This window comes from uncultured Aquimonas sp. (genome assembly GCF_937888285.1).
In the GTDB taxonomy this organism is placed as follows: Bacteria; Pseudomonadota; Gammaproteobacteria; order Xanthomonadales; family Xanthomonadaceae; genus Aquimonas.
This window is the reverse complement of record NZ_CALART010000002.1, coordinates 1-57671: the sequence shown is the minus strand read 5'-3', so window position 1 is coordinate 57671 and position 57671 is coordinate 1. Positions and strand designations below refer to the sequence as shown.

The 57671-nt window shown below is 68.4% G+C and carries 46 protein-coding genes, 1 tRNA gene and 1 pseudogene (1 of these 48 running past the window's edge); 28 read left to right on the top strand and 20 right to left on the bottom strand.

From position 1 onward, the window contains the following. From Q0654_RS00305 to hemN, 3 genes are all read left to right on the top strand, one after another. Window positions 1-829, top strand: partial view of an acyl-CoA dehydrogenase C-terminal domain-containing protein gene (locus Q0654_RS00305; RefSeq protein WP_298849294.1) — the 3' portion only. It extends 959 nt beyond the left edge of the window; only the last 829 of its 1788 coding nucleotides appear in the window; its start codon lies off the left edge, out of view; its stop codon occupies window positions 827-829. 518 nt (window positions 830-1347) lie between these two features. Beyond that, window positions 1348-2250 (top strand): acyltransferase, encoded by a 903-nt coding sequence (locus tag Q0654_RS00300; RefSeq protein WP_298849293.1) that lies wholly within the window; start codon window positions 1348-1350, stop codon window positions 2248-2250. A 65-nt stretch (window positions 2251-2315) separates the two neighbouring features. Then, on the top strand, window positions 2316-3707 hold the full coding sequence (gene hemN, locus Q0654_RS00295) for an oxygen-independent coproporphyrinogen III oxidase (protein ID WP_298849292.1): 1392 nt from the start codon (window positions 2316-2318) through the stop codon (window positions 3705-3707). Window positions 3708-3785: 78 nt separating this feature from the next. On the opposite strand, the gene Q0654_RS00290 is transcribed toward hemN, so the two are convergent. The 3 genes from Q0654_RS00290 to Q0654_RS00280 all read right to left on the bottom strand — a co-directional run bounded on the left by Q0654_RS00290 (window position 3786) and on the right by Q0654_RS00280 (window position 9389). Beyond that, window positions 3786-5762, bottom strand: a complete 1977-nt coding sequence (locus tag Q0654_RS00290; protein ID WP_298849291.1) for a vanadium-dependent haloperoxidase — start codon at window positions 5760-5762, stop codon at window positions 3786-3788. 205 nt (window positions 5763-5967) lie between these two features. After that, window positions 5968-7017 carry a ribonuclease H-like domain-containing protein gene (locus tag Q0654_RS00285; protein WP_298849290.1) on the bottom strand — a complete coding sequence of 350 codons (1050 nt, stop codon included), beginning with the start codon at window positions 7015-7017 and terminating at the stop codon, window positions 5968-5970. After that, a complete protein-coding gene (locus Q0654_RS00280; RefSeq protein WP_298849345.1) occupies window positions 7014-9389 on the bottom strand; it encodes a DEAD/DEAH box helicase in 2376 nt (791 codons plus the stop codon). Before Q0654_RS00280 ends, Q0654_RS00285 begins: the two co-directional genes overlap by 4 nt. A 252-nt stretch (window positions 9390-9641) precedes the next feature. On the opposite strand from Q0654_RS00280, the gene Q0654_RS00275 reads away from it, so the two are divergent. Then, window positions 9642-10376: a 16S rRNA (uracil(1498)-N(3))-methyltransferase gene (locus Q0654_RS00275; protein WP_298849289.1), complete on the top strand. Its 735-nt coding sequence runs from the start codon at window positions 9642-9644 to the stop codon at window positions 10374-10376. Between the two features lie 564 nt (window positions 10377-10940). Here the strand turns inward: Q0654_RS00275 and ispD are convergent. The 7 genes from ispD to Q0654_RS00240 form a co-directional block, all read right to left on the bottom strand. Then, complete coding sequence (gene ispD, locus Q0654_RS00270) at window positions 10941-11654, bottom strand: 2-C-methyl-D-erythritol 4-phosphate cytidylyltransferase (RefSeq protein WP_298849288.1); 714 nt, start codon at window positions 11652-11654, stop codon at window positions 10941-10943. Beyond that, the gene (gene ftsB / locus Q0654_RS00265; protein WP_298849286.1) at window positions 11651-12001 is read right to left on the bottom strand and encodes a cell division protein FtsB; all 351 of its coding nucleotides are present in this window, start codon (window positions 11999-12001) and stop codon (window positions 11651-11653) included. The genes ispD and ftsB overlap by 4 nt, the downstream gene beginning before the upstream one ends. Window positions 12002-12025: 24 nt before the next feature. Beyond that, window positions 12026-13318, bottom strand: coding sequence for a phosphopyruvate hydratase (gene eno / locus Q0654_RS00260; protein ID WP_298849285.1), 1293 nt, complete (start codon window positions 13316-13318; stop codon window positions 12026-12028). Then, window positions 13315-13929: a hypothetical protein gene (locus Q0654_RS00255; protein ID WP_298849283.1), complete on the bottom strand. Its 615-nt coding sequence runs from the start codon at window positions 13927-13929 to the stop codon at window positions 13315-13317. The genes eno and Q0654_RS00255 overlap by 4 nt, the downstream gene beginning before the upstream one ends. After that, window positions 13926-14756, bottom strand: a complete 831-nt coding sequence (gene kdsA, locus Q0654_RS00250; RefSeq protein WP_298849282.1) for a 3-deoxy-8-phosphooctulonate synthase — start codon at window positions 14754-14756, stop codon at window positions 13926-13928. Before kdsA ends, Q0654_RS00255 begins: the two co-directional genes overlap by 4 nt. Further along, entirely contained in the window at window positions 14753-16408 is a 1656-nt protein-coding gene (locus Q0654_RS00245) for a CTP synthase (protein ID WP_298849280.1), read from the bottom strand. The genes kdsA and Q0654_RS00245 overlap by 4 nt, the downstream gene beginning before the upstream one ends. 238 nt (window positions 16409-16646) lie before the next feature. After that, complete coding sequence (locus tag Q0654_RS00240; protein WP_298849279.1) at window positions 16647-17315, bottom strand: hypothetical protein; 669 nt, start codon at window positions 17313-17315, stop codon at window positions 16647-16649. A 154-nt stretch (window positions 17316-17469) separates the two neighbouring features. On the opposite strand from Q0654_RS00240, the gene Q0654_RS00235 reads away from it, so the two are divergent. After that, window positions 17470-18825: an FAD-dependent oxidoreductase gene (locus Q0654_RS00235; protein WP_298849277.1), complete on the top strand. Its 1356-nt coding sequence runs from the start codon at window positions 17470-17472 to the stop codon at window positions 18823-18825. 269 nt (window positions 18826-19094) lie between these two features. On the opposite strand, the gene rlmB is transcribed toward Q0654_RS00235, so the two are convergent. Next, the gene (gene rlmB, locus Q0654_RS00230; protein WP_298849276.1) at window positions 19095-19823 is read right to left on the bottom strand and encodes a 23S rRNA (guanosine(2251)-2'-O)-methyltransferase RlmB; all 729 of its coding nucleotides are present in this window, start codon (window positions 19821-19823) and stop codon (window positions 19095-19097) included. Between the two features lie 9 nt (window positions 19824-19832). Next, window positions 19833-22241 (bottom strand): ribonuclease R, encoded by a 2409-nt coding sequence (gene rnr / locus Q0654_RS00225; RefSeq protein ID WP_298849274.1) that lies wholly within the window; start codon window positions 22239-22241, stop codon window positions 19833-19835. Window positions 22242-22361: 120 nt separating this feature from the next. Between rnr and Q0654_RS00220 the strand changes: the two genes are divergently transcribed. Then, a tRNA-Leu gene (locus tag Q0654_RS00220) sits at window positions 22362-22446 on the top strand. A gap of 321 nt (window positions 22447-22767) precedes the next feature. On the opposite strand, the gene Q0654_RS00215 is transcribed toward Q0654_RS00220, so the two are convergent. Next, a complete protein-coding gene (locus Q0654_RS00215) occupies window positions 22768-23247 on the bottom strand; it encodes a peptidylprolyl isomerase (RefSeq protein ID WP_298849273.1) in 480 nt (159 codons plus the stop codon). A gap of 85 nt (window positions 23248-23332) precedes the next feature. Here Q0654_RS00215 and Q0654_RS00210 point away from each other — a divergent pair, with 85 nt between their 5' ends. The 7 genes from Q0654_RS00210 (at window position 23333) to Q0654_RS00180 (ending at window position 34389) form a co-directional block, all read left to right on the top strand. Beyond that, complete coding sequence (locus Q0654_RS00210; RefSeq protein WP_298849343.1) at window positions 23333-23821, top strand: C40 family peptidase; 489 nt, start codon at window positions 23333-23335, stop codon at window positions 23819-23821. A 292-nt stretch (window positions 23822-24113) separates the two neighbouring features. After that, window positions 24114-25442, top strand: a complete 1329-nt coding sequence (locus tag Q0654_RS00205) for a DEAD/DEAH box helicase (RefSeq protein ID WP_298849271.1) — start codon at window positions 24114-24116, stop codon at window positions 25440-25442. A 231-nt stretch (window positions 25443-25673) separates the two neighbouring features. Further along, on the top strand, window positions 25674-25949 hold the full coding sequence (locus Q0654_RS00200; RefSeq protein ID WP_298849270.1) for a DUF6116 family protein: 276 nt from the start codon (window positions 25674-25676) through the stop codon (window positions 25947-25949). Between the two features lie 14 nt (window positions 25950-25963). Continuing rightward, window positions 25964-26734, top strand: coding sequence for a TatD family hydrolase (locus tag Q0654_RS00195; protein ID WP_298849268.1), 771 nt, complete (start codon window positions 25964-25966; stop codon window positions 26732-26734). A 238-nt stretch (window positions 26735-26972) separates the two neighbouring features. Further along, complete coding sequence (locus Q0654_RS00190) at window positions 26973-29561, top strand: glycoside hydrolase family 3 protein (protein WP_298849266.1); 2589 nt, start codon at window positions 26973-26975, stop codon at window positions 29559-29561. 309 nt (window positions 29562-29870) lie between these two features. After that, complete coding sequence (locus Q0654_RS00185) at window positions 29871-32546, top strand: TonB-dependent receptor (RefSeq protein ID WP_298849264.1); 2676 nt, start codon at window positions 29871-29873, stop codon at window positions 32544-32546. 277 nt (window positions 32547-32823) lie between these two features. After that, entirely contained in the window at window positions 32824-34389 is a 1566-nt protein-coding gene (locus Q0654_RS00180; RefSeq protein ID WP_298849262.1) for a sodium/sugar symporter, read from the top strand. Window positions 34390-34422: 33 nt separating this feature from the next. Here Q0654_RS00180 and Q0654_RS00175 read toward each other — a convergent pair whose 3' ends face one another. Next, window positions 34423-35448: a LacI family DNA-binding transcriptional regulator gene (locus Q0654_RS00175; protein WP_298849260.1), complete on the bottom strand. Its 1026-nt coding sequence runs from the start codon at window positions 35446-35448 to the stop codon at window positions 34423-34425. 116 nt (window positions 35449-35564) lie between these two features. Here Q0654_RS00175 and glk point away from each other — a divergent pair, with 116 nt between their 5' ends. The 5 genes from glk to Q0654_RS00150 are packed head-to-tail and all read left to right on the top strand — an operon-like array spanning window position 35565 to window position 41635. Next, on the top strand, window positions 35565-36578 hold the full coding sequence (gene glk, locus Q0654_RS00170) for a glucokinase (protein WP_298849259.1): 1014 nt from the start codon (window positions 35565-35567) through the stop codon (window positions 36576-36578). After that, a complete protein-coding gene (locus Q0654_RS00165; protein WP_298849257.1) occupies window positions 36575-37345 on the top strand; it encodes a sugar-binding protein in 771 nt (256 codons plus the stop codon). Before glk ends, Q0654_RS00165 begins: the two co-directional genes overlap by 4 nt. A 22-nt stretch (window positions 37346-37367) precedes the next feature. Further along, on the top strand, window positions 37368-38747 hold the full coding sequence (locus tag Q0654_RS00160; protein ID WP_298849256.1) for an MFS transporter: 1380 nt from the start codon (window positions 37368-37370) through the stop codon (window positions 38745-38747). 15 nt (window positions 38748-38762) lie between these two features. Continuing rightward, window positions 38763-41135: an NdvB protein gene (locus Q0654_RS00155; protein WP_298849254.1), complete on the top strand. Its 2373-nt coding sequence runs from the start codon at window positions 38763-38765 to the stop codon at window positions 41133-41135. Further along, complete coding sequence (locus Q0654_RS00150) at window positions 41132-41635, top strand: gluconokinase, GntK/IdnK-type (RefSeq protein WP_298849252.1); 504 nt, start codon at window positions 41132-41134, stop codon at window positions 41633-41635. The genes Q0654_RS00155 and Q0654_RS00150 overlap by 4 nt, the downstream gene beginning before the upstream one ends. A 177-nt stretch (window positions 41636-41812) precedes the next feature. On the opposite strand, the gene Q0654_RS00145 is transcribed toward Q0654_RS00150, so the two are convergent. Both Q0654_RS00145 and Q0654_RS00140 read right to left on the bottom strand, forming a co-directional pair. After that, complete coding sequence (locus Q0654_RS00145) at window positions 41813-42034, bottom strand: hypothetical protein (protein WP_298849251.1); 222 nt, start codon at window positions 42032-42034, stop codon at window positions 41813-41815. A gap of 139 nt (window positions 42035-42173) precedes the next feature. Beyond that, the gene (locus Q0654_RS00140) at window positions 42174-42980 is read right to left on the bottom strand and encodes a tRNA threonylcarbamoyladenosine dehydratase (RefSeq protein WP_298849249.1); all 807 of its coding nucleotides are present in this window, start codon (window positions 42978-42980) and stop codon (window positions 42174-42176) included. A gap of 219 nt (window positions 42981-43199) precedes the next feature. On the opposite strand from Q0654_RS00140, the gene Q0654_RS00135 reads away from it, so the two are divergent. The 9 genes from Q0654_RS00135 to Q0654_RS00095 all read left to right on the top strand — a co-directional run bounded on the left by Q0654_RS00135 (window position 43200) and on the right by Q0654_RS00095 (window position 52089). Next, window positions 43200-43826: a LuxR C-terminal-related transcriptional regulator gene (locus Q0654_RS00135; protein ID WP_298849248.1), complete on the top strand. Its 627-nt coding sequence runs from the start codon at window positions 43200-43202 to the stop codon at window positions 43824-43826. A 100-nt stretch (window positions 43827-43926) separates the two neighbouring features. After that, window positions 43927-44337 (top strand): hypothetical protein, encoded by a 411-nt coding sequence (locus Q0654_RS00130; protein WP_298849247.1) that lies wholly within the window; start codon window positions 43927-43929, stop codon window positions 44335-44337. A gap of 194 nt (window positions 44338-44531) precedes the next feature. Continuing rightward, window positions 44532-44966 (top strand): glycine zipper 2TM domain-containing protein, encoded by a 435-nt coding sequence (locus Q0654_RS00125; RefSeq protein WP_298849245.1) that lies wholly within the window; start codon window positions 44532-44534, stop codon window positions 44964-44966. Between the two features lie 241 nt (window positions 44967-45207). Beyond that, a complete protein-coding gene (locus tag Q0654_RS00120; RefSeq protein WP_298849243.1) occupies window positions 45208-45912 on the top strand; it encodes an RDD family protein in 705 nt (234 codons plus the stop codon). Next, on the top strand, window positions 45909-46919 hold the full coding sequence (locus Q0654_RS00115) for a stage II sporulation protein M (protein WP_298849241.1): 1011 nt from the start codon (window positions 45909-45911) through the stop codon (window positions 46917-46919). Before Q0654_RS00120 ends, Q0654_RS00115 begins: the two co-directional genes overlap by 4 nt. Next, window positions 46909-48576, top strand: a complete 1668-nt coding sequence (locus tag Q0654_RS00110; RefSeq protein WP_298849239.1) for a DUF4129 domain-containing protein — start codon at window positions 46909-46911, stop codon at window positions 48574-48576. The genes Q0654_RS00115 and Q0654_RS00110 overlap by 11 nt, the downstream gene beginning before the upstream one ends. Continuing rightward, window positions 48573-49775: a DUF4350 domain-containing protein gene (locus tag Q0654_RS00105; protein WP_298849237.1), complete on the top strand. Its 1203-nt coding sequence runs from the start codon at window positions 48573-48575 to the stop codon at window positions 49773-49775. Before Q0654_RS00110 ends, Q0654_RS00105 begins: the two co-directional genes overlap by 4 nt. Further along, window positions 49772-50791 (top strand): MoxR family ATPase, encoded by a 1020-nt coding sequence (locus Q0654_RS00100; RefSeq protein ID WP_298849235.1) that lies wholly within the window; start codon window positions 49772-49774, stop codon window positions 50789-50791. Before Q0654_RS00105 ends, Q0654_RS00100 begins: the two co-directional genes overlap by 4 nt. Continuing rightward, a complete protein-coding gene (locus tag Q0654_RS00095) occupies window positions 50788-52089 on the top strand; it encodes a DUF58 domain-containing protein (RefSeq protein ID WP_298849234.1) in 1302 nt (433 codons plus the stop codon). Before Q0654_RS00100 ends, Q0654_RS00095 begins: the two co-directional genes overlap by 4 nt. A 316-nt stretch (window positions 52090-52405) precedes the next feature. On the opposite strand, the gene Q0654_RS00090 is transcribed toward Q0654_RS00095, so the two are convergent. Together Q0654_RS00090 and Q0654_RS00085 are read right to left on the bottom strand one after the other, a co-directional pair. Then, window positions 52406-52774 carry a VOC family protein gene (locus tag Q0654_RS00090; RefSeq protein ID WP_298849232.1) on the bottom strand — a complete coding sequence of 123 codons (369 nt, stop codon included), beginning with the start codon at window positions 52772-52774 and terminating at the stop codon, window positions 52406-52408. Window positions 52775-53128: 354 nt separating this feature from the next. After that, on the bottom strand, window positions 53129-54280 hold the full coding sequence (locus tag Q0654_RS00085) for a hypothetical protein (RefSeq protein WP_298849230.1): 1152 nt from the start codon (window positions 54278-54280) through the stop codon (window positions 53129-53131). Window positions 54281-54404: 124 nt separating this feature from the next. Between Q0654_RS00085 and Q0654_RS00080 the strand changes: the two are divergent. Next, window positions 54405-54710: pseudogene (locus Q0654_RS00080) on the top strand (transposase); the annotation flags it as partial. Window positions 54711-55380: 670 nt separating this feature from the next. Here Q0654_RS00080 and Q0654_RS00075 read toward each other — a convergent pair. Beyond that, window positions 55381-55578: a hypothetical protein gene (locus Q0654_RS00075; RefSeq protein WP_298849228.1), complete on the bottom strand. Its 198-nt coding sequence runs from the start codon at window positions 55576-55578 to the stop codon at window positions 55381-55383. Window positions 55579-55754: 176 nt separating this feature from the next. Continuing rightward, window positions 55755-56417, bottom strand: coding sequence for a hypothetical protein (locus tag Q0654_RS00070; protein WP_298849226.1), 663 nt, complete (start codon window positions 56415-56417; stop codon window positions 55755-55757). Between the last annotated feature and the right edge of the window lie 1254 nt (window positions 56418-57671).

The window sequence follows — 57671 nt, the reverse complement described above, 5'->3', positions numbered from 1 at the left end:
CGACCGCCTGCAGAGCCGCTCGGCGACGGGGCCGAAGCGCCCGGACAAGGCCGCGGATCCGATCATCGTGCACCCCGACGTGCGCCGCATGCTGCTGACTGCAAAGGCCTACACCGAAGGTGGCCGCGCGTTCACGACCTGGATCGCGCAGATGATCGACCGCGAACTTTCGCATCCGGATGCCGCCGTGCGCGAAGAGGCCGCCGATCTGGTCGCCCTGCTGACGCCGATCGTCAAGGCGTTCATCACCGACAACACCTGGGAGACCAACACGCTCGCGCAGCAGGTGTTCGGCGGCCACGGCTACATCGAGGAATGGGGCATGAGCCAGTACCTGCGCGATGCCCGCATCAACATGATCTACGAGGGCACCAACGGCATCCAGTCGCTGGACCTGCTGGCCCGCAAGGTGCTGGGCGACGGCGGCAAGCGCCTGCAGCGGTTCGGCGCCCTGATCGCCAAGTTCGCCGAGGCCGAGCAGGCCTATCCGGGCATGGCGGAGTTCATCGCGCCGCTGGCCGAACTCGGCCAGAAGCTCACCCAGCTCACCATGGAGCTGGGCGGCAAGGCCATGAGCAACCCGGACGAAGTGGGTGCAGCCGCCACCCACTACCTGCGCATCGTCGGCCATCTGGTCTACGGCTACTTCTGGGCGCGCATGGCCCGCGTGGCGCTGGAAAAGAAGGACAGCGGCGACGCCTTCTACGCCGGCAAGCTGCACACCGCCCGCTTCTACTTCAGCCGCCTTCTGCCGGAGACGGCCTACCACTTCCGCGCGGCGCGCGCGGGTGCGGACAGCCTGATGGCGATTGGCGAAGAGATGTTTTGAGAGAGCCGGGATTCGGGAGTGGGGATTCGGGATTTGTTGGAGCGGGTTGTCGCGGGCGTTGGGCTTGATCGGCCATCGCCTGCGGCCTGCTGGATCAAGGCATGGACAGCCGCGACTCGCGCGCCCTGAGCAGTGAGTGTGGACCTCCCCTCTCATCCACCGAGATGAGCCTCCTGTCTCCCTCTGCCCTCGGATCTCCCCTCTCCTCCACTGAGTGCGAGCCTCCTATCTGTACTTGTGCCTGCGAATCTCCCCTCTCCCCTTGTGGGAGAGGGGTCGGGGGAGAGGGGTAGAACGCTTGCAGGGCGCAGTGCCTGCTCCCACCCGCCTCCGCTCCGCTCGGGCTCCAGCGAGCATCGGCTGACATCGGCGGCCGACAAGCGACCAGCCTCGCTTCGCGCAAGGGCAGAGGGGCCAGCGGCGATCGGTATCACGCGAGCTCCGAATCTCCACTCCCGCATCCCCACTCCCCGCGGCAAGGCATACTCCCCGCACCCCGCCGCCATTCCCGCTGCCTGATGAAATCGCTCCTGGCGTCGCTGCGCGCCGCCTTTACTTTCAGCCTTGTCGCGCTCAATACCGCCATCCACGTGCCGGTGCTGCTGCTGTTCGCACTGTTCAAGCTGGTTCTGCGCTTCCGCGCGGCCCAGGTGGGCCTGACCCGGGTGCTGATCGCGATCGCCACCAGCTGGGTGGCGGTCAACAGCGCGCTGATGCGGGCGCTGACGCCCACGCGCTTTGCGTTCCTGGGTCTCGACAGCCTGAAGCCGGAAGGCTGGTACCTGGTGATCGCAAACCACCAGAGCTGGGTCGACATCCCGGTGCTGCAGATGGCGCTGAACCGACGCATTCCGATGCTGAAGTTCTTCCTCAAGCAGCAGCTGATGTGGGTACCCGTCATGGGGCTGGCCTGGTGGGCGCTGGATTTCCCCTTCATGCGCCGACACACCCGCGAGCAGATCGCGCGTGACCCAAGCCTGCGCGGCAAGGACATCGAATCCACCCGCCGCGCCTGCGCCAAGTTCCGCTACACCCCGGTATCGGTGATGAACTTCGTCGAAGGATCGCGCTTCACGCCGGCCAAACACGCCCGCCAGAGCTCGCCCTACACCCATCTGCTGGCACCCAAGGCCGGCGGCGTGGCCTTCGTACTGCAGGCCATGGGCGACAGCCTGCAGGCCCTCATCGACGTGAGCATCGCCTATCCCGCGGGTCGGCCCAGCCTGTTCGATCTGCTGGCCGGGCGGATACCCGAGGTCCAGCTGCGTGTCCGTCAGCTGCCGCTGCCGGCGGACCTGCTCGGCCGCGACTACCAAGAGGACGCGGACTTCCGCGAGCGTTTCCAGGCTTGGCTGAATCAACTCTGGGCCGAGAAGGATGCCGAGCTCGGCCGCATGCTGGACGGCGCCGAGGCGCGCTGAAGCGCTCGCGGCCGGCTTGATCCCGATCAACGCGGCCGGGCGGCGTCGGCGCAAGACTTCGCCCCATGCCGACGATCCCGCCCTTCGATGCCGAGCTGTTGCGCCGCTATGACCGCCCCGGTCCGCGCTACACCTCCTATCCGACCGCGCCGCACTTCAGCACGAAGTTCGATGCAGCCGCCTATCGCCGCGCGGCCAGCGAAAGCAATGCCGACCCGATCCCGCGCTCGCTGTCGCTGTACGTGCACGTGCCCTTCTGCCTGTCGCCCTGCTTCTACTGCGGCTGCAACCGCATCATCACCCGCGACCTGAGCCGCGGTGAGAAGTACCTGGGACATGTGCAGCGCGAGATCGGCCTGGTCGCGCCGCTGTTCGACCGCGACCGCGAAGTGGTGCAGCTGCACCTGGGTGGCGGCACGCCGAACTTCCTGAAGCCCGAGCTGATGGAGCAGCTGATCCTGAGCCTCGGCCGCGAGTTCCAGTTCAGCACGCGGGCGGACCGCGACTTCTCGATCGAACTCGATCCGCGCAGCGTGGATCCCGCCGGCATCGCCCATCTCGCCGAGCTCGGCTTCAATCGCGCCAGCCTTGGCGTGCAGGATTTCGACCCCGACGTGCAGGAGGCGGTCAATCGCATCCAGAGCGTCGACGAGACGCTGGCGGTGATCGAGGCCTGCCGCACGCACGGCTTCCGCTCGGTCAATGTCGACCTGATCTACGGCCTGCCTCGGCAGAACCTGGCCGGTTTCGCCCGCACCCTCGACACCGTGATCGCCGCGCGGCCGGATCGCCTGGCCGTCTACAGCTATGCCCATCTGCCCGATCTGTTCAAGGCGCAGAAGCAGATCAAGATCGAAGACCTGCTGCCGCCCGACATGAAGCTGCGCCTGCTGGAGCTGGCCATCGAGAAGCTCTCGGCCGCCGGATACCACTACATCGGCATGGACCATTTCGCCCTGCCCGAGGACGAGCTGGCCCGCGCCCAGCGTGCCGGCAGCCTGCAGCGCAACTTCATGGGCTATACCACGCATGCGGAGACCGACCTGATCGGCCTGGGCATGAGCGCGATCAGCCGCATCGGCGATCACTTCGCGCAGAACGCGCGCGAGTTGGCCGGCTACGTGGCGATGGTCGAGAACGACCACCTGCCGATCATCCGTGGCCTGAAACTGGATGCCGACGACGTGCTGCGCGCCGACCTGATCCAGCATCTGATGTGCCAGGGCGAGATCGACAAGCGCGACCTCGAGAACCGCTACGGCATCGACTTCGACCTCTACTTCGGCGACAGCCTCGAACAGCTGCCGCCGCTGATCCAGGACGGCCTGGTCACGCTCGAACCCGGCTTCATTCGCGTCACCCCGCGAGGCCGCCTGCTGATGCGCATCGTCGCCATGTGCTTCGATCGCTACCTGCAGAGCCCGGCGCAGCCGGTGCGCTTTTCCAAAGCGATCTGAGCGCCGCTCCGCTGCAGGAGCCGAGTCGACGCTCGCGGGCTGGACCGATCAGGGCAGTCGCGCGGTGTGGCGGCCGGTTCAGAGTTCGCTGCAGCGGCTGGTCCCCGGATTGAACAGCCGCTCCAGCTCCAGCTGGCCTGGCCCGAAGCCCGGCAGGGTGGGCGCGTAGGTCGCCACCGCGCGGTCACAGTCGGTGAAGCGGATGCGCATGGACCCGAACGCATGCGTCTGCACTTCGGCAGCGTCGAAGTTCTCGCCGAAGCGAGCGCCAGAGGTCGTGATCAAGGGCACGGTCACGCTGCCATCGGGCTGCACCTTGGCCGAACCCACCAGCCACATCTGGCGGCGCTGGTTGTCGTAGGTATTCCACTGCACCACGAGCGTACCGGCGGCGTCGATCTGCAGCGACAGTCCTTCACCGCTGCGCCCGCGGTCCATCCAAACGCCGGTGAACTCCGGCCCGATCGGCAGCACGCCGGCGGCGAGCGCCTGCACGCGCGCCAGCACCGAGGCCCCCACCTTCTCGCCGATCTCACGGCCGCGCAGATCGCCGTCCTGGATATGGATCCCACCATAGAGTCGCGAGAAGCCGGCCTCGTCGGCGGCGTCCTTGAATGTCGGCCAGCGCAGCACCACCGGCGCAGCCGGCCCGGACTCGAAGCGCAGATAGCCCGGCTGAGCGCGGAACTCGCCGATCAGGTCGGGCTGGCCGTCGCGGTCCAGATCGCGATCGATGCGGCTGACGCCGTCGAAGAAGCGCGGGCTGCCGGTCATGCCTTCCAGCACGGCCGCCGAGGCTGCACTGAAGCCGCTGTGTCCCGAGGTGAACTCCGAAAACGGCGGCGTCACGAAGGTCGGATCCTGGTACGGCTGCCAGTCTTGTCCAGCGATCATGCGGCTGCCCAGGTTGGGACCGGCCCAGGCTTGCACCTGCTGACCATGAAACAGATGGCGGATGGCCGACACCGGACGCACGAGGTCGTAGACGCGCTTGGCGTTCCAGGTGGCGATGCCGGCATCCAGCAAGGCACCGTTCAGGGCCAGAAACATCCGCGCATCAGCGCCGATATCGTGGCCATCGCGTATCGAAACGCCTTGGGCGAGCTGGTTCCAATGGCCCGGGGGCGTTTCCGAACGCGGGCCGTCCGCCCAGAACTCGGCGATGACCTTGGTGCGATCGTTGAGCGCCCCGCTGATTTCCAGAACCTCGGTCATCTGCCGCAGGAAGGCCTCGTGCCCGGTACTGCGCACACCCAGCGCATCGACATAGGGCTCCTGCGAGCCATGCCGCGGTGGCGCGGGCGGCAGCAGTGCCGCGGCCGAAGGAATCGCGAAGGGACGCACGGAACCCCAGTGCGGCGTCAGGAAGCTCTGATCCCGATAGGAGTCCGGACGTGCGGCATCCACCACCGGCTGTCCGAGCGCATCACGCAGGCTGCCCGTGGGCACGCGAAGGGGCTGCCAGTGGTTGATGTCGAAGTGGGCGCCACCGGGCGCGTTGGGTGCGGCAGGATCGGCAGCGTTCACCGCGGCATAGGGCACCGGGAACGCAGCTGTCGCGGTGTCGGCGAAGTTGCGCGCGACATTGCTGCCATCGTTGGCGCGTGCCTCGATGACGTACTGCGCCACCCGATTGCCCAGCCCCGCGGGCGTTCCCGGATCGGTCGACGTGAACAGTGGATCCAGCCCGAGCGCGCGCATGCGCGCCTCGAAGCGTGGACGCTCGCCCGGGTAGGCGTGCACCAGCAGCTGGAACATCGCATGGCTGACCGCGACCCGGCGGTTGGCCTCGCTGTGCTCCGAGGGCGGGCGCCGCAGGCTGCGGTTGGCGGGCGTCGCCGCCAGCGCGCGCGGGTCATATGCGGCCCAGGCATCGAACGCTGCCGCCGAGCTCATGAACAAGGTGCGCGAGACCACGGTCGGACGCGGTGCGTTCTCGCGAACCGCTTCCAGCAGGGTTTCGTTCCAATCACGAACGACGCTGGCCGAGGCAGGAACGGCGACAGACAGGCCAAGCGCGAACAGCAGTGCGGAGCAAAGCGAGGATCGGTACACGGGCAACCTCGTGAGTGGACAGGGCATGCCCTGAGGCTCGACCGCACGGCTGCGCTCGATGACGATCTGCTCGCCCGAACCCGCGTGCGGCCGCGCGCGCAAGTTGGGCGCAGCAGGGCTGTGACGACCGGAATATCACCCAACCTGCACGTTCGTCAAAACATTCTCATGCAAGTGGAGCCCAGCCGCATTTGACCCCGGCGATTCACCGGGAAGCCGACCCAGGCTGCGGCTCCAGCGACCAGGCACGAGGCGCCACGGCGGCGAGCTCGCAGAGCCGAGGCAACAGCCCGGCGAGGCTGACGAGATCCTGGAAATGGTGGCGACGCACGCGCTCCAGCGGTCGCGGATCACCACCGCGGAGGCTGGCAAGAAATGCCGCCGGCACCTGCGCACCAGGCAGATCGTCCTGACGCTGCACGCCCAACAGTCGGGATTCCGCTTCAGCCAGTCGACAGCTCGGCCACTCGCGCCGGAACCTTCGCCGCACGGCATGCAGCAGGTCGTGATGCGGCAGCTGCTGCAGCGGATCACGCTGACGTGCCAGCCGATAGCGGGCCCGCAGCAGCGGCCCGTCGAAACTGCGGCCGTTGTAGCTGACCAGCTGAAAGGCCCCACAGGAAAGCCACTGCGCGAAGCGCTCGAGCATCGCCGACTCGGCCGCGAGTCGGCTGATCCACAGCTGCCGCACTTCGAGACCTGCCTCCATCCAGCGCGCATAGCCGAGCATGAAGGCACGCGTGCCGGTGCCGCCGGCGAGCCCGGTGGTTTCGGTATCGAAATGCAGAAGCGCATCGGTCGGCAACAGCCGTGGATGCAGGTCGGGGAGCCACTGCCATGCTGCCGGCGGGCGCAGGGGCAGGCGCTCGATGTACTCATGCAGACCTGCGGCGATCTCGACGCCCTGCGGGGCGATCGCACCGCTCGCAGCGATCGAGCACGAGGCGTTGCTGATGTCCTCCGCAAGCACTGGGCGGGGCCCCGCATGGCCGCTGCTCCCGAAGGCATCGACCGGATCCGTGCGCGACTTTCGGGCATGGCGACGCAGCAGATCCTTCAACCCCGACAGACTCAGGTCGACGTCTGCGCAGGGCGTCTGGGCGGGGTCACGGGCGCGTACCACTGCAGACTGCGTGGCGATGCTGCCCGATGGGGCTGCGACCTTGATATCCGCGTCCACCGGACCGGGTCGGGCCTCGATGCTCGCACCCGCCTGCTCGCGCAGCCTGCGAAGGTGTTCGGCAAACGCGCTCACGCCGCTGCCGCTGCATTCCACAGGCCGAGCACGCGCGCCGCGAGCCGCTTGGGGCTGGCACCGGCGCAGGTCTGTTCCTCGTCGGCCTGCAGGGCTGCACCGACGCAGGCCGGGCAGCCGGCCGCACAGTCGCAAGCCTCGACCAGCCCCAGGGCCGCGCGCACCAGTTCCGTTCGACGCTTGAACAGCGGCTCGGAGAGGCCGATGCCGCCGGGGAAGTTGTCGTACAGGAACACCGCTGGCGCGAAGCGCGCATCGGCCTCGACCGCCTCGGGCAGCTCGCGGCCGAAGCCCTCAACGCGACTCCAGCTGCCGTCGCCGCTGCCCACCGACTGCTGCAGGTCCCGGGCCTCGGCCATGGCCGACAGCCCCGCCACCAGATGCAGGGCATGGGCAGCCGCGAGAAACGCATCCAGCGCGTCCTGCCGGCTCTCGAAGCTCGCCTCCAGCACGTCCGCCGGCAGCGACCACCACAGCGCGGTGGTGTGCAGCTCCTGGTCCGGCAGGTTGACCGGGCCGTAGCCGATATTCTCGTGGGTGTAGTAGCGGATCTTCTTGTAGCCCGAGACGCGTCGAACCACATGGACTTCGCCGTGGTGGCAGGTGCCCTGCCCCGCATTGCTGCCGTCGAAGCGCTCCAGCACACGCAGACGTGTGTAGTCGATGGCGTCGGTGTAGTAATCGACGCTGACCCGGGTGACATAGGCCTTGCGGCCGGTCCAGTCGAGCTTCTCGACCTGGAAGGGCTGCGACTGCAGCAGGTAGATCGCGCCCTCGTACAGGGTCAGCGCGGCGGCCGAGTAGTCAACCTCGGCGATGATCTGCTGGCGGCCGTCGCTGCGGTCGACCACCACGAAGTTGCCGTCGGCCACCGAGCGCAGCGACACCGCATTGGCCGGATAGCTGTCGGCAATCCACTCCCAGCGGCCAGACTCCTGGTGCAGCACCTCGGCCTCGGCCAGCACCTCCAGCCAGGGCGCCGGCTCGACGCTGCCGAAACGCTCGCCATCGACGAAGGGCAGCTCGAAGGCCGCGCAGCGGATGTGGTCGAGCAGGATCAGCGGATGGTCGGCGTGGATGCGCGCCATCTCCGGCGAGGCCGATTCGAAGAACTCCGGATGCCGCACGATGTACTGGTCCAGCGCGGTGCTGCCGGCGACCAGCACGCCGAGGCTCGGCTGGCCGCGACGGCCGGCGCGGGCGAGCCGCTGGCGGGTCGCGGCGATGCTGCCGGGATAGCCGTTCAGCACCACCACATCCAGCGCGCCGATATCGACGCCCAGCTCCAGCGCCGAAGTGCCGACCAGGCCATCGATGCGGCCTTCGCGCATGGCCCGCTCGACCTCGCGGCGCTCGGTGGGCAGGTAGCCGCCGCGATAGCCGCGGATGCGCGGCGGGTGCCTGGGGTCGTGGTCGAAGACGTCCTTCAGGTACTTGGTGATGACCTCGACCAGCAGCCGCGTCTGTGCGAACACCAGCGCTTTCAGGCCGGCCTTGATCGAAAGGCGCGCGATGCGCGTGCTCTGCGAGCGCGCGGAGGCGCGGATGCCGAGTTCGCGGTTGACCATCGGCGGGTTCCAGAGCAGCAGATGTTTCTCGCCGCTGGGCGCGCCACTGTCGGTGATGGCTTCCACCGGGGCACCGATCAGCGCTGACGCATGCTCGGCCGGATTGCCGATCGTCGCCGAGGCCAGGATGAACTGCGGCTTCGCGCCATAGAAAGCACAGATGCGCTGCAGCCGTCGCAGCACGTTGGCCAGATGCGCGCCGAACACGCCGCGGTAGCTGTGGATCTCGTCGATCACCACGTAGCGCAGGTTCTCGAAGAACTGCGCCCACTTGGTGTGATGCGGCAGGATCGCCTGGTGCAGCATGTCCGGATTGCTGATCACCAGATCACCGTGCAGGCGGATCGCCTGGCGCGCATCGCCGGGCGTGTCGCCGTCGAAGGTGTGGGCCTTGATGCCGAGCCCGCCGGCGCGATTCAACTCCAGCAGCTCGGCCAGCTGATCCTGGGCCAGGGCCTTGGTCGGGAACAGGTAGAGCGCCTTGGCGCGCTGCTCGATCGCGCCGGCCAGCACCGGCAGCGTGTAGCAAAGTGTCTTGCCGGACGCCGTGGGCGTCACCACCACGAAATGCTCGCCGGCCTGCGCGCGCTGCCAGGCCTCGGCCTGATGGCTGTAGAGGCGCTCGATGCCGCGCGCGCGCAGCGCGTTGGCGATCGGTGCGGGCAGGTCGGCGGGCAACTCGGCGTAGCGGCCCTCGCGCGCCGGCTGCACCGAGTGCCCGGTGATGCGGCTGCCGTACTTGCGCTTCAGCCTGCCGGTGAGACGGTCGGCGCGGACCATCTCCTTGCGCGGCGCCTCGGCCATCGCGCGGCTGTGGGCGTCGATCAGCTGCGGGGCGTAGGGCAAGGGCGCAGGCAGGGACATGGCGGCAGGCTCGGAGCGCGGGGGCGGCAAGCGGAACGCAGCGCTGTCTCAGGGCCTGAGATTGGCCCGCACGGGTGTGCGCCGGAGCCTTCACTTCCACCCTCCTGGCCGGCTCGCGTGTGCCGCATCGACGCAAGCCCCGTGCGATCCCGCTGGTACATTCACGCCTGTCTTCCATAGCCAGACACCGCCATGCGCAGCATCCGCAGCCATATCGACGCCGAGCTGATCGAGGGTCACTCGCTTGCCCTGCCCGAGTCCACCGCCACCCACCTGCTGCGCGTGCTGCGCCTGGGCCTGGGCGACGAGGTGCTGCTGTTCAACGGCGACGGCTACGACTACCGCGCTCGGATCAGCGGGCTGGCCAAGCGCAGCGCCGAGGTGCAGGTCGAAGCGCGCATCGAGGTGCAGCGCGAGTCGCCGCTGCAGGTGACCCTGGCCCAGGCCCTGGCGCGCGGCGAGAAGATGGACTGGGTGCTGCAGAAGGCGACCGAACTGGGCGTCAGCCGCATCGCGCCGGTCGTCACCGAGCGCACCGAGGTCAAGCTCGACGCCGAACGCGCCGACCGCCGCCTGCAGCACTGGCGCGGCGTCGTCGCCAGCGCCTGCGAACAGTGCGGACGCGCGCGCCTGCCGCAGATCGAGGAACCGCGCGCGCTGGCCGATTTCCTTGCCGCATCGAAAGCCGAAGGCCATTTGATCCTGGCGCTGGATCCGGACGGCGAACACAGCCTGTCGGCCCTGCCCGCCTTCCAACGGCTGAGCCTGGTGATCGGTCCGGAAGGCGGCTTGAGTCCGCGTGATCTCGGCCAACTGCGCGCGGCCGGCGCCCGGGGCCTGCGCCTCGGTCCACGCATCCTGCGCACGGAAACCGCCGGTATCGCCGCCCTCGCGGCGCTGCAGGCGCTGCGCGGGGACTGGAGCTGACCTGGGGCTGTGCTGCACGACGCCCGATGCGGCGGAGGCAGAGGGTGTTGCAGGCACTTCGCTCGGGTTCGCTCAGGCTCAGGCTCAGGCTCAGGCTCGGGCGAGGGCGTGACGCGAGGTTCCGATGGATGCGCTGCGCTTATCCACCCTACAAACACGAATGACGCCTCGCGTTGAACGAAGCAGCCAGACCCTGCCCGCGCAGGGCAGATAAGCGCAGCGCATCTGCCGGCTCTGAATGCCGCCTTCGGCGAGATCCGCTCTGTCGCGGCGAGTGAGGCAGCACGCGTCGCCGCTTGGTCGAGGACGTGGACGTGACGCGAGGTTCCGATGGATGCGCTGCGCTTATCCACCCTACAAACACGAATGACGCCTTGCGTTGAACGCAGCAGCCAGACCCTGCCCGCGTAGGGCAGATAAGCGCAGCGCATCTGCCACCACGCCCAATCGGAGCCGCAGGACGGGCCCGACCCAGACGCGATTCCGAGTCACCCGATGGCGAAGATCAAGCGCCGGGAAGCGAGCGCGAATCGAGGCGATGGCGACGACGAAACGCGTGCGGCCTCAGCCCATTCGGGCCAGCAGAAACTCCGCCAGCGCCAGATCCGCCGGCGTGGTGATCTTGAGGTTGTCCTCGGCGCCTTCGACCAACAGGGGCTGAGCGCCCCGGCGCTCCATCGCCATGGCTTCGTCGGTGATCGCGACGCCCGCAGCGCGCGCGTGTTCCAGCGCATCGAGCAGGGCTTGCGCCGGAAAAAACTGCGGCGTCAACGCGCGCCACAGGCCAGCGCGCGCTTCGGTTCCGAGCGCTCTGGGCCGCTCGGCCGCGCTGGCGGGGTCGACCCGCTTCAAGGTGTCGCGCACCGGCGCCGCCAGCAGGCCACCCTCTCCCGCGTCCAGGCAGAAGCGGATCAGGCGATCGAGGTCCTCCTGCCGCAGACAGGGGCGCGCGGCATCGTGGACGAGCGCCCAGGCCGCGCCGTCTGCCACATGCTCTCGCACTGCGAGCAACCCCGCCCGCACGCTGTCGGCGCGCTCGGCGCCGCCGTCGACGCGCTGCACCGGTTTGCCGTCCATCGTGGTCCAGCCGGGCCAGCGCCCATCGCCGGCGGCGGTCGCCACGATCGCGCCCTCGACGTCCGGATGCGCCAGCACCGCGCGCAGGCTGTGCTCCAGCACGCTGCGTCCCGCGAGCTGCAGATACTGCTTCGGAACATCGCTGGCCATGCGTCGCCCGCTGCCGGCTGCCGGCAGGATGGCCCAGATGCGCGGCTTCATTGGCCGGGGCGCTGCCCTGAGGGGCGGCTGCCCTGCCCCTCAGGAACCGTGGGCGGCGGCTCGGGCACCAGCTCACCGTCGACCACGCGATAGAACACCTCGCCCGGCTTGATCATGCCGAGCTCGGCGCGGGCGCGCTCCTCGACGGCGGACTGGCCTTCCTTCAGATCCACCACCTCGGCCTCGAGCGCCTCGTTGCGCGCCTCCAGGCGCGCGTTCTCGTCGCGCTGGCGCTCCACCGCAGTGGCGAGGCCATCGACCTGGGCACGCCCGCCCGCACCCGTCCACAGCTGCACCTGCAGGTAGACCAGCAGGGCCAGCAGAACGAGGATGATCAGTCGGGACATGCGCGCCCAGGCCGGGCCGGAATCTCAGCGGAAGTGCTTCAGCTGCGGGAAGGCCGCGCGACCGGCGTAGCGCGCGCCGGCGCCCAGCGCTTCCTCGATGCGCAGCAGCTGGTTGTACTTGGCCACGCGATCCGAGCGGCACAGCGAGCCGGTCTTGATCTGGGTCGCGGTGGTGGCCACCGCGATATCGGCGATGGTGGTGTCCTCGGTCTCGCCCGAGCGGTGCGAAATCACCTGCGCGTAGGTGGCGGCTTCCGCCATCGCGATGGCCTCCAGCGTTTCGGTGAGCGTACCGATCTGGTTGACCTTGATCAGGATGGCGTTGCCGATGCCCTTGGCGATGCCCTCGCGGAAGATCTTGGGGTTGGTCACGAACAGGTCGTCGCCGACCAGCTGCACGTTCTCGCGCAGGCGCGCGGTGAGACCCGCCCAGCCGTCCCAGTCGTCCTCGGCCATACCGTCTTCGATGGTGATGATCGGGTACTGGCGGGTCCAGCCGGCGAGGAAATCGGCGAACTGTTCGGACGACAGGCGCTGGCCTTCGCCGACCAGCTGGTACTTGCCGTTCTCGTAGAATTCCGATGCCGCGCAGTCGAGGCCGAGGTAGATGTCCTCGCCGGCGCGATAGCCCGACTTGCCGATCGCCTCGAGAATGACCTCGACGGCTTCCTCGTTCGAGCGCAGGTCCGGCGCGAAGCCGCCCTCGTCGCCCACGGCCGTCGACAGCCCGCGGCCCTTCAGCACCGACTTCAGCGCGTGGAAGATCTCGGTGCCCGCACGCAGGGCCTCGGCGAAGCTCGGCAGGCCGACCGGCAGCACCATGAACTCCTGCATGTCGACATTGTTGTCGGCGTGCGCACCGCCGTTGATGATGTTCATCATCGGCACCGGCAGCACCGCTTGGCGATCGCCCAGCAGATGCGTCCAAAGCGGCAACCCGCGCGCCGCCGCCTGCGCATGCGCATTGGCGAGCGACACGCCGAGCAGCGCGTTGGCGCCGAGGTGGCTCTTGGTCTCGGTGCCGTCCAGCGCGATCATCCGCTGGTCGAGCCCGGCCTGGTCGGCGCCGTCGAAACCGCGCAGGGCGTCGTTGATCGCGCCGCGCACATTGGCCACCGCGCGGGTCACGCCCTTGCCGAGGTAGCGCGTCCGGTCACCGTCACGCAGCTCCACCGCCTCGCGGGTGCCGGTCGACGCGCCCGAAGGTACGGCGGCGCGGCCGACCTGGCCGGATTCCAGCGTGACTTCGGCTTCCAGCGTGGGATTGCCGCGGGAGTCGAGGATTTCGCGGGCGTGGATGCTGCGGATCGTGCTCATGGCGTCTCGGGTTCCGTGGAAAGGGATCGAAGGGTGGCGCGGACTTCTGAAAGCTCGCTTGAATCCGGACCGCTGGACGTTCGGTAGGCACCGAGCCCGAACGAACCGGAGAACAAGCCTACGAAGTGTCGGCCGAACTCGGGATCAGGTGGCTGGAGGACAAACACATAGTCCCAACCTGGCAGAAGACCCAGGCTGCAGTTTCCGGCCGCGAACGGAAGATCGTACACAGGGCCATTGGCGGCGGGCTTGCCCTTCAAGGTCTCGATCAGCCGGTAGGAGGCCTCGATCAGGGGCTCATTACGTTGAGCCTCGTCGAGTTCTGCGCGAGCCTCTGGGGATAGCACTTCTTCGGTAGCTATCTCGCGAGCGACGGTGACGCGGGCAACGAAGACCGACTCAGCGGACTCAAGCTGCTGCCTGAGCGAAGGCGCGCCGCCCTTCATGCTGCAGGCACCCGCCTGCGCGAAGGGCAGCATCAGTCCCAGCACGGCAGCGAAGCCGGCAGCGGCACGGCCGCCCGCCTTCGACAGCAGCGCTGCCGGCCGTACTCGGGCTTGCACGCTTTCGGCTGAACCACTGCTCATTGGCATCGACAGGCGCCCGCTCAACCCATCTCGATGAAAGGCCGCTTCTTCACAACCCGGTCGAGCTCGACCAGGCTTTCGAGCAGCTCGGCCATGCGGCCCAGCGGCCAGGCGTTGGGGCCGTCGGACAGGGCGTTCTCGGGGTCGGGGTGGGTCTCGGCGAACAGGCCGGCGATGCCGACGGCGACCGCGGCGCGCGAGAGCACCGGCACGAACTCGCGCTGGCCGCCGCTCTTGCCGCCGGCGCCGCCGGGCAACTGCACCGAGTGGGTGGCGTCAAACACCACGGGGCAGCCGGTGTCGCGCATCACGCTCAGACTGCGCATGTCGCTGACCAGATTGTTGTAGCCGAAGCTCACGCCGCGCTCGCAGGCCATGATCTGGGTGTTGCCGGTGGCCTTGGCCTTGTCGGTGACGTGCTTCATCTCCCAGGGCGAGAGGAACTGGCCCTTCTTGATGTTCACCGGCTTGCCCGCACGCGCTACCTTCTGGATGAAGTCGGTCTGCCGGCACAGGAAGGCCGGGGTCTGCAGCACGTCGACCACGCTGGCGACCTCGTCCATCGGGGTGTACTCGTGCACGTCCGTCAGCACCGGCACGCCGAGCTGACGTTTCACTTCGGCCAGCACCTTCAGACCTTCTTCCATGCCCGGGCCGCGGAAGCTGGTTGCCGAGGTGCGGTTGGCCTTGTCGAAGCTCGACTTGAAGATGAAGGGCACGCCCAGCTTGGAGGTGATTTCCTTGAGCGTGCCGGCGGAGTCGATCTGCAGCTGCAGGGACTCGATGACGCAGGGCCCGGCGATCAGGAACAGCGGCTTGTCCAGGCCGACTTCAAACCCGCAGAGATTCATGCGCTGGCCTCCTTCGCGGCAGCCGCCTTGTGTTCGCGCGCGGCGCGGATGAAGCCGATGAACAGCGGGTGGCCGTCGCGCGGGGTCGAGGTGAATTCAGGATGGAACTGGCAGGCCACGAACCAGGGATGCTGCTCGCGCGGCAGCTCGACGATCTCGACCAGCAGGTCGTCCATCGATTTGCCGGCGATCACCAGGCCCGCGTCCTCCAGCTGGGTGCGGTAGTAGTTGTTGAACTCGTAGCGGTGGCGGTGGCGCTCGCCGATCACGTCGCGGCCGTACAGGTCGCGCGCGCGGGTGTTGGGCTTCAAGCGGCATTCCTGCAGGCCGAGACGCATGGTGCCGCCAAGGTCGGAGGCCTCGGTGCGGCGTTCCACTTCACCGGTCGAGGTGCGCCACTCGGTGATCAGGCCGATCACCGGATGCGCCACGTTGCGATCGTTCTCGGTGGTGTTGGCGCCGGCCAGACCCGCCACGTTGCGGGCGAAATCGACCACGGCCGCCTGCATGCCGTAGCAGATGCCGAAGTAGGGAATGCCCTGCTCGCGCGCATGCTGCACGCTGCGCACCTTGCCCTCGAAGCCGCGGTCGCCGAAACCGCCGGGCACCAGGATGGCGTCGACGCCGGCCAGCACCGACACGCCCTCGCGCTCCACGTCCTCCGACTCAATCCACTTGAGACGCACCCGCGTGCGCTGACGCAGACCACCGTGCTTGAGCGCCTCGCCCACCGACTTGTAGGCGTCCTGGTGGTCGACGTACTTGCCGACCACGGCGACGGTGACTTCGTCTTCGGGATGGTCGACCGCATCGATCACTTCCAGCCAGTCGCCCAGCTCGGCCGCGCGCTTGGCCGGCAGGTGCAGCTGGCGCACCACCAGCTCGTCGAGCTGCTGCTCGTGCAGCCAGGGCACGATGCTGAAGATGTTGGCGACGTCGATGACCGAGATCACCGCCTTCTCCGGCACATTGGTGAACAGCGCGATCTTGCGGCGCTCGCCTTCGGGCAGGGGCTGCTCGCTGCGGCACAGCAGCACGTCCGGCTGGATGCCGATGCTGCGCAGCTCCTTCACCGAGTGCTGCGTCGGCTTGGTCTTCAGCTCGCCGGCCGCGGCGATGTAAGGCACCAGGGTCAGGTGCATGAACAAGGCTTTCTCGATGCCGCGCTCGCTGCGGATCTGGCGGATCGCCTCAAGAAACGGCAGCGACTCGATATCACCGACCGTGCCGCCGATCTCGACCAGGCCGACGTCGTAGCCCGCGGTGGCGGCGTCGATGCAGCGCTTGATCTCGTCGGTGATGTGCGGGATCACCTGCACGGTAGCGCCGAGATAATCACCGCGGCGCTCCTTGCGGATCACGTTCTCGTAGATGCGACCGGTGGTGATGCTGTTCATGCGGCCAAGCCGCGTGCGCACGAAGCGCTCGTAGTGGCCGAGGTCGAGGTCGGTCTCGGCGCCATCGTCGGTGACGTAGACCTCACCGTGCTGGAAGGGGCTCATGGTGCCGGGATCGACGTTGATGTAAGGATCCAGCTTCATGAGGGTCACGCGCAGGCCGCGCGATTCCAGGATGGCCGCGAGTGCGGCCGAAGCGATGCCCTTGCCAAGCGAGGACACCACGCCACCGGTGACGAAGATCAGGGGAGTCATGGGGGAACACGCAGCGGGAAAACGCAATTCTACAGGCGGAAGGCGCGGCGCGCCTCAGGCACCGCCCGGCAGCGACCCTTCATTCAGCGCCAATCCTCTGACGCTCGCTGTGGCCGAGCGCTCGACGACCCACTGCCTCGCGTGAGTCCGGGACCAGATTCCCCGCCCGAGAGGCACATGCTCAAGGCGTAGGCGCGCAGCGATCGGGCAGACGTCCGCCGGGCGTCGCCGCCTCCTGCTACCAGCCTTGCGCATTGAGCAGCGCCTGCGTCTCCGCATCCGCCGGGCGCGCCACCAGCCCGCCGCGCGGCCCCAGGCTGACGCTGTAGCGCGCCTGGTCGACCAGCGGCAGGTAGGCACCGCTGCCGAAGTCGGCATCGACGAAGTCGAGGTACTGCGGAAACTGCCGGCGCAGGGTCCACAGGTCCGGGAAGGCCTGTGCGCCGAGCTCATGCACGCTGCGCGCAGCCTCGCGCTCCTGGGCGACATCGACGTAGCGCGAAGACAGCCGCTCAAGCCGGTACAGCGAAGGCGCGCCGGCCAGCAGGGCCGGTAGCTTCCAGCGCAGCACGCGGGCGTCGAGCTGCCAGTGGTCGCCGTGCAGCTCGAAGCGCTGGCGCTGGCCGTCGGGCGTATCCAGCTGGACTGCGTAGTGCTGCGGAGCAAGCTGTTGCACTGAAAGGCTGGCCACCTCGGCGTCCTGCAGCAGGCGGGCGTAGCCGAACAGGGCAAGGCCTGTTCCCCCCAGCAGCAAGGCCAGAAGCAGCAGCACGGCGGCGGCGAACGCGCGGAGCAACCGCGCGCTCCAGCCATTGGCGCGCTTCAAACGCAAAGCCAGCAGCGCCCCCAGACACAGCGGCAACAGGGCGGCCAGCAGCAGCCAGAGAGCGGGCTCGAACGGGGGCATGGGTGGATCTTAGCCGAGGTCGGCAGCCGGGCTGCCCGCCTCGCCAGCGTGTTCCTGCCGCGGGGCGCTGCGCGCGCCGAGCGACGGCGAACGCGTTCGAAAGTACCGCCATGCCACTCTTTCGGCCATCTCAATGAGAGAGGAAGGAGCTTGCATGCAGTACGACTACGATCTGTTCGTCATCGGCGGCGGCTCCGGCGGCGTGCGCGCGGCCCGACTCGCGGCCAAGGCCGGCGCGCGCGTGGCGCTTGCAGAGCCATCGCACTACGGCGGCACCTGCGTTGCACGCGGCTGCGTGCCAAAGAAACTCATGAGCTTTGCAGCCGCGTACGCACAGCTGCTTCGAGAGGCACCCGCTTATGGCTGGCCAGTCGGCGCGGCGCACTTCGACTGGCCTGCCTTCCGTGGCCGGCTTCGGAACGAATTGACTCGCCTGGGCGTGCTCTACCGGCAGCGCCTGGTTGAGGCGGGTGTCGCGCTCTACGAGCAGCACGCGCGCCTGATCGGCACCCAGCGTGTCGCGCTCGCGGATGGGAGTGTCCGCAGCGCGCGCGAGGTGCTGATCGCGACGGGCGCGCAACCGCGGCGACCCGGCTTCCCGGGCGCCGAGCTCGCGCTGGTGTCGGACGACGTGTTCGATCTGGAAGCGCTGCCGGAATCCATCCTGATCGTGGGGGGCGGCTACATCGGCTGCGAATTCGCCAGCCTGTTGAACGGTATGGGAGCAAAGGTCAGCCTGTGTCACCGCGGCACGCAGCTACTGCCGGGCTTCGACCGCGAGGCCAGCACGCTGCTGGCCGAGCACCTGCACGGCGCCGGCGTATCCCTGTGCCCCGACGCGGACGTGGTCGAGATCACGCGACACGGGAACGAGCTCGAGGTGCAGGGCGCGAGCGTCGGTCCGCGCCGCTTCCGACAGGTGTTGCTGGCTACCGGTCGCGCTCCAGCAACGGCTGGCCTCGGACTCGATCTCGTGGGCCTCAGCCTGGGCCCGAACGGCGAGGTGCCGGTAGACGCGCGCTCACGCACGGCCCTGCCCTGGCTGCACGCACTCGGTGACGTGACCCGGCGGGTGAGCCTGACGCCCGTGGCCATCGCCGACGCGGCCGCATTCGTTTCCACCGTGTTTGAAGAACGCCCGCAGGCGGTCGACCACGAACTGGTGCCGACAGCTGTATTCACCCAGCCGGAGCTGGGCAGTGTGGGGCTCAGCGAGGAACGGGCCGCAGCCTGTGGCCCTGTCGAGGTGTATTCGACGCGCTTCACGCCGATGCGCTCGGCCTTTGCAGGGGAACGCGACGAAGCGCTCATGAAACTCAGCGTCTGTGCGAAGACAGGACGCGTGCTCGGCTGCCAGATCGTCGCCCCTGGCGCCTCCGAGATGATCCAGCTGGTCGCAGTCGCCCTGAAGGCAGGCGCCACCAAGGCGGACTTCGATCGCACCATGGCCCTGCATCCCAGCCTTGCCGAAGAGCTTGTCACCCTGCGCACGCCGATGCGCCGGCACTGAGGCAAGGCTGAAGAATTCAGCGTCGTCGCGCGCCACGGAGGGCGCGCCCGCGGATCGAGCACGCGATCCTTTGATCCCGCGCAACCGAAGATCCCGCGCAACCGAGCAAAGCGAAGGCGTCGCCGGGTCGCTGCGTCGCGACCGAACGCATCCGGACAGGTGCCGGACGCGCGGCCACGGATGGAGGCCTGGAGGGATTTCGTCCTTGTTGCCCCAAGGCTCGCGCCGGCGCGGCCGGAGCCAGCCCAAGCCAGGGACCTCGCCCCGGGTCAGCCGCGCTGCCGCAGCGCCTCGAACAGGCTGATGCCCGCCGCCACCGACACGTTCAGGCTCTCCATGCCCGAGGCCATCGGGATCTTGGCGAGGTAGTCGCAGTGTTCGCGGGTCAGGCGCCGCAGGCCCTCGCCCTCGCCGCCCATGGCGATCGCCATGGGCCCCTTGAGATCAACGCTGTACAGGCTGGCCTCGGCCTCGCCAGCCAGGCCGACGATCCAGATGCCGGCGTCCTGCAGCTCCTTCATGCAGCGCGCGAGGTTGGTGACGCGCACCAGCGGCACGCGCTCGGCGCCGCCGGCGGCGACCTTGCGCGCCGTCGGCGTCAGCGTGGCGGCGCGGTCCTTGGGCACGATGACCGCAGTCGCTCCCGCGGCGGCAGCCGAGCGCAGGCAGGCACCGAGGTTGTGCGGGTCCTGCACGCCGTCGAGGATCAGCAGCAGCGGCTTCGCTGCCGCTTCGATCAGGCCTTCGAGGTCGCGCTCGTCGTAGATGCGGGTGGACTGCACGCGGGCGATCACGCCCTGGTGGCGCGCGCCCGCCGCCTGGCGCTCGATCTGGTCGAGCGGCACGAAGCGCAGGGCGATGCCCGCGGACTTGGCCGCGCTGCCGATCTCGGCCAGCCGCGGGTTCTTGGCCTTGCCGTCGATCAGCACTTCGGCAAGGTCCTGCCCCGCTTCCAGCGCCGCGGCGACGGCATTGATGCCGGCGATCCAGTCACTCATGCGGCATGCTCACTTGCTGATCCCGACTTTCTTCGACTTCTTGCCGCCCTCGACCAGGCGGAAGTCGATCTTGCGATCCTCGATCGAAGCGCGAAGCACCAGCACGCGCACCTTGTCGCCGAGCTGGTGCACGCGGCCCTGGCGCTCGCCGCGCAGCAGGCGCTGGGCCGGGTCGAAGTGGTAATAGTCGTTGGGCAGCTGGGTGACATGCACCAGGCCGCTGATCTTCGACTCATCCAGCTCGACGAACAGGCCGAAGCTGGTGACTCCGGCGATGGTGCCGTCGAACTCGGCGCCGACGTGGCGCTCCATGAAGGCACAGCGGTAGCGCTCGTCGACTTCGCGCTCGGCTTCCTCGGCGCGACGGCTGCGTTCGCTGCACTGCAGGCTGAGCGCGGCCATGTCGTGGGCGGCGTACAGATACGTGGAGGCGCGGCCGCCATTGAGTGCGTGTTTGATCGCGCGGTGCACCAGCAGGTCCGGATAGCGCCGGATCGGGCTCGTGAAGTGGGCGTAGGCCTCCAGCGCCAGGCCGAAATGGCCGATGTTCTCGGGCTGGTACACGGCCAGCGCCTGCGAGCGCAGCAGCACGGTCTCCAGCAGCTCGCAGTCGTCGCGCTTGCGGATCTTGCGCAGCAGGGCGGTGTAGTCGGCCGGGGTCACCTTCGACCACTCCGGCAGCTTCAGGCCGAAGCCCTTCAGGAACTCCAGCAGCTCGCCGTACTTCGACTCCGGCGGCCGGTCGTGCACGCGGTAGGGCGCGGGCATGGACTTCTTCATCAGGAACAGCGCGGCCTGCACGTTGGCCGCGATCATGCATTCCTCGATCAGCTTGTGCGCATCGTTGCGCGGCTGCGGCGCGGCCTGGATGACCTCGCCCGCCGGGCCGAGCCGGAACTCGACCTCGGTGCTCTCGAACTCGATGGCGCCACGACGCTGCCGCTGCGCGGCGAGCACGTGGTAGAGCGCGTACAGGTTCTCGACGTGCGGCAGCACGCCGCCGAGCTGGGCGCGCGCGCCTTCGTCCTGCTCGCCCACCGCGTTCCAGACCTGGGTGTAGGTCAGGCGCGCATGCGAGCGCATCACCGCCTCGTAGAAGCTCGACTTGGTGACCTCGCCCTCGGCATTGATGCGCATGTCGCAGACGAAGCACATGCGGTCGACTTTCGGGTTCAGCGAGCAGATGCCGTTGGACAGCGTCTCCGGCAGCATCGGCACCACGTAGCCGGGGAAGTAGACCGAGGTCGCGCGCTTCTGCGCCTCGTCATCCAGCGGCGTGCCCGGGCGCACGTAGTGCGAAACGTCGGCGATGGCGACGACCAGGCGATAGCCGTTGCGGGTGGTCTCGCAATAGACCGCATCGTCGAAATCGCGCGCGGTCTCGCCATCGATGGTGACCAGGGGCAGATCACGCAGATCGACGCGATCGCCGATCTCATGCGCGCCGACCTCCAGGCTGACGCCAGCCGCCTGCTGCAGCACCTCCTGCGGCCACACATGCGGAATGTCGTGGTCGTGGATGGCCATCTCCACCGCCAGCGAAGCGGTCAGCGCCTCGCCCAGGGTGGTCAGCACGCGGCCCATCGGCAGACGATGCGAGGACGGCGCCTGGGTGATCTCGCAGACCACGATCTGGCCCGAGCGCGCGTCGCCGCGCGCGGTCGGGGGGATCAGGATTTCCTGGTGGATGCGGCGGTCGTCGGGCACCACGCTGGCGATCCCGTCGTTCTCCTGGAAGCGGCCGACCAGCCGCTGGGTGCGGCGCTCCAGCACCTCGACGATGGCGCCTTCCGGACGACCGCGACGGTCGAGCCCGGTGATGCTGACCAGCACGCGATCGCCATGCAGCACCTGACGCATCTGCATGGGCGGCAGGAAGACATCGTCGCCGCCACCGTCGCGACGCAGGAAGCCGAAGCCATCCGCGTTGGCCAGCACCACGCCGGCGATCAGGTCGAGCTTCTTCGCCGGCGCATAGCCGCCGCGGCGGTTCACCAGCAGCTGGCCGTCGCGCAGCATGGCGCGCAGCCGATTGCCCAGCGCCTCGAAGCGCTCGGGTGCGGTCAACTGCAGATCGGCGGCGAGATCCTCGGCCGTGACCGGCTCGCCCTTCTCCTCAAGGTGCTGGAGGATGGCCTCGCGGCTGGCGATGGGGTTTTCGTACTTGCTGGCCTCGCGCTCGGCATAGGGGTCGGAGACGCTCGGCTGCGGCAGGCGACCGCGCGGGCGCGGCAGAACCGCATCCGGAGAGGCCTTGCGCGAGGGCGGCGGCGGCAGCGGCGCCGGTGGCAGGTCGGGCAGCCAGGGCGCCGGCTTGGCGGACTTGCCGCGCGGCTTGGCAGGGCCAGCGGGCGCGCCGCTCTGGGACTTCGATCCACCGCCGCGACGCGGGGTGGGCTTGCTTGGACGTTTGCTCATCCGTGCATGGTACACGCGGCGCAAATTCGATCGCGCCACCCCGTTGACAGCCGCAATCACGATCCGTAAAGTGCGCGGCTCTCCGGTGCTGCAACGCAAGGCGCGCACTGCGGGACACCTGCCCAGGTGGCGGAATTGGTAGACGCACTAGTTTCAGGTACTAGCGGGGCGACCCGTGGAGGTTCGAGTCCTCTCTTGGGCACCAGATTGAAGACAGAAGGCCCGCTCGCAAGAGCGGGCCTTCTGCTTTTCAGGCCATTGAAGCTGAGACTGCAGACGCCGCTTCGACTTGCGCGCAGCTTCGCCGCGGCGACCGGGGCAGCGGCATCGAGAACTGGATTGGCAGCTCGCAAGCCCGGGCCTTGCGCCGTCCCCCATCCGACGCTCCGGGCGTGCTTATCGATCGGAAAGGGCGGCGAGCTGCAGGCCTCGGGCCTCAACGCTTCGCGAATCCCCAATCCCGAATCGCGAATCCCGAATCCCCAATGAAGCTGCCCCCGCCGCGCAGGCGGAGGCAGCAGGGCAATCAGTGCCGCACGCCGCCTTCGCCGTGCACATGACCGTGATCGATCTCCTCGGCGCTGGCCTCGCGTACCTCGATGATCTCGATGTCGAAGCTGAGCTGCTTGCCGGCCATCGGGTGGTTCAGGTCGATGTCGACCACGCTCATGCCGACCTTCTTGATGGTGATCGGGCGCGGGCCCTGCTGGGTCTGCATCATCACGGTCTGGCCCACGGCCAGGGGCATGTTCTTGAAATGCTTCTTCGGCACGCGCTGGGTCAGCTCGGGGCGGTAGGGGCCGTAGCCTTCTTCCGGGCTCACTTCGGCCTGCACCGTGTCGCCGGACTCGCGGCCCGCGAGCGCCTTCTCGACGCCGGGGATCAGGCCGCCCTTGCCGAACAGCACGGCCAGCGGCTCGCCGACGCTGCGCGAGCTCTCGACTTCGCGGCCGCCTTCGGACACGGTGTAATGGAAACGGACGACGCGGTTTTCTTCGACTTTCATGCTGGGGTCTTCGCTGGTGATCGGATTGGACGCAACGCGCAAGGATAGCCGCCGCTCGGGCCTGCGTCACGGCGCGCCGCGCTGGCTGTTGGGCCTGGCCCTGCTCGCACTGGTCGCCTGCGGCTCGGCGCCGAAGCGTCCGCAGGCGCCGTCGAGCCCATCGCCGCGGGCCGATCACGGCCGCGCAGGCGTGGTTGGCCATGCCGCCCAGGACGTGCTGTTCCTCGCCATCTCGCTGGTCGGCACGCCCTATCGGTATGGCGGCAACACGCCTGCCGGTGGCTTCGACTGCAGCGGCCTCATCGGCTATGTGTTCCGCCAGGCTGCAGCGCTCAGCCTGCCGCGTACCACCCGCGAACTGCAGGCCATGCGCGGACGCGACGTGCGCCGGGCACAGCTTGCGTCGGGCGATCTGGTGTTCTTCGGCAGCCGCGGCCGGGTCAACCATGCGGGCATCTATGTCGGCGAGGGCCGCTTCGTGCACGCGCCGAGCAGCGGCGGCACGGTGCGGCTGGATGCGCTGGATGGCCACTACTGGCGCGATCACTACCTCGGCGCCAAGCGCATTCTGTGAACGGCGAGGCCTCCGTTCAGCAGAGTTCACACGAATTGAAGTGACCCGGGGCGGCGCGTGCTGTAGTCTCCGCCACGCCCCGAGGTGCCGTGCGCTCTCCCCAGGGCCTCAAGTTTCCCTCACCGGCCAGAGGCCGCATGGAAACCGCCGGGTCCAGCCGCCGCCCTTTCCCCTCCTCGGAGCTGTCCTCGACGCGGTGTTCGCGTTGACGGTCGCAGGCGAATCCTCGCCGTTCGATCCATCCCTTGAGCGCGGTTGCAGGGAGCGCTCGGGACCTCCCACGGAAGTTCCAATGTCCTTTGAAACCCTCGGGCTCTCCAGCCCGCTGCTGCGCGCTTTGTCCAATCTCGGCTACACGCAGCCCACCGAAATCCAGCAGCAGGCCATCCCGCTGGTGCTGGAAGGCCGCGATGTGCTGGCCGGCGCCCAGACCGGCACGGGCAAGACCGCGGCGTTCGCACTGCCGCTGCTGCAGCGTCTGGCCGGCGGCCAACCGGCGCAGGGCAAGCGCCCGCGCGCGCTGGTGCTGACCCCCACCCGCGAACTCGCGGCGCAGGTGCAGGAAAGCATCCGCGACTACGGCAAGCAGCTGCGCATCCGTTCGACCACCGTGTTCGGCGGCGTCGGCATGAGCCCGCAGATCGATGCCCTGCGCCGCGGCGTCGACATCCTGGTCGCCACGCCCGGCCGCCTGATCGACCACATGGGCCAGGGCACGATCGATCTGTCGCACATCGAAGTGCTGGTGCTCGACGAGGCCGACCGCATGCTCGACATGGGCTTCCTGCCGGCGATCAAGCGCATCGTCTCGCGCGTCCCGCACACCCGCCAGACCCTGCTGTTCTCCGCCACCTTCGCCGACCCGATCCGCGAGCTGGCCCAGCAGTTCCTGAAGAATCCGTCGGAAGTGCAGGTCACCCCGCGCAACAGCACCGTGGCGATGATCGAGCACGTCGTCTACCCGGTCGACACCGCCAAGAAGCGCGACCTGCTGCTGCATGTCCTCAGCGAGGACAGCCGCCGTCAGACGCTGGTGTTCAGCCGCACCAAACACGGCGCCGACCGGCTGGTGCGCCAGCTCGAAGCCGCGGGCCTGCGCGCCGCCGCGATCCACGGCAACAAGAGCCAGGGTGCCCGCACCAAGGCCCTGAGCGACTTCAAGTCGGGCCGCATCAGCACCCTGGTCGCCACCGACATCGCGGCCCGCGGCATCGACATCGACCAGCTGCCGGCGGTGATCAACTTCGACCTGCCGATGGTGGCCGAGGACTACGTGCACCGCATCGGCCGCACCGGCCGCAACGGCAGCACGGGCCACGCGATCTCGCTGGTCTGCCACGAGGAAGTCGGCCAGCTGCGCGACATCCACAAGCTGATCGGCCGCGAGATCCCGCAGCAGGTCATCGCCGGCTTCGAGCCGAGCCATGCCCTGCAGGTCAATCGCCCGGCTCCGCGCCCCTCCGGCGCCCCGCGCCCGCAGGCCCGTCGCGGCGGCGGTGCCCGTCCGGGCAGCGGCGGTCGTCCGGGTGGACAGGGCGCCGGCGGCAACGCGGCACCCAAGGGCAACGGCCCGCACGGCGGCCAGCCGCGCCGCGCCCAGAGCGGCGATCGCAGCCGCTGAGTCGAGCCGCGCTCGCGGAGTTCGCGCTGACATCGCTGAACACCAGACAGGCCCGCCATGTGCGGGCCTGTCACGTTGTGGGCGACGGGCAACTCAAGAGCCTCGCCACGCGCGGTTCAGCGCACGGAAGCGCGCCTGCGCGCTGGTCGCGCTAACCTCGGCGGGCGAGCAGGACGTGCACGCGACGCGCTCCCGAATCTCGAATCCCGAATCCCCGATCCCGGCTCTCCCATGCCCCGATTCCTCATCGCCCTGCTGCCGAACTTCCTGCGACGCCGCCTGCAGCGCCTGCGTTTTCCGCAGCTGGCGCTGGCTACCGCGACGCTGTTCCTGCTCACCCTGTTCGTGCCCGATCCCCTGCCCTTCGTCGACGAACTGCTGCTGTTCTCGGCCACCCTGCTGCTCGGCAGCTGGAAACAGCGACGCGGCGGCAACGCTCAGGAAGGCGCTGATGTTCCGCCGCGCGCGCCGATCGAGGGCGAAGCCCGCCGCGTCGACAAGGCCTGAGTCGCGAGCCCCACGTGCAGCTGATCGACAGCCACTGCCATCTGGATGCGCCGGAGTTCGATGGCGACCGCGGTGCGGTTCTCGCACAGGCGCGCGCCGCCGGCATCGTGGCCCAGGTGATCCCAGCGGTCACTGCAGCCAGCTGGCCTGGCCTGCGCGAACTCTGTGCGAGCGAGCGCGATCTGTATCCCGCTTATGGGCTGCATCCGATGTTCCTCGCCGAGCACCGGCGCGAGCATCTCGACCTGCTCGAAACCTGGCTGCACAAGGAACAACCGGTCGCGGTCGGCGAGTTCGGCCTCGATTTCTACGTCGAGACACTGGACCCCGCTGAACAGCAGCACTACTTCGAGGCGCAGCTCACGCTTGCCGCTGCGGCCGGACTGCCGGTGATTCTGCACGCGCGTCGCGCGGTCGAGGCCACGCTGATCGCGCTCAAGCGCTATCGCGGCCGCCTGCGTGGGGTGGTGCACAGCTACGCTGGCAGCGCCGAGCAGGCGCGCCAGCTGTTCGACCTCGGCTTCCTGCTCGGCATCGGCGGGCCGGTGACCTACCCGCGCGCGCAGCGCTTGCGCGAGCTCGTCGCGACGATGCCAATCGAGTTCCTGCTGCTGGAATCCGACGCTCCCGACCAGCCGCTGATGCCCTACCGCGGCCAGCGCAACCTGCCCTCGCGCGTGGTCGAGGTCGCGGCCTGTATCGCCGCACTGCGCGACACCAGCATTGGGTCCGTTGCGGAACAGTCCAGCGCCAACGCGCGCCGCCTGTTCGCCCTGCCCGGCTGAACTTTCGCAGCCGCGCCCAGCGAGCGAAGAAAGGATACCGCCCGCGCGCGCTGGCTCTACTTGCCTCACCAGACACGGTGCTCGGAGGCCAGCACCTCTCCTCGAGCCATAGTGATCCGATTGCGAAGAAAGTGATTGACAGCGATGTCAGTTTGGGCAAAGTTAGCGTCCACGGCGCATCAAGACGCCAGCGGCATCCGCGCACCGCGGATGCGTTCCAAGTGGCGGGAGGGACATCGTGAATCCACCAGTTTCGGCCGGCTGCCACGCGCAGTCCGCGGCGCGGGAGCGTTTGGCCCGACGCCTGAACAAACAGGCCCGAGGCCTGTCGATCGGCGCTGCGGCGGCCTGTGCGCTGCTGTCGGCGGCAGCCGCTTGGGCAGGTCCGGATAGAACCGCGGAAGTCGACCCGGCACAGTGGCCGCAGACGCAGGCCGGCCTGAAGCGCGAAGACGCGATTGAAGCGCGCGTGGCCGAGCTGCTGTCGCGAATGACGCTCGAAGAAAAGGTCGGCCAGCTGATCCAGGCCGACATCGGCAGCATCCGCCCCGAGGAGCTGCGCCGCTATCCTCTGGGCTCGATCCTCGCTGGCGGCAATTCCGCGCCCGGCGGCAAGGCCTTCGCTACCGCGCAGGAATGGCTGGCCCTGGCCGACGCCTTCCACGCTGCCAACGCCAGCCGTCGCGGCACCGCGATTCCGCTTCTGTTCGGCATCGACGCCGTGCATGGCCACAACAACGTTGTTGGCGCGACCCTGTTCCCGCACAACATCGGGCTGGGCGCGACGCGCGACCCCGCGCTGGTTGGACGCATCGCCGAAATCACTGCCCGCGAGCTGCGCGTGACCGGCGCCGAGTGGACCTTCGCCCCCACCCTCACGGTCCCGCGCGACGACCGCTGGGGTCGCAGCTACGAAGGTTTCTCGGAAGATCCCGCCGTGGTGGCCAGCTATGCCGCTGCCGTCGTGCATGGCCTGCAGGGCGTGCCCGGCCGCTCGGATTTCCTCGGCGAGCAGCGCGTGCTGTCCGCGGCCAAGCACTTCGTCGGCGACGGTGGCACCGCCGATGGCCGCGACCAGGGCGATACCCGCGTCAGCGAGGCCGAACTGCGCGACATCCATGCGGCCGGCTATCCACCGGCCATCGCGGCGGGCGTGCAGACCGTCATGGCCAGCTTCTCCAGCTGGAATGGCGTGAAGCTGCACGGCCATCGCGGCCTGCTCACCGATGTCCTGCGCGGACGCATGGGCTTCGACGGCTTTGTGGTCGGCGACTGGAACGGCCACGGCCAGGTGCCCGGCTGCACGCCGACCGACTGTCCGGCCTCGATCGAGGCCGGCGTCGACATGTTCATGGCGCCGGACAGCTGGCGTGATCTGTACAGCAACACGCTGGCCGCCGCGCGCACCAAGCGCCTCAGCCCCGAGCGCATCGACGAGGCGGTCGCGCGGATTCTGCGCGTGAAGCTGTCTATGGGCCTGATCGACGCGCCCAAACCGTCGGAACGCGCGCTCGGCGGGCGCTTCGAGCTGATCGGCGCGCCGGAACACCGCGCCGTGGCGCGCGAGGCCGTGCGCCGTTCGCTGGTGCTGCTGAAGAATGCCGGCCAACTGCTGCCGCTGGATCCAAAGCGGCGCATCGGTGTGGCCGGCGATGGCGCCGACAGCGTGGCCAAGCAGAGCGGCGGCTGGACCCTGACCTGGCAGGGCACTGGCACCCAGCCCTCCGATTTCCCCGGCGCGACCTCGATCTGGCAAGGGCTGCGCGCGCAGGTCGAAGCCGCTGGCGGACAGGCCGAGCTGGCCGTCGACGGCCGCTTCCAGCAGCGCCCGGATGTCGCCGTGGTGGTGTTCGGCGAGGATCCCTACGCCGAATTCCAGGGCGATGTCGACACCCTCGCCTACCGCCCCGACGACCGCCGTGACCTCGACCTGCTGCTGCGCCTGCGCACCGAGGGCATTCCGGTGGTCGCGGTGTTCCTGTCGGGCCGCCCGCTGTGGGTCAATCGCGAGCTCAATGCCTCCGATGCCTTCGTCGCTGCTTGGCTGCCGGGCAGCGAGGGTGCTGGTGTCGCCGATGTCCTTCTGCGCGCGGCCGATGGCGAGGTCCAGCACGACTTCCACGGCCGCCTTTCGTTCTCCTGGCCGGCGCGCGCGGACCAGTACACCCTGAACGTGGGCGATGCCGACTACGCCCCGCTGTTCGCCTTCGGCCACGGCCTGCGCTACGGCCAGGACGGCGAGCTCGCCGCGCTGCCCGAGGACATCGACCTGTCGGCCGTGACCCGCAGCGGCCAATGGTTCGCGCGCGGCGCACTGGCCGCCGGGGCGCGCTTCGAGCTGGTGGATTCGCAGGGCAGCCTGGGCGTCGTCGGCAACGGCCCCGCACGCAGCCCGGCGGGTGCCGTAGAACTGCGCGCGGTCGACCACCTCGCCCAGGAGGACGCCCGTGCGCTCAGCTGGAGCGCGAAGGGCGCACTGCGCCTGCAGCTGGACGAGCCCGTCGACATCGAGCGCGAGACCAATGGCGACGTGCGCCTGCTGGTCCGGCTGCGGCTGGACGCTCTCGGGGATGAAGGACTGCGGCTCGGCATGGGCTGCGGCGAGGGCTGCGCGGCCAGCGTCGATCTGGGCACGCGGCTTGGCGCCGTGCGCGGACAGTGGCTGCGCGTCGGCCTGCCGCTGAAGTGCCTGCGCAGCGGTGGCCTCAAGGTCGACCGCGTGGATGCGGCGCTGCAGCTCGAAGCCGGCGCCGGCACCGCGCTGCGCATCGCCACCGTCGAACTCGGCACCGATGCCGAGCTCGTGCTGGCCTGCGGCAGCGAGTAAGGGCAACGCTGAAGGATTCAGCGTTGTCGCGCGCCATGGAGGGCGCGCCCATGGGTCAAGCACGTAAGTGCTCGATCCGGCGAAAGCGAGTCCGGACATGTGCCGGACCGGCTTCCACTGATCAAGGCCAGGAGGGACTTGATCTGTGCCTAAGGGATCTGCGCCACGCCCGGGGGCGTGACGGAACACAGCGCGAACGGGCTCAGGCCCGTCGCACAAGAGGATTCCCGCCGCGACGCGGCGGGTGTTTGGGGCAGTCAACAGGGCGCACGGGCGAACACAGCCGCAGGCGCCGGGAGGGGATCGACAATGCGCAGCACTCAGTACCAGGGCCGGCCGACGCCGCGCCGTCATCGTCTGGCCGTCGCCACGGCCGTGGCACTCACCGCGATCGTCCTCGCCGGCCCGGCCGGTGCGCAGGACAGCGAGCGTGATAGCGAAGAGCGCGCCAAGGAACTCGACACGATCACCGTGACGGTCGATCGCCGCGAGCAGGACATGCAGAAGTACGCAGGCACGGCCCAGGCCTTCACCGGCGACGAGCTGCGCTCGCTCGGCATCAACAACGAGCTGCGCAACGTGCAGACCGTGATTCCCGGCTTGAGCATCGCCAACCAGGAAGGCAACGTCGAGATCTTCATCCGCGGCGTCGGTTCGTCCAACAACACCGAGCTCGGTGATCCCGGCGCGGCACCGCACATCAACGGCGCCTACATCGCCCGGCCGCGCGGCCTCGGCGCGATGTTCTTCGACGTCGAGCGCGTCGAGGTCAACAAGGGTCCGCAGGGCACCGTGCGCGGGCGCAACGCGCTGGGCGGCAGCCTCAACATCGTCACTGTCAAGCCGCAGCTCGGCGAGACCAGTGGCTACGCACTGGGCGAGGTCGGCAGCCGCGACCATGTCGGCGGTGAGTTCGGCCTGAACCTGCCGCTGGGCAGCACCGCGGCCCTCCGCCTGTCCGGCTACCACGTCGAGAAGGAGACCTCCTACAAGAACGTGGGCGATCCCTCGCTCAAGCCCGCCGGCTACCAGAACGAGGATGCGGCGCGCCTGTCCTTCCTGTGGGAGCCGAACGAGGCCCTGCGCGTGTTCCTGATGGCCGACTACGGCCAGGAAGGCGGCACCGGCTACCCCGGCGCCAACATCTATGGCGCAGCGCTGGAGGGCTTCAACCCGGACGACATCAACCTGCGCGAGGTCGTCTACTACGGCATCCAGGGCACGCTGGACTCGACCAACAAGGGCGTGATGGGCAGCCTGTCCTACGACTTCGGCGGCCTGCGCGTCGAGTACAACACCTCGTTCCGCGACGTCGATTTCACCCAGACCAATGCCAACAGCGCCGGCGTGACCTGGCCCGGCCGCAACCTGGAGCCGCGTCCGCCCGGCAGCGGCGACGCCACGCGTCCGGACTACGACCTGTTCTCGACCAACTACTGGGAGACCCTGTCGAAGTCCTACACCCATGAGCTGCTTCTGTTCTCGCCCGACTCCGCGCGCTTCCGCTGGACCGCGGGCGGCTTCTACTTCAAGGAAGACCAGCAGGTCGGACTGTTCTCGCTGGCCGACAAGGGCGTGTTCTACTCGGGCACCGAGTTCACCATGCCCGACGTCAACAGCGACTCCTGGGCGGTGTTTGGCGACGGCACCTTCGACGTCACCGACAGCTTCCGCCTGAAGGGCGGCCTGCGCTACACCGACGAATCGAAGTACCGCTACGGCATCGGCGGCAACTGGACGATCGGCCTCGGCGCCGAGGACGGCTGCTGCTTCTCGGTGCGCCTCGGCACCCCGGGCTTCCTGCCGGCGCTGACCCGGCGCCCGAACTTCGATGTCCGCAACATCACCAGCAATGCCGATCGCGCTCGCTTCCTGCTGCAGGGCATCCTCGCCGCTGGCCGCAACGACACCATCTTCCAGCAGATCGGCCCGATCGCCGACGGCACGAATCCCAACGGCGGCTGCGTGGATCGCCCGGACACCGGTGGAGGCAACCTGAGCTGCACGCCCAGCGGTTCGCATCCGTGGATCTCGCTCGGCATTCCCTCTCAGCAGGAGGGCAGCAGTGAGTTCACCTTCAACGATTTCCGGCTCGGCTTCGAGAAGGATCTGTCGGATGACCATCTCTTCTACGGCACGGTCTCGACCGGCCACAAGTCGGGCGGCTTCAACGACAGCTTCGACATCAACGTGATCCCGGAGACCTACAAGCCGGAGAAGATCACCGCCTTCGAGCTGGGCTCCAAGCAGAGCTTCGACTTCCGTGGCCGTCGCTCGACCTTCAACGTCGCCGGCTTCTTCTACGACTACCGCGACCAGGTCTTCCAGGACCTCACCGCGATCGCCTTCAACCCGGAGACCGGCGAAGCCACGGGCTTCGCGCTCGCCAATCGCAACGTCGGCAAGTCGCGGATCATGGGCGTGGAAGCCGAGAGCATGCTCAGCCTCTCGCGCGACTGGACGCTGACCTTGAACGCCCTGCTTCTCGACACCGAGATCAAGAGCGGCGTGGTCGCCGACGTCCGCAGCATCGACTACGGTCTGGGCGGCATCACCTCCGAGATCGACCTGTCGGGCAACGAGCTGCCGCTGTCCTCGAAGCTGACCTTGAACGCGCGACTGCAGCACATGTTCGACCTCGGCAACGGCGTGTTCGACTGGCAGATCCTGGCCAGCTACCGCTCGGCCTACTACCTCACCCAGTTCAACAACCGCGACGTGGTGTTCGTGTCCGACACGGCGGGCACGGTCTCGCGCGTCGAGGACGCGGCAACCGCGGGCTTCCCGGACCGCCAGAGCGCGTACACGACGATCAATGCCGGCGCCGGCTACACCCCGGCCAACAGCAGCTGGCGCTTCGAGCTGTGGGCCTCGAACCTGCTGGGTGACGATGTCTCGCAGAAGGCCCTGGTCGGTTCGCAGCTGAACATCCGTTTCCTGAACGATCCGCGCACCTACGGCCTGCGCGTGCGCTACCAGTTCTGAGGTGCCGGGCGCCGCTTGCGCGGCGCCTCAGATCGGCTGGGGCTGTGGAACGGTCGACGCCAGGGACGGCGTGACCGACGCCAGGGGCGCATTCGCCTTTCGCGAGCCTGCGATTTCCGGATGGCCGGTATCGGCGAGCGCGATACCGGCCGCAGCAGATGCAGTTGCCACAGCAGCGACAGCCCGCTTTGCCATCGGCGCGGAGTGCTCCCCGTCTCCGCGCCGCCTTTTTCGACCGCCTGCCGCCGGGGCCGCACACCCGGGCCAAGGAGCTACCGTGTCCGCACTCTCGACCCTCGACCTGGCCGTGGTCGCCATCTATGCGGTCGGCCTGATCGGCCTCGCCACCTGGATCTCGCGCGAGCCCGCCGGCCATGAGCGAACTGCCAACGACTATTTCCTGGCCGGCCGCAGCCTGCCCTGGTGGGCGGTCGGCGCCTCGCTGATCGCCGCCAACATCTCCGCCGAACAGATCATCGGCATGTCGGGTTCGGGCTATGCCATGGGGCTTGCCATCGCCAGCTACGAATGGATGGCGGCGATCACCCTGATCCTGGTCGGCAAGTTCATCCTGCCGGTGCTGCTGCGCTCCGGCATCTACACCATGCCGCAGTACCTGGAACAGCGCTACGACCGCAGCGTCAAGACGGTGATGGCGGTGTTCTGGCTCGGCGTGTACGTGTTCGTGAACCTCACTTCGGTGCTGTGGCTGGGCGCGCTCGCCATCAATGCGCTGACCGGCCTCGACATGACGTCAGGCCTGCTCGCGCTGGCGGCCTTCGCACTCGCGTATTCGCTGTACGGCGGCCTGCGCGCAGTGGCGATGACCGACATCATCCAGGTCGTGCTGCTGGTGCTAGGCGGACTGATCGTCGCCTGGATCGCGCTGGACCGCGTCGCCGAGGGCGCCGGCGCCTGGGCGGGTCTCGCCACCATGTACGAGCGCATGCCCGAGCGCTTCGACATGATCCTCTCGCCCGACAACCCGCAGTACGCCAACCTGCCGGGGCTGAGCGTGCTGCTCGGCGGCATGTGGGTGATGAACCTCTCCTACTGGGGTTTCAACCAGTACATCATCCAGCGTGCGCTGGCCGCCGGCAGCCTGAAGGAAGCCCAGAAGGGCATCCTGTTCGCCGCTGCGCTGAAGATGCTGATGCCGCTGATCATCGTCGTGCCCGGCATGGCGGCGCTGTTCCTGGCGCCGGATCTCGCCAAGCCTGACCAGGCCTATCCGGAGATGATGAAGCTCGCCCCCGCGGGCATCCGCGGCCTGATCTTCGCTGCCCTGATCGCCGCCATCGTGTCATCCGTGGGCTCGATGATGAACTCGGTCGCCACCCTGTTCACCATGGACCTGCTGCACCAGTTCAGGCCCCGGACCAGTGATCGTGGCCTGGTGCGCAGCGGCCGCATCGCCGGCGCCGTGGCCCTGCTGCTGGCGGTGATCTGCGCGCGCCCGCTGCTGGGCGGCTTCGAGCAGGCCTTCCAGTACATCCAGGAGTTCACCGGTTTCTTCACGCCCGGCATCTGCGCGATCTTCCTGCTCGGCGTCTTCGTACGGCAGACGACAGCGCTCGGCGCGCTCGCCGCGGCGCTCGGCTCCTTCCTGCTGTCGATCGCAGCGCGCATCTGGCTGCCCGAGCTGCCGTTCATGGATCGCGTCGGCTACGTGTTCCTGGCCTGCTGCGCGATCGCGCTGGGCATCTCCGCCCTGCAGGGCTGGAAGGCACAGCCGAAATCGCAGGCGCTGCCCGAGGGCGGCTTCGCGACCACCGCCGGCTTCAATCTCGGCGCAGTGGCGGTGAGCGCGGTGCTGATCCTGATCTACGCGAGCCTGGGCTGAGGTCGCGTCGTGGATCTCGAAACGAATTGCCGGTCAGCGTTTGCCCCGGCTGCTCACGCGCTGCCTGGGCGCTGGGCCGGTGCTTGCGCGCAGGCACAGGCTGTAGGGCAGCTGCCGCATGCCCGCCTGCGCCGGGTCGCGCATGCACTTGAGCAGCTCGGCGGCAGCACTCGCCCCCATCTCGCGCGCAGGCTGCCGCACGGTGGTCAGCGCGGGAAAGATCTGGTGCGCGATCGGGATGTCGTCGAAACCGCAGACCGACAGCTCGGCGGGAATCGAGAGACCGCGCTCCAGCGCCACCCGCACCACACCCGCGGCCATGTCGTCGTTGGCAGCGAAGATCGCAGTCGGTGGCTGCTCGAGATCGAGCAGCATGCGCGCGGCCTGCATGCCCGAATCGAAAGAGAACTCGCCCTGCACGACCAGCGCCGGATCGAACTCGATCCCGGCGTCCTGCAGGGCATCGCGATAGCCGTCGACACGCCAGCTCGAGGCGCCGTGCGCGACATGGCCGCGGATGTGCGCGATCCGACGATGACCCAGGTCGACCAGATGCCTGACCATCTCGCGCGCCGCCTGGCGCTCGTCGAAGGTCACCCCGCAGCCCTCCGGCTGTTTGGGCGAAATGCAGGCGAAGGGCACGCCGAGCGTGCGCAGATGGGCCAGCAGCGCGTCGTTGTCGGTCAGCGGCGGCGTCAGCACCAGGCCACCTGGCCGCGACTGCGCGATCAGCGAGTCCACCTCGCGCAGCAAGTCATCGCGGTCGAAACGCAGCGGACACAGCAGGGTCTGGTAATGCTGGGCCTGGCAGGTGTCGAGCACGCCGCTGATGATCTCCATCAGATAGCTGTCCGACGGGTTGTCGTAGACCACGCCGATCAGATACGAGCGACTGGCGGCGAGGCTGCGCGCGGAAGGGTCAGGCCGGAAGTTCAGCTTCTCGATCGCCGCGCGCACGCGCTCCTGCGTCTGCGCGCGCACGTTCGGCTCGCTGTTGATGACCCGCGACACCGTCTTCGGCGAGACGCCGGCTGCAGCCGCGACATCATCGATGGTCACCCGACCGCCCATAACCCCCCATCCCCGTTTGCCGCCCGCCGTCGTGATGACAGCGATATCGGTGCGCAAGCATACCCGCGCCATCGCCCCGGCGCGTCGTCCAGGACCCCATCGCGATGAGCCTGCTGCTTGAATCGCGCCGCGACGCCGCGGCCGCGGCGCACCTGCGCTGCCTCGCCGCCGACATCGGCGGCACCAACGCCCGCTTCGCGACCGCCGCGTTGGGCGAGAACGAACGGGTCAGGCTGGCCGCGCAGCGCAGTCTCAAGGTCGCCGACCACGACGGCATCGAGTCGGCGCTCGACGCCTATTTCTCGGCCAGCGGCGAGCCCGTGCCGGAGCGCGCGGTGCTGGCGGTGGCGGGGGCGGTGCTGGACGACCAGGTGATCCTGACCAACAGCCGCTGGAGCTTCTCGATCCAGGCGCTCAAGCGCCGCATCGGCTTCCGCGAGCTGCAGGTGATCAACGATTTCGCTGCCGTGGCCTGGGCGGTGCCAGGTTTGAGCGAAGCCGATCTGCATCCGATCGGCGATGCGCCGGGCGCCGCCTTCGACACCGCCGCGGTGCAGGTGGTGCTGGGCCCCGGCACCGGTCTGGGTGCTGCGGCAATACGGCGTGACGCGCGCGGGCTGGCGGTGCTGGAAACCGAGGGCGGACACGCCAGCTTCGCCCCGCACGACGAGCGCGAGATCTTCATCCTGCGCTTCCTGCAGCGACGCTACGGCCGTGTCTCCTACGAGCGTCTCCTGTGCGGAGAGGGCCTGGTCAACCTGCACGATGCCTGCGTGCATATGGCGCGCGGGCGCGAGATGCGTCTGCACGATTCCACCGCGGTGGTGGCCGCGGCCCGTAACGGCGATCCCGACGCGCGCAGCGCGATCGATCTGTTCTGCAGCATCCTGGGCCGCTTCGCTGGCGACGCGGTGCTGCTCTACGGCGGCTGGGCGGGGGTCTATCTCGCCGGCGGCCTGCTTCCGCACGTGCTGGACGAGCGCGGCGAGGCGCTGTTCCGCGCAGCTTTCATCGACAAGGGCCGCTTCACCCCGCTGCTGGCGCGGACGCCAACCTTCCGCATCGGCAGCACCGATGTCGGCACCCTGGGAGCGGCGCGCGTGGGTCTGCTGGGATGAGCCAGCTCATTCACGGCGTGAGACTCGCGCTTGCCCTGTCGATAGCGTCGGCCGGCTGCAACGGCGCTCCGCAGACAGAGTCGAATCCGCGCATGGTGCACGTTGCCGCCGAAGCGCCGTTGATCGACGGTCATGCTGAGGAAACCGTGTGGGCTGCGGCAGAGTGGCGCGCACTCACGCATGCTCCGGTGGGCTCGACGCCGGACGATGCAGCCGACTTCAGCGGCCGCTACCGCCTGCTCTGGCGCGAAGATGCGCTGTACCTGCTGGCCGAGATCCGCGACAACGTGCTCAGCGATGGCGAGCCCGACCCGCTGAAGAACTACTGGGCCGACGACGCGCTGGAAATCCTGGTCGACGAGGACGCCAGCGGGGGCGATCACAAGACCAGTCACAGCGCCTTCGCCTATCACGTTGCACTCGACGGCCAGGTAGTCGACATCGACAGCGCGGGCGAACCGATCCTGCTGAACGACCATGTACAAGCGGTGTGGCGACGCAGTCAGGGCGCACCACATCTGCTGGTCTGGGAGGCGCGGATCCGGCTCTATCCTGATCCAGCAACGCTGGCGACGGGCGAGGTGTGGCAAGCGCGCCCACTCAACGCGGGTGACGTCATCGGCTTCGCCCTCGCCTGGTGTGACAGCGATGCGCCCGGCGAACGCAGCCGACTGATGGCCGATGTCGACGTGCCACCGATCGAAGGAGACCGCAATCGCCTCTACCTCGACGCCGGCGTGTTCGGTCGCATCCGGCTCGTACCCTGACGTCCGGGCCATGGACACGCCCGTGAGCCCAGCGCCATCGCCCGCCGATCGACAGGCCCGCCTGCGCTGGGGCGAGCGCCTCGGCTACGGCGCCGGCGATCTCGGCTTCAATCTGTACTGGACGACCATCGCCTCCTTTCTGGCGGCCTTCTACACCGACGTGTTTGGCCTCGGCGCTGCGGCCGCCGGCACCCTGCTGTTCGTCACTCGCCTGTTCGATGCCGTCACCGACCCGCTGATGGGTGCCGTCGCCGACCGCACGCGCACGCGCTGGGGGCAGTTCCGGCCCTGGCTGCTGGTCGGCGCGCTGCCGCTGGCGGTGATGGGCGTGGTCACCTTCAGCACGCCAGACCTGGACGAGGACGGCAAGCTGGTCTGGGCCTACGCGAGCTTCACCGGGCTGATGCTGGCCTACACCGTGCTCAGCACGCCCTACTCCGCACTCAGCGGCGTGATGAGCGCGCGCAGCGAAGAGCGCACGACGCTGAACAGTCTGCGCTTCCTGTTCGCCTTCGGCGGCGGCGCCCTGGTCAACAAGTTCACCCTGCCGCTCGTCGACCTGCTTGGCAACGGCGATCCGCAGCGCGGCTGGCCGCTGACGATGGCCCTGTATGGCGTGATCGCCTGCGGCCTCTTCGCGCTGACCTTCGCCAGCACGCGGCAGCGCATCGCACCGCCGCCCGCGCAGACGAGCTCGCCGGCCACCGACCTGCGCGATCTCCTGCGCAACCGCCCCTGGCTGATCCTGTTTGGCCTCGCCATGCTGATCATGCTGACGATCACCCTGCGTGCCGGCTCGGCCTACTACTACTTCACCTACTGGCTGAAGCGCCCGGATCTGCTGCCCGACTATCTGCTCGTGCAGATGCTGGCCTATGCCGCGGGCGCCGCGCTGGCGCCGCTGCTGATCCGTCTGTTCGACAAGGCACGCCTGCTGGCGGTGCTGATGCTGATCGTGGCGACACTCTCGACCGCCTTCTGGTTCGTCGGCCCCGAGCACATCGCGCTGATCTTCGCGCTGAACATTCTGATCAGCCTGGCGCTGGGGCCGAAATCGCCGCTGACCTGGTCGATGTACGCCGACAGCGCCGACTTCGGTGAGTGGCGACACGGCCGCCGCGCCACCGCGATGACCTTCGCGGCGGCGACCTTCTCGCAGAAGCTTGGGGGCTCGCTGGGCTCGGCGGCCCTGCTGTGGGTGCTGGCCGCCATCGGCTATGCCGCCAACCAGGCCCAGAGCGGCGCCTCGGAAGCCGGCATCCAGCTGCTGCAAACCCTGGTGCCCGGCGTGTTCGCCCTGCTCGCCGCTGCTCTCGCCTTCGCCTACCCGCTGAGCGGCGCGCGGCTCAAGCAGATCCAGCAGGAGCTGCAGGACCGCGATGCCGCAGCTGCCAACCCGTAAGCCGCCGGCACGCCCATGTCCGCCCTCGACCTGATCCGCAGCACCGACGCATGTGTCGAGCTGCACTGCCCCAAGCGAATGCCGCGCGCCAGCAGCTTCCTGTGGAACCGCAGCCTGCTGCTGCAGCTGAACTGCCGCGGCTATGCCAGCGCCCTGCACATGCAGCCCGAGCCCGGCAAGTACGCGCGCGCGCCGGTGCTGGAGGCCACCACCTTCCTGCAGCCCGAGCAGCCGCTGTACGCGCACCATCCCGGCCGCTTCGTCTACGTCGTCGATGAAGACAGCGGCGCGCTGTTCTCGCTGCCGCACGAGCCGGTGCGCGCGGCGGCTGATCGCTTCGTGTTCCGCGCCCGCCCCGATGGCGTCGACTGGGACATCGAGCACGGCGGTCTGGACTGCCAGTGGTCGGTCGGGCTGCCGCCTGACGATGCGCTGGAGCTGTGGACGCTGCGGATCGACAACCGCGGTGCTCAGCCCAGACGCCTGCGCGTCTGTCTCTACTTTCCGCTCGGCTACATGAGCTGGATGAACCAGTCGGCGCGCTACTCGCCCGAGCTGGGCGGCATCGTCGCGCGCTGCATCAGCGGCTACCAGAAGCGCGAGGACTGGCCGCGGATCGCGCGCCTGAAAGACCATACCGTGCTCTTGCACGACAGCCCGCCGGACAGCTGGGAATGCCGGCAAGCCGCGTTCGAGGGCGAAGGCGGCCTGCACGCGCCGGAGGCCCTGCTTTCCCACCGGCTCGCGGGCGGCGAAGCGCACTATGAGGTGCCCGCGGCCTGCCTGCAGTACCGCATCGCGCTGGCGGCCGGCGCCACGCAGACCCTGCGCTTCGCCTTCGGCCCGGCGCACGACGAGGCCGAAATCCGCGCCCTGCGTCAGCGCTACCTCGCAGGCCATGGTTTCGAGCGCGCGCTCGCCGAACGCGCCGCGGCGCTGGCGCCGGCCCGCGAGGCCTTGCGGCTGGCGACGCCAGACGCAGCGCTCGATGGCTTCGTGCAGCCCTGGCTGTGCCGGCAGGCGCTCTACCTCGGCGAGGCCAACCGTTTCTGCACCGACCCGCAGACCCGAAACTATCTGCAGGACGCAATGGGCCTGAGCCTGCTGCAGCCGGATTTCGCCCGCAGCCACTTCCTGCGCGTGCTGGAACAGCAGGAGGAGGACTTCGGCCTGCCCGACGGCGTGCTCCTGCACCCCGAGGCCGAGCTCAAGTACATCAACCAGATTCCGCACACCGACCACGCGCTCTGGCTGCCGATCTGTCTCGCTGTGTGGCTGCAGGAATCAGGGGACTACACCTTCCTGCGGAGCGTCGTGCGCGACCGCCATGGCCGCGAGCTGGACGTTGCCCATCGCGTCGAGCAGGCCCTGCGCTGGCTGCTGCAGCGGCGCGACGGTCGCGGCTTGAGCCTGATCGGCCACGGCGACTGGTGCGACCCGATGAACATGGCGGGTCATCTCGGGCGCGGCGTGTCCGGCTGGCTTTCCATTGCGCTGGTGCATGCGCTGCGGGTGTGGGCGCAGGTCTGCGATGAGGCCGCGGATCTGCTCGATGCCAACCCTGCGGCGCACCTGCGCACCGAGGCTGACAGGCTGGCCGAGGCCGTGCAGACCTGGCTGTGGGACGGCGACTGGTTCGCCCGCGGCATCACCGACCACGGCCGCCGCTTCGGCGTGCAGGCCGATGAAGAGGGTCGGATCTTCCTGAATCCGCAGGCCTGGGCCCTGCTCGCCGGCCTGGCCACGACCGACCAGCAGCGACGCCTGCTGCATGCGGTCGACACCCATCTGCAGACGCCTTCGGGGCTGACACTGTGTGATCCGCCCTTCACCCGCCTGCACGAGGACATCGGGCGCGTCACCCAGAAATTCCCGGGCTCGGCCGAGAACGGCTCGGTCTACAGCCACGCCGTCGCCTTCCACATCAACGGGCTGTACGCCGTGGGCGAAGGCGAGCGCGCATATGCACTGCTGCGCCAGCTGCTGCCCTGCGCGGATTCGGAAGCAGCGCTGGCGCGCGGCCAGCTGCCGAGCTTCATTCCCAACTACTACCGCGGCGCGCATCGGCTGTATCCGGAGACCGCCGGCCGCAGCAGCCAGCTGCCGAACTCCGGCGCCGTCGCCTGGCTGCTGCGCGCCCTGCTGCAAGGATTGTTCGGCCTGCATGGCGAGCGCGAGGGCCTGCGTTTTGACCCGCAGCTGCCACGCGCCTGGCAGCAGGCGCGGATCACCCGACGCATCCGCGGCAGCGTGCTCGACATCGAGTACCTGCGGCATGCGGGCCCGCTGCAGCTCTGCGTCGGTGGGGTGCTGCAGCCCGAGCCTCGCCTGCGCGGACTGCTGCCGGGTCAGCGCTATCGCATCGAGGTGCGGGTGCCGAGTCCATGAGCACGAGCGCACCCCGTCTGGTCGTCTGCATGGGCGTCAGCGGCTGCGGCAAGAGCACGCTGGCGCAGGCCCTGTCGAAGCGACTCGGCTGGCCGATGCTGGAAGCGGACGACTTCCACAACGAAGCGAACCGGGCGCAGATGGCGGCCGGGCAGCCCCTGACCGACGCCATGCGCGAACCCTGGCTGGCCTCGATCTGCAGCGCCCTGCGCGCGCGCGGCAGCGACTGCGTGCTGGCCTGTAGCGCGCTGCGCCGCGCGCATCGCGCGCGGCTGCGCGCATTGGGCTGGCAGACACGCTTCCTTCTGCTGGAGATCAACCCCGACGGCGCGCGCCAACGCCTGCAGCAGCGCAGCGGCCACTTCATGCCGGCCAGCCTGGTCGACAGCCAGTTCGAGACCCTGGAATGGCCGCTGGGTGAAACCGACGTCAGCCGTCTGGATGCACGTATGGCACCGCGCGAGCTGCTGCTGCAGGCCTTGATCGACATCAGCGCCTGAGCGAGGCCGACGGTGAACCGTGCAAACCCGGCAATCGATCCTGTTCCGAGAACTCCGCACCGCATGATGGCGGAGCGATACCAGCGCAGGGCGAGGCTGGACCCGTGATCCAGCCTCGCCGCTGCCCCGATTCGCAGCGCCTCATGCCTCAGCGCGCCGCGGTGGCATGGAACCCGATCAGAAGATGTAGCCGACGCCAGAGCTGTCGCGAATCATGTACTGGCGGATGACTTCAAAGTTCTCGCCGTACTCCGTGCACTGCATCCAGCCCGGGCTGAAAGGCATGCAGATCGTCGTGGTGTCACCCGTGCCGATGTAGGCGTGGGCAGTGGTCGGGGCGGCCGAGGCGAAGGCAACGAGGCCGACCAGAGCAGCGGTGAGCAGGGAATTGCGAATCATGGGTACTCTCCATTGAACTCAAGGGACACACCGGAACCGCAGCGACCTCGGTAGCACGCGCTCCGGCGCGGACACGGCTCGGCGACATCGTCGACGCGCCGGCCTGCCTTGCTCATTCGCAAATCCGCAGCCGTTTTGATCAAGCGCGCGTCGTGCCGGTGGACCTTTGCAGCAGCTTCTCCAGCAGCTTGCCCACCGCCGCGAACGCAAAGCTCGCGGTGACATGGGTGGCCGCACCCAGCCCACCGCCGCCGCAGTCGAGCCCCAGGCTGTCGCCACCCTCGGGGCGCAGTCCGCAGACGCTGCCGTCGGCCTGTGGGTAGCGCACGTTCTCGCGCGAGAACACCGCCGATACCCCGAAGTAGCGGTCTCGGTTCTTGGGAAAATTGAACTCGGCGCGCAGCTTCTTGCGCACCAGCGCAAGCAGCGCGTCGTGCTCGGTGCGCGAGAGATCGCGCACTTCGATCAGGGTCGGATCGGCACGCCCGCCCGCCGAGCCGCTGACCACGATCGGAATCTTGCGGCGCCGGCAGAAGGCGATCATCTCCACTTTCACCCGGAACGCGTCGCAGGCGTCGAGCACCGCGTCGTAGCCCTGCAGCAGCAGCGGATCCAGCGTCGACGGCGTCAGGAAGCGGGCAACGGGTTCCACTTGGATGTCCGGATTGATCCGCTGCAGACGCTCGGCCAGCACCTCGACCTTCAGCCTGCCGAACTCGCCGTCGAGCGCATGCAGCTGGCGGTTGACGTTGCTGAGGCAGATGTCGTCGGCATCGATCAGGGTGAGCCGGCCCACCCCGCTGCGCGCCAGCGCCTCGGCCGCCCACGAGCCCACTCCGCCGACGCCGACGATGCAGACGTGCGCACGCGCCAGTCGCTCCACGCTGCCCGCGCCGTACAGGCGATCGATGCCGGAGAAGCGGCTGCGTTCGGCGCTGGTGTTCATGTGCAGGGGCTGGGGGTTCCGGTGCCCGATTCAGGGCGGCGCGGGAGTGTAGTGCGAGGGCGCTGCCGGTGACAGCCGCATGGACCGTCCGGACGGCGCCGGGTAGGGAAATTCGCGGGTGCTTCGCGCTATGTTGCGGAACACGACGGCGATTGCCCTTCGGTCGCTGACGGGGGCGTGACCCGGAATGCTCAAGGCGCTGCGGGAGACCCGGAAGTTATGCGAAGGCGTGGACGTCCCCTCCATCCAGACCTGCTCACTCCGGCCGAATGGCGCGTGGTCGACGGCGTGCGCCATGGTCTCAGCAATCCAGCCATCGCCCGCCGCCTCGGCGTGGGTATCGACGCGGTGAAGTTCCATGTCAGCAACGCGCTGCAGAAGCTTGCACTGCGCGACCGCCATCAGCTCCGGCTGTGGCGCGGCGTGCGGCGCGGGGGGGCGCAGGCCACAACTTCGATGGGATCTTTCGACATGACCAAGTCAGGCTTTGGCGCCCTGGCACAGATTGCCCGCGGCGTGACCGACATTCGCGCCGCCGAGCTCTGGTATCGCGATGTGCTCGGTCTGTCGCACCTGTTCACCTTCGGCACCCTGGCCTTCTTCGACTGTGGCGGCGTGCGGCTGATGCTCAGCCAGACGCCCAGCAGCGGCGAATCCTTGCTCTACTTTCGCGTCGAGCGGCTGCACGCGCACTACGACGCGCTGCTTGCGCGAGGCGCCACGCCGCTGAGCGCGCCGCATTGTGTGCACCGGCATGCAGATGGCCGCGAAGAGTGGCTGGCCTTCATCGAGGACAACGAAGGCCGCCCCTTGGGCCTTGCGGAGACGTTGACCCCAGCGGCCTGACCCACGGGACCAGGCCGGCCCCACAGGCCGCTTGACCTCCTCACCGGCAGACTGCGCCGCCTCCGCTATCCTGCGCGCCCTCGAGAACGACGCCTGCCCCATGAAGATCCTGCTGTCGCTCATTGTCGGCCTGCTCGCCGGCGCAATGCTCACCGCCACCTTCCTCAACCTTGGCAACATCAGGAAGGGCGCGCGCCCGCACGCCGCGGCGATGGTGACGCTCAAGTACCAGCTGGGCGAGGCGAGACGCGTGGTCGAAGGCGGTTGCGGCGAGTCGGAAGGGACGCGCCAGCTGCTGGTGATGCGCGGCATGGCCGACGACGTCGAACCCCTGTTCGCCGCGCAGGGCTTCGAGCCCGAGCTATTCGGGCGGCACGCCCAGCAGATGCGCGACCGCCTTGACGCCGCGCTCGCCCTGCCCGCCGAAGCGAGCTGCGGAGAACGCAAGAACGCGCTGACCGCCGTGCACAACAGCTGCGACAGCTGTCATCGCGACTTCGGTCGCGGCTAGTTGCCCGGCTTCCACTCTGCCTTGGCTCCGGGTACATCGAGCGACGCGAGGCATCTTCACATGCACTGGACAGGCCCACACGCGCGCTGAACCGCGGGCTGACTGGCTCCGCCCGCGTTCAGACTGGTAGAGGCACCTTCGAACCCACGACCCCAGTGAAGGGTCGACCCATTCCCGGATGTGCGAGGTCTGCCATGAATATTCGTCTGCTGTTCTCCACCGCGCTGATCCTGCTGCTGGCAGCCTGCGCCAGCCCCTCCTACCGCGGCTACGGCCCGAACGACGGCTATGCCCGCTGCTACGACTGCGGCCGCGTCGAGCGCATCGATCGTGTCTACGGCGAGCGCCAGTCCAGCGGCGGCGGCGCCGTGCTCGGCGGCATCGTCGGCGGCGTGCTTGGCAACCAGGTCGGCGGTGGCTCCGGCCGCACCGCGGCCACGGTCGCTGGCGCCATCGCTGGCGGCGTGGTCGGCAACGAACTGGAGAAGGACCGCGCTTCGGCCGCCCGCTACGAGCTGTACGTGCTGATGGATGACGGCCGCCGCATCATCGTCAATCAGCCCGATCTGGACGGCATCCGCGAGGGCAGCTACGTGCGCGTGAGCAATCGCCGGGCGCGCCTGCTGTAGTCCGCAACCCGCGCGCGCCCGCTTCGGCGCCACGCCCTGCCCGGCCCCGCCGGCTGCAGTGACCCTGAGGGTCCTGCGCGGCGGGGCTTGCTTTTGCGGGCTTGCTGGCTACAGTGCCCGCACGCCGTGTGCTCACGTTCCGGGCCTGGCGGCATGACTTCTTGCGGGGAAACTTTGGGGTGTCGATGAACTGCTTGCCGGCCGTACGGGGCCGCCTGACCGATCGCCGGTGGCCGCCTGCATGAGCGCAGCCACCCTGCTCGATACCCGCGTCGAAGTCGAAACCCCCGAAGGCATCCGCCTCTACCTGCTGCCCGCCGGCATGGCGCCACGCGCGGTCGCCTGGCTGCTCGACCTCTTCATCCGCATCGTCGTGCTTTGGGTACTTGCGATCGGGCTCGCCTTCATCGGTAAGGCCGGACAGGGCGTCTACATGGTCGGCATGTTCGCCCTGCTGTGGCTCTATCCCGTGCTGTTCGAGCTGTTCTGGCACGGCCAGACGCCGGGCAAGAAGGCAATGGGCCTGCGCGTGGTCCACGCCGACGGCACGCCGGTGGGCTGGGTCGCCTCCGCTACCCGCAACCTGCTGCGCACCTTCGACATGCTGCCCTTCGCCTACGCCGTTGGCGTGGTCAGCACCCTGCTGGACAGCCGCAGCCGGCGCCTGGGCGACCTCGCCGCCGGCACCCTGGTGGTGCACGTGCCGCCGCCCCCGCGCCTGCTGGCGCCGCTCGGCGTGCTGCCGGTCGACCCACCGCCCCTGCAGCGCAGCGAGCGCGAGTCGCTGCTGGAATTCGCCGAGCGCCACGGCCAGCTCAGCCAGGAACGCCAGATCGAGCTGGCCGGCGTGCTGCAGGCGGCCACCGGCGCCAGTGGCGAGGCCGGGCTCATGCGCACGCTCGGCATGGCGGCCAGCCTGACCGGCCAGAGCGGGGCCCGCGCATGAAGCAGGCCCAGTTCGAGGCGCGTCACGCCGAGGAATGGCAGCGCCTTGGCGCCTGGCTGGACGGCCCGACGCGACGCGCCAAGGGCACGCCGCCGCCGCTGACGCCGGAGCTGCCACCGCTGCCGGACATCGACTTCCCGGTCGCCTATCGACGCCTGTGCCAGCAGCTTGCGCTGGCCGAGCGCCGCGGCTATGGACAGGCCCTGATCGAGCGCCTGCGCAGCCTTGCCGAACGTGGCCACCTGCAGCTGTACCGGCCGCCGCGCGCGCGCTTCAGCCGCATCATCGATTTCTTCGCCCGCGAGTTCCCACAGCGCGTGCGCGCCGAGCGTGGGGTCATGCTGGCCGCGGCGGCGCTGTACTTCCTGCCCTTCCTCATTTGCCTCGTGCTGCTGCAGTACCGGCCGGAGCTGTCGCAGCTGATCATGGGCCCGCAACAGGTCGCCGAGATGGAGGCGATGTACGACCCCGCCGCCAAGCACAACCGGCTGGGCCGCGACAGCGGGTCCGACCTCTACATGTTCGGTTTCTACGTCCTCAACAACGTCAGCATCGGCTTCCGCACCTTCGCGATGGGACTGGTGGCGGGCATTGGTGCCGCTTTCGCGCTCGTGTTCAACGGCGTGTTCCACGGCAGTGCCGCCGGCCACCTCACCGCCGTCGGTTTCGGCGATCCGTTCTGGCGCTTCGTCGCCGGCCATTCCGCGCCCGAACTGCTGGGCATCGTGCTGTCCGGCGGCGCCGGCCTGAAGCTCGGCCTGTCCTTGCTGATGCCGGGCCAGCGCACCCGCATGCGCGCCTTCAAGGAAACCGGCATTGCCGGCGCGAGGATCATCCTCGGCGTGTTCGCCATGCTGGTGCTGGCGGCCTTCATCGAAGCCTTCTGGTCCTCGATCGGCTCGATTCCGGCCTGGATCAAGTACAGCGTCGGCATCGGCCTGTGGCTGCTGTTCCTGGCCTGGCTGCTGCTCGGCGGGCGCGGCCGCGGGAGCCTGCATGCGGATTGATGACCTGTCGGTGGTGCTGCGCCCGCGCTCCGGCTGGGAAGCCGTGGAGCTCGGCTTCGCCCTGACCCGCCGGCATGCGCGGGTGATCTGGCTGAGCTGGCTGGCGACCACCCTGCCGGTGTTCGCGGTGCTGAACGCGGTCGGCTGGTGGCTCGACCTGCTGTGGCTGCCGGCCCTGCTGCTGTGGTGGCTGAAGCCCGCCTTCGAGCGCGCGCCGCTCTACGTGATCTCACGCGGCGTGTTCGGCAGCCAGCCCAGCGTGCGCGAAACCCTGCGCGGCCAGTTCCGCTTCGCGCGCTCGATCTGGCCCTGGCTGCTATGGCTGCGGTTGTCACCCTCGCGCGCGCTGCTGATGCCGGTGGACATGCTGGAGGGCGTGGAAGGGCCGCTGCGCCGCGCGCGCCGGCAGGCGCTGGCGCGCAACGCCTCGGGCACGGCCGCGCTGATCCTGCTGGTGTGCGTGCACGTGGAGGCCATCCTCGGGCTGGGCCTGATCGGCCTGGTGGTGACGCTGACGCCCATCGAGTTCATGCAGCCGGCCGCCCAGGCCGTGTGGGAGAACCTGTTCGAGGCACCGCCGCCGTGGGCGCAGCTGCTGATGAATCTGATCTACTGGGCCGGCGTCAGCCTGATGGCGCCGTTCTATGTCGGCGCCGGCTTCGCCCTGTACCTGAACCGCCGCACCCAGATCGAAGCCTGGGACATCGAGCTCGGCTTCCGCCGTCTGGCCGCGCGTCTGGCCGCCGGCGCGCGGCTGGGCGCCCTGCTGCTGGTGCCCCTGCTGGCGCTGGCCCTGGCCCAGCCGCGGCCGGCGCTGGCGCAGGGCACGACCGACAGCGAAGCCGAGGAGGCCGAGTCCGCCGAACCGGCATTGCAGCCCAGCCTGCGCACCCGGCCCGCGGCCGAGGCGCGCACCGATCACGCGGGCCCGGGCGGCAGCCCGCAGATGAAATCAGGCAATGGCGATCGCTTCGCCGAGGTCTTCGCGCACCAGCACCAAGACGGCACCGATGCCTTCGTGGTGCAGGCCGCGGAAGTCTATGAGCGGGCCGAGCTGAACCCGATCAGCACCGAGACCGTGTGGGTGCCGCGCGATCGCGAAACCGAGCGCAAGCGCCGGGACGCGCCGAATCTCCGCCTCGACTGGCTGGAGGGCTTCGGCCGCGTCATCGCGCTGCTGATCGAGAACGTGTTCTGGCTGCTCGCCGCCGCCCTGCTGGTGCTGCTGGTGTCGACCCACCGACGCTGGCTGCCGGTGTTCGGCTTCGACCTCGCGCCACGGCGCGCGCCGCGCAGCAGGCACGAGGCGGTCGAGGCCGCGGCCGAACCCCTGCCGGCGGACATCGCGGCCGCCGCCGAAGCGCTGTGGCGCGAGGGCCAGCCGCGCGCAGCGCTCGCCCTGCTGTATGCCGGCGGCGTCGAGCGCGTGGTCGAGCGCACCGGTGAAGCCCTGCCGCCGGGCAGCACCGAGGCCGACTGCCTGCGCCGCGCGCGGCGGCTGGGTGCGCAGGGCTTTGGCGCACTGTTCCCGCGCATCGTCAGGCTGTGGCAGGCCGCCGCCTATGCCGATCGGCTGCCGGCGGAAGCAGACTTCCGCACCTTGGTGGAGGGCTGGCGCGAAATGACCGCGGCCGAACCCAAGGCAGCGCAGGCATGAACCGCAGTCATCTGATCTCCGCCGTGCTGGCGCTGCTGCTGGTCGGCCTCGGCGTGTGGTGGTGGAACACCTTCGAGCGCAAGGAGGTGACGCGCCGCCTGCCGCTCTCCGGCGAGGCGCGCATCAATCCCCTGTACGGGCTGCAGACGCTGCTGCGCGAGCGCGATCTGGAGGTTCAGACCCAGGCGCAGTTCCGACCCGAGGCGCTGCCCGCGCAGCCGGGCCTGGTGGTGCTCAGCGCCGATCTGCGCGGCCTCTCATGGCCGGCCACGCAAGCACTGCTGGACTGGGTCGAAGCCGGCGGCCAGCTGCTGGTGGCGATGCCGGCACCGGACGGCGGCAGTGCGCCGCTGCTCGAACATTTCGACTTCTGGACGCAGACCAGCCCGACCTGTATCCACTGGAAGTACACCGCCCCGCCGGCCGCACAGAAGGCAGCCAAGCGCGCGCTCGGCAGTGCGCCGCAGCTACCGACGCTGGAAGAACTGCTGGATCCGCTGCGCCAGATGCAGAGCGGCGACCGCTGGTGCGCCAGCCATCGCCTGCAGTTCGGCGACGACCTCGGGGAACAGGACTTCGACTGGCTGTACGGCAATGCGACCGACGGCTGGCTATTCGCGCGCCTGCGCCACGGCGGCGGCCAGATCACCTTCAGCAGCCAGCTCGATTTCCTCGGCACCCGCGCACTGCGCTCGCCGGCGCATACGGCGCTGGCCTGGCAGCTGCTCGCGCCGGCGCTCGAGGCCGAGCCCGCGGTGCTGCTGGTCTACGCCGCCGACCTGCCGCCCCTGCACGTGCTGATCGTCCGTCACGGCTGGCCGATCCTGCTGCCCCTGCTGCTCGCCCTGCTGGCCTGGATGTGGATGCGCGGCCAGCGCTTCGGGCCGCTGCAGCCGGAGGTAGCGACGCCGCGCCGCGCCCTGCGCGAACACCTGCGCGCCGCCGCCGAACTGGCCCTGCGCCGACGCCAGGGCAGCGCCCTGCTGAAGCCCATGCGGCAACGCGTGCTGCAACGGCTGGCGCTGGCCCAGCCCGAGATCGCCGCCCTGCCCGCGCGCGAGCTGGCGCAGGCGCTGGCTGCCCAGCATTCACTGTCGCCCGCCGCCGTCGACCAGGCCCTGTTCGGCGTCGGCATCGAACGTCCGGCGGCGCTTGCCGACGCCGTGCGCACCCTTCATCGACTGAGCCTTCGCCCATGAGCACTGAACTCAACCCGCCCGCTCCCGCCGCCGTGGCCGCCACCCCCGTGCCCACGCTGTCCATCGAGCAGGCCGCGCAGACCGTGACCGCCATCCGCGAGCAGATCGGCGGCGCCTTCTACGGCCAGGAGCAGGTGCTGGATGAACTGCTGGTGGCGCTGATGGCCGGCGGCCACGTGCTGCTGGAGGGCGTGCCGGGCCTCGGCAAGACCCTGCTGGTGCGCTCGCTGTCGGCCGCGGTCTCGTGCAGCTTCGCGCGCATCCAGTTCACCCCCGACCTGATGCCCAGCGACGTCAGCGGCCACGCCTTCTACGACCCCAAGACCGAGGGCTTCCGCATCCGCCGCGGGCCGGTGTTCACCAATCTTCTGCTGGCCGATGAGATCAACCGCGCGCCGGCCAAGACCCAGGCCGCCCTGCTCGAAGTGATGCAGGAAGGCCAGGTCACCATCGAATCGCGCAGCTTCCCGCTGGCGCCACCCTTCATGACCATCGCCACCCAGAACCCGGTCGAACAGGAAGGAACCTACCCGCTGCCCGAAGCCCAGCTCGACCGCTTCCTGCTGAAGATCCTCATGAACTACCCGGCGCACGAGGACGAAGTGCGCATGGTCGAGGCGGTCAGCACCGGCCGCGTCGCCCACGACTTCGACCTCTCGCGCGTGCGCCCGGTGGCGAAGCCCGAAACCCTGCTCGGTCTGCAGCACGCGGCAGCACAGGTGCGCGTCGACCCGGTCGTGCTCGACTACGCCGTGCGCATCTGTCGCGCCACCCGCGAATGGTCGGGCCTGTCGATGGGCGCTGGCCCGCGCGGCAGCCTGGCGCTGGTGCGCGCTTCGCGCGCGCAGGCATTGCTGGCCCAGCGCGATTTCGTTACTCCCGATGACCTGCGCAGCATCGCCAAACCGGCCCTGCGCCATCGCCTGAGCCTGTCGCCCGAGCTGCAGATCGAAGGTCGCCGCATCGACGACGTGCTCGACGCCCTGCTGCTCAAGGTGGAGGCGCCGCGCCAGTGAGGCCGACGCGCGCGCTGATCCTCGCGCTCGCCCTGCTGGCCCTGCCCGGCGCTGCGTTCGCCTTCGATGTGAGCGGCCCCGGGCCGCTGCTGGCGGCGGGCGTGGCTCTGCTGGCCCTGGCCATCATCGACTTCGCGCGCCTGCACCTGCTGCCGGTGCCTGAGCTGGAGCGCCGGGTGCCGCGCATCGTCGCGGTCGGCCATCCGCTCAAGGTCGAGCTGGCGCTGATCGGCGGCCTGCCCGGCCAGAGCCTGGAGGTGTTCGACCTGCATCCACCGCAGTGGCCGGTCGAGGACCTGCCGCAGCGCCTGCGCCTGCCGGCCGAGGGCCGCAGCGTGATCGAGTACCTGCTGCACCCGGACCAGCGCGGCCACGCACGCTTCACCGGCTGCGCCCTGCGACTGCACTCGCCCTGGCGACTGTGGACGCGCCTGCGCACGCTCGACCAGACCTCCGACGTGCGCATCTATCCCGACTTCGCGCGGGTCAGCCACCTCGCCCTGGTCGGCACCGACCGCGCCAGCCGGGTGATCGGTGCGCACCAGCATCGCCGCCGCGGCGAAGGCACCGAGTTCCACCAGCTGCGCGAGTACCGCACCGGCGACAGCCTGCGGCAGATCGACTGGAAGGCTACCCGCCGCGCGCAGAAGCTGATCTCGCGCGACTACCAGGACGAGCGCAACCAGCAGGTCGTGCTGCTGGTCGACACCGGCCGGCGCATGCTCGCCCACGACGGCAGCCTGAGCCATTTCGACCACGCCTTGAACGCCAGCCTGCTGGTCGCCTTCATCGCCCTGCGCCAGGGCGACTCGGTCGGCCTGATGGCCAGCGGCGGCGATGCGCGCTGGATGCCGCCGGCGCGCGGCCTCGGCGCGATCGACCGCATGCTCGACACCGTCTTCGACCTGCAGCCCCAGCCCGTCGCCACCGACTACATCGAAGCCGCGATGCAGCTCGGCGTTCGCCAGCAGCGCCGCGCGCTGATCCTGGTCGTCACCAATGCCCGCGACGAGGACATCGAAGACCTGCTGGCCGGCGTGCGTCAGCTTCAGCGCCGGCACCTCGTCTGCGTCGCCAGTCTGCGCGAAGCGATGCTCGACGAACTGATTGAGCAATCCCCCGAGCGGGTCGACACCGCGCTGGAAGCCAGCGCCGCGGCCCTGTACCTGGAGCAGCGCCAGCGCGTGCACGCCGCCCTGCGCGCGCAGGGCGCGACCGTGCTCGACGTCACCGCCAGCCAGCTGCCGGGCGCACTGGTCGATCACTACCTGTCGATGAAGCGGGCCGGACGGCTGTAGCCGCCCGACCGAGGTCGCGCAGGCTTGGATGACCCGCACCCGCCTGCAGCGATGTGGATCCTGAGCAGAGCGTGGTGCGCCACAGGCGCACCCTACTTGTCGTTAAGCGCGCCGCGCCAAGCCGCGGGCGCGAGCCGTGTCCAGCAGATCGAACAGTTCGAGCGGACTCGAACTCGCTGACTCGGGTCAAGTCCTCGTCTGAACGCAGGGTGCGCCTGTGGCGCACCAAGGCGCCGAATCAAGGGGGGGGCGCGTGTCACGCACCATCCACTGCGCGAAGCGCGACGCGATCGCCGCATCAGCGGCGAAGGCGCAGCTACAGCACCTGGCCCACCCGAATCAGCGATCCGTTCTCGTCCACCAGCGCGAATTCGCGCATGCCCCAGGGCTTGTCCTCCACGGCGGTGAGCCGCGGAATCCCTGCGGCAGGAAGGCCGGCCTTCGCGAACTCTGCGTGCAGCGCATCGACAGCCTTCACCCGCAGATAGCAGCCGAACGCCGACTCCGCCGGCACAAGTCGGCTGTGCAGGAAGAAGTGGATTTCGAGACTGCCGCGATCGGCGATCGCATAGTCACCGGCGGGCGACACGACCTCGGTCTCGAAGCCCAGCTCGCGATAGAAGGCCAGCGTCCGCTCCATCATGCGGGCCGGCAGCTGCGGAATGGCGATGTCCTGATCGTGCATGTGGAGTTTCCTTGGGCGGTTGGCGAGGGAGTCGCCTTCGATGCACGCGACGATACCTTCAAGCCAGCACCCGGAGTGCGCTGCGGCTGACCACCCAACGCCCAAGCGAATGCGCAGGAGCAGCGCACATTCGGCAGCAGCTTCGATGGGGGCATTGCGTCATTCGCGATCGTAGGGCGGATAAGCGCAGCGCATCCGCCAGCACGTCCTGATGAAGCCGTGCACTGACCGTAGCCCACACCCGCGCAGCCCCACCGTACGTCGCCCGCCTTCGACCCAGTTCGCATCTGCGGGATCGCGCACCTCACGCGCCCAAACTCGCCCAGCCAATCCCAAGTGCCGCGGCCGCCGGTCTCAAGGCACCACCGCCTCGAACCCATCGCCGAACACACGATTCAAGGTCTGCCGCTCGATCGCCCCCACATCGATCGCACCAAAGCGATTGCGCAAACCCCCGGCCACATCGAAGCCGTTGAACTGCGCATACGCGCCCGGAATCGGCAGCACGCCGCGGTTCACCAGCGGCGAGTCCTCGCGCGGCGTGAAATCGCCTGCCGCAATGTCCATGAAGCGCGGATCGCCCGTCAGCGGGCGCTCGATGGTGCGGGGCAGGTTGCCGATGTCGACGGGCATCAGGCTGTCGCGCACGAGCACACGCTCGCTGCCCTGCGGTGACACCACCTGGGTGGTGAGGTCAGCGATCGAGTTGTCGTGGAACACGCTGTTCGCGACGACCGAATCCAGACCGGCGCCGGTGAAGATCGACAGACCGCAGCCGCGCGGGCCACCGGTGTTGCCCAGGCAGCGCCCCCGGGTGAACGTGCTGTTGGCCACCACGATGGCGTGGCCATAGGCCGCAGGGCTGCTGCTGACACCGAGCGCCGCATGCCCGAACGCCGAGTCCGGCGCGCTGTTGCTGTCGAACTGGCTGTTGACCAGACGCAGCATGCCGTTGGCCACGCTCGCATCCAGCCCGCCACCGAAGTAGCCGCTGTTGCCGCGGAACACCAGGTTCTCCAGCCACAGCTCGTTGACCGCGCTGGCCGGCAGCATGTACGCGTTCAGCCCACCGCCGCGCTGGAACCCCGTGCCCACACCATTGGCAAAGGTCAGGTTCTCGACATACATGCGGGTGGACGCCGTCGTGCCCGCCGGCGGCTGGTGCGCGAGGATCATGATCTGCCGCTGACCCTGTCCATCCAGCACCGTCGCCCCGGCATTCAGCGAGCGCGCTCCGCAGGGCAGCCCGCCGCCCTCCATGTAGCCGCCGCCGATCACCAGCCACCCGGGCTGCGCGTTGTTGTAGACCAGCGTCGAATCGATGGCATAGGTGCCGGCGCGAATGCGGATCTCGTCGTCCCCCGCCGCCTGCGCCGCGATCAGCGCACTGCGCAGCTCGGCCACGGTACCGACGCAGAAGGTCGCCGCGGAGGCAGGGCGCGCCAGCGCAGCAAGACTCAACAGACCGACGGCGGCAAAACAGAGGAACGACTTCGAGCAAGGCATGGCGGCGACCGTGGGTGGCGTTGTGCTGGGTTACGGCGCGGCGCGTGCGGATGTGTCATCTGCAAAGCCTCATCGCTGCACTACTCACGCCACGGGCTTGATCTTCGATGTTTGGCGATCTGCGACCCCGCGCGAACACTCCAGCGGCACCACGCGACGACTCGGACGCATGACCAAACGCGGTGACAGCGACCTGCGCACCCTGCTAATCCACGGCGCCCGATCGGCACTGCTGGCCGCAAAGCTCGCCCAGAAGCAGGGAAAACCGCTCGATCGAACCCAGGAATGGGCCGTGGCACTGGCCGAGCGCGCCGGCCACAACAAAGCCGCGGTCGCGCTCGCCAACAAGATCGTCCGGCGCCTCTGGGCTGCGGATCGCCACGGCCAGGCATTTGACCCCAACCACCTCAGCACGCATCGCCCGCACTGAACCCACACCCCAGACACAAGAACCCACCACTTCACGCGCTGCACCGATTCAACCTGATGCCTGTGCGACGGTACCCGAAGCAGATACGCCGATAGTGCTGACACCGCGAATGCGGCTTGAACGAATGGCCCTGCTTCGCGGATTCCATCATGGCTCGGACGAAAACCGTCCAACAAAGCCGAATACACGAATGCAGCCGCTTGCTCAGGCGCAAGAAGAGCGGTTCTGCAGGAACCTAAGAACAGCCGACTCGTCAGCGGTTGACGGGGGAGTCCATACATGATTAGTTAGGCCCCGGTATGACCGTGACCGACTCAACCGTGATGCTGCCATCGAACCCTTCCGCAACGCACGCTGCAATTGCATCTGAGAATTCTTCGGTCAGTGCTGTCCCATTACCGTCAAAGTCGTTGTCCGCCTGGAGCCGAAGGACAAGACCGTCCCATGTGCATTTGGCATTCTCTTGCCATGGCCGATGCGTGAACTCCTCAGTGATATCGGTCGCCGCCGCGGGGCCGGCATGCTCGGGGACTCCGCTGCAGGTGAGTACGACTCGATACATGAGGCCTAACGCCGTGCTAACCGGCCGCGGGCCGATAGTGGTTGGTTTGAACGTAGCGTCTCCCCGCAGGTCCGGTTGAGCACATAGTTGGGCGGCAGACCCTCACTACTACTTCTTCTGTTTCTTGCCGTGCGTCTCCAGATGCGATGCAAAGGCAGCAAGGGAAATACCGTACCAGTCCTTGCCGTTCTTTGGCGACCACAGAATGCCACTCGGCTTAACCCGGACGTGCCCAACAACTTTGCCGTTGGCGTCGACGATCTCGTGATCTTCATACTTTCGCGGTCGAAAGGAATTGACAGCCATTCTACTCTCCTGCGGGGTTACAGAACTGGTGGACTAAACGAAAGAGGCACCTTTGCGGGTGCCTTTGGGGTCTTGCGAATCTGCCGCCCAACGCCGCGTTGAGCGGCCGCGGGCCGGCAGCGCATCAGGAAACATCGAATCACCTCCCCGCGGTCCGCTTGAACGCATAGTTATGCTTACCCATCGACAAGATCTGCGACAATTGAGCGGGTTAGCTCAATCGCCGCCGCGACATCATCCAGCTCAAACTCGTCCCATTGCGCGTGCGTTGCCTTCGTGCGAACGTCAGCTGCCGCCCTGGCTCGCTTGGCCTTAACGGCACTCAGCAGGTTTCGACGAGCCAGCTCGGATATAACTTCGTCGAGCTTTACGCCTTTGTCTGGACCAATGTGCTTTCGGTGAGCACGCCGAATCGAGTCCTCGAAAACGACACCCGCGATGGCGCCAGCTTCGTTCTTGCGCTTTTGGTCGAGATACTCCGCCGCATGATCGATGAAGTCATCAAACACCTCGGCGCGAGCCCTGTCTTGGATCGACGCGATCAGACCGCTCGCTGCGTCAGCCTGTAACGAGACCAGGATTAGTCGAGCTTCGCCAACATAGTTGTGGACAGTGTATCCGCGACTCTTTGAGCAGATTCGGTCGATCTGCTGCCGGTAAGGCTGAGCAGCATCCTTAATCAGGGCATACACAGCATTCTGAGCCGCAACAAGCCACGCAGAGCATTCCTGACGGTGATCTTCGTCGTCCACCTGACCATGCTCGTTTCCTATCGCAAGCGACTCACCATTGGTGATGAGTTCAGCAAGCCTTGCAGCGATCGCTTCCTCAATGGACACGACACCTCCTACAGGTAAGCATAACGCCGTGATAAGCCGCTGCCGGCCGACAGCAGTCGGAATGATTGTAGCCCGTCCCCGGCAGTCGGTTTGGACACATAGTTAGCCCTGCCAACTGATGCGCGAGGCGGGACTAAGCGTAGGCCACAACGATTTGCCGAGCTCAGAAGAGCGAGAAATACCCTCAAGGAAGCAAGTTGAGACGGCATTCTCTGAGTCTTCACCCGCAGCCACAGAATCGTTAACGAGTGAGGCGAGGTGCTTGAGCTGGCGAGTGTCTAGCTCGAGCCTTGCCACATAGGGGAGAAACGACATCCACACAGAGTGCTGCGAGAAGGTGGCCGTCGCTCTACCTTCGTTGTCGGCAAGCCACTCCGCCTGGAAAAAAGGGAAGGCTCCCACGATGCGCAGCAACAGCTGTCGGGATTTGGCGGACTCCATAGCGGGACTAACGCCGCGTTAAGCGGCCGCGGCGCGACCACGTTTCAGGAAACATCGAAACCTCTCCCCGTGGTCCGCTTGAACGCATAGTTGGGCGTTATCGCGACCCACTACAAGAACACTGTTGCATCAATGGCGCGGGCCGGCGAGCCAGCAGCCAAGAACTTGTAGCCAAATAAGCGAGACGAGACTACAACTGGAACCTGCCACTGCACAGGGATAGGCTCCCATGCGATTGCGTGTGCGTGCAACTGACTGGTATTCACTAAGCTGCAGCGCATTAGGCCCCGATCAATTAGCCGCGCACGAAAATCGAGCGCTTGGACAAGCGCGAGGAACAGGCCCTTCAAGGCGTGCAGCGTAGTCAGCAGAGTTGCCTGGGAAGCATTCTGGAAGCGCGAATGCTTGACAGCGTTGTAGGCGTTCCACCAACTAGGCTGTCCACTGGCATTGCGCCAGACATACCAGGGGAACGATGACTCTCCCCTCGGCAGGTACCAGACTGGTTTCGCATAAAGAGTGTCTGGCCTAAAGACAGCCCGAAGATCGCCAATGTTGAGATACGGTGCAGTTTGGGAGTACCGCCTGGCCCTAATCGCGGCAATGTTGGTGATCCCATTGTATCGCGCGTTGTCCATTGCGGATTTGAGGACGGTTTCGAGAAGACTGCAGCCATCAAGTAGGATCGACGCGAGGACCGGCGAGTGAACACGATTGTGCTCTGGCGCAATCGGCACCACGCGCACGAACTCCTCGAACCCTTAGTCTCAACTTCCAAGTGCAACACCCCACTTCAAGTAGGGTGCAGGCATG

What these genes read in the sequence shown, in the direction of transcription:
- Q0654_RS00200 (WP_298849270.1), top strand. Translation starts at nt 25,674, where the DNA reads ATGCCCCGATTCCTCATCGCCCTGCTGCCGAACTTCCTGCGACGCCGC.
- Q0654_RS00090 (WP_298849232.1), bottom strand. Translation starts at nt 52,774, where the DNA reads ATGCACGATCAGGACATCGCCATTCCGCAGCTGCCGGCCCGCATGATG.
- Q0654_RS00085 (WP_298849230.1), bottom strand. Translation starts at nt 54,280, where the DNA reads ATGCCTTGCTCGAAGTCGTTCCTCTGTTTTGCCGCCGTCGGTCTGTTG.
- Q0654_RS00205 (WP_298849271.1), top strand. Translation starts at nt 24,114, where the DNA reads ATGTCCTTTGAAACCCTCGGGCTCTCCAGCCCGCTGCTGCGCGCTTTG.
- Q0654_RS00165 (WP_298849257.1), top strand. Translation starts at nt 36,575, where the DNA reads ATGAGCCAGCTCATTCACGGCGTGAGACTCGCGCTTGCCCTGTCGATA.
- Q0654_RS00240 (WP_298849279.1), bottom strand. Translation starts at nt 17,315, where the DNA reads ATGCCCCCGTTCGAGCCCGCTCTCTGGCTGCTGCTGGCCGCCCTGTTG.
- Q0654_RS00275 (WP_298849289.1), top strand. Translation starts at nt 9,642, where the DNA reads ATGCGCAGCATCCGCAGCCATATCGACGCCGAGCTGATCGAGGGTCAC.
- Q0654_RS00105 (WP_298849237.1), top strand. Translation starts at nt 48,573, where the DNA reads ATGAACCGCAGTCATCTGATCTCCGCCGTGCTGGCGCTGCTGCTGGTC.
- ftsB (WP_298849286.1), bottom strand. Translation starts at nt 12,001, where the DNA reads ATGTCCCGACTGATCATCCTCGTTCTGCTGGCCCTGCTGGTCTACCTG.
- Q0654_RS00280 (WP_298849345.1), bottom strand. Translation starts at nt 9,389, where the DNA reads ATGGCCGAGGCGCCGCGCAAGGAGATGGTCCGCGCCGACCGTCTCACC.
- Q0654_RS00120 (WP_298849243.1), top strand. Translation starts at nt 45,208, where the DNA reads ATGAGCGCAGCCACCCTGCTCGATACCCGCGTCGAAGTCGAAACCCCC.
- Q0654_RS00140 (WP_298849249.1), bottom strand. Translation starts at nt 42,980, where the DNA reads ATGAACACCAGCGCCGAACGCAGCCGCTTCTCCGGCATCGATCGCCTG.
- glk (WP_298849259.1), top strand. Translation starts at nt 35,565, where the DNA reads ATGAGCCTGCTGCTTGAATCGCGCCGCGACGCCGCGGCCGCGGCGCAC.
- Q0654_RS00075 (WP_298849228.1), bottom strand. Translation starts at nt 55,578, where the DNA reads ATGGCTGTCAATTCCTTTCGACCGCGAAAGTATGAAGATCACGAGATC.
- kdsA (WP_298849282.1), bottom strand. Translation starts at nt 14,756, where the DNA reads ATGAATCTCTGCGGGTTTGAAGTCGGCCTGGACAAGCCGCTGTTCCTG.
- Q0654_RS00300 (WP_298849293.1), top strand. Translation starts at nt 1,348, where the DNA reads ATGAAATCGCTCCTGGCGTCGCTGCGCGCCGCCTTTACTTTCAGCCTT.
- Q0654_RS00130 (WP_298849247.1), top strand. Translation starts at nt 43,927, where the DNA reads ATGAAGATCCTGCTGTCGCTCATTGTCGGCCTGCTCGCCGGCGCAATG.
- Q0654_RS00125 (WP_298849245.1), top strand. Translation starts at nt 44,532, where the DNA reads ATGAATATTCGTCTGCTGTTCTCCACCGCGCTGATCCTGCTGCTGGCA.
- Q0654_RS00150 (WP_298849252.1), top strand. Translation starts at nt 41,132, where the DNA reads ATGAGCACGAGCGCACCCCGTCTGGTCGTCTGCATGGGCGTCAGCGGC.
- ispD (WP_298849288.1), bottom strand. Translation starts at nt 11,654, where the DNA reads ATGAAGCCGCGCATCTGGGCCATCCTGCCGGCAGCCGGCAGCGGGCGA.
- Q0654_RS00115 (WP_298849241.1), top strand. Translation starts at nt 45,909, where the DNA reads ATGAAGCAGGCCCAGTTCGAGGCGCGTCACGCCGAGGAATGGCAGCGC.
- Q0654_RS00215 (WP_298849273.1), bottom strand. Translation starts at nt 23,247, where the DNA reads ATGAAAGTCGAAGAAAACCGCGTCGTCCGTTTCCATTACACCGTGTCC.
- Q0654_RS00155 (WP_298849254.1), top strand. Translation starts at nt 38,763, where the DNA reads ATGTCCGCCCTCGACCTGATCCGCAGCACCGACGCATGTGTCGAGCTG.
- eno (WP_298849285.1), bottom strand. Translation starts at nt 13,318, where the DNA reads ATGAGCACGATCCGCAGCATCCACGCCCGCGAAATCCTCGACTCCCGC.
- hemN (WP_298849292.1), top strand. Translation starts at nt 2,316, where the DNA reads ATGCCGACGATCCCGCCCTTCGATGCCGAGCTGTTGCGCCGCTATGAC.
- Q0654_RS00245 (WP_298849280.1), bottom strand. Translation starts at nt 16,408, where the DNA reads ATGACTCCCCTGATCTTCGTCACCGGTGGCGTGGTGTCCTCGCTTGGC.
- Q0654_RS00145 (WP_298849251.1), bottom strand. Translation starts at nt 42,034, where the DNA reads ATGATTCGCAATTCCCTGCTCACCGCTGCTCTGGTCGGCCTCGTTGCC.
- Q0654_RS00135 (WP_298849248.1), top strand. Translation starts at nt 43,200, where the DNA reads ATGCGAAGGCGTGGACGTCCCCTCCATCCAGACCTGCTCACTCCGGCC.
- Q0654_RS00235 (WP_298849277.1), top strand. Translation starts at nt 17,470, where the DNA reads ATGCAGTACGACTACGATCTGTTCGTCATCGGCGGCGGCTCCGGCGGC.
- Q0654_RS00110 (WP_298849239.1), top strand. Translation starts at nt 46,909, where the DNA reads ATGCGGATTGATGACCTGTCGGTGGTGCTGCGCCCGCGCTCCGGCTGG.
- Q0654_RS00100 (WP_298849235.1), top strand. Translation starts at nt 49,772, where the DNA reads ATGAGCACTGAACTCAACCCGCCCGCTCCCGCCGCCGTGGCCGCCACC.
- rnr (WP_298849274.1), bottom strand. Translation starts at nt 22,241, where the DNA reads ATGAGCAAACGTCCAAGCAAGCCCACCCCGCGTCGCGGCGGTGGATCG.
- Q0654_RS00185 (WP_298849264.1), top strand. Translation starts at nt 29,871, where the DNA reads ATGCGCAGCACTCAGTACCAGGGCCGGCCGACGCCGCGCCGTCATCGT.
- rlmB (WP_298849276.1), bottom strand. Translation starts at nt 19,823, where the DNA reads ATGAGTGACTGGATCGCCGGCATCAATGCCGTCGCCGCGGCGCTGGAA.